Consider the following 56,572-nt stretch of genomic DNA (forward strand, 5'->3'; position numbering starts at 1 on the left):
GGCTTCAAAACAGTTCAAGCAAGCTCTGCACGCGTCCACTATTCGGTTACGAAACAACAACCTTCGCAACCCCAAAATTTCATACAGCATCACCACAACAAAATATTGTGTCACCACGCACACGCAAGTAACACACAGACCACCACCACACCCCCGAACAGCAGCAATGCGCAGGGTTGTGGCGGAGTGAAAGAGTTACGGCGGTCATAGCGTAGGGGAAACGCCCGGTCCCATCCCGAACCCGGAAGCTAAGCCCTACAGCGCCGATGGTACTGCAACCGGGAGGTTGTGGGAGAGTAGGACGCCGCCGGACACAACCACACGGAAAGGCCCCGCAGCCCCCAAACCCCTAACAGGGTTCGGAGAGGCGCGGGGCCTTTCTCATGCCCACATTCAATCCCCGGCCGGCACCCACACCGCCGGCCGACGCGAATCCTGCCTTCAATGCCGATTCTGGAGCGGGCCGCCAGAGCGGGACTATCATGGGCGCATGGACAGTCTCTTCTCACACGCTGCCGGCGACGCCGATTCGCCTGGGCCAGAAGCCCCCAGGGAAGTGGTGAGCGTCGAGCTGCAGATCCCCGGCGATGCAGCCAGCGCGGCCGAGGGCTTCTTTGACTACCTGCACCTGTGGTGGCCGGTGAACCTCTATTCGGTGTCCGGCTCGGGAGCGCAATTGTGGTGGGACCAAGCAGGGCTGTTGGAGGACACGGAGCGCGATGAGCGTGTTCAGCTCGGGGCAAGCCTCCTGTGGAGTCCGCCGCAGGGTGCTGCGGTGAAGATGGGGGTGCCCGGCGCCGAGGGTGACGAGTGGGAGGTACGGATCGAGGACCGAGGGGTCGCCGCTCACGTCACCTTCACCGCCCCTCTCCCGCGCCATCAGCCCGGTCAGGAGGCGCAGCCAGTCCCCACGGATCTGTGGGAGCAGGTGATGGGCTTTTACGCACGGTTCATGGGTGCTGGGAAGGACTAGTTTCTGGCTGTCAGCTCTTCATTTAGCAGGCACCCGGAGGCTCCCACCGATTTGGGGATTGCTTTCAGGGTGAGTATGCTGGGTGAGCACGGTTTACGGGGTGTGGCGCAGCTTGGTAGCGCGCGTCGTTCGGGACGACGAGGTCGCAGGTTCAAATCCTGTCACCCCGACCAGCACAAAAAAGTCGGAGGAGAAATCCTCCGACTTTTTCGTTTCCCGGAACTGTTTTCGCTCGCCGGGCCGGGCCCGCGTTAGACGGTCGCGAGCGTACGGTGGGAGTCGTCCAGGCGCAGACCTGAAGCGGCGTCGAACAAGTGCACGCGGGTCTGATCAGGCCGCACGTGGATGGTGTCGCCGGGCTGGATGGCGGAATGTCCGCCGGCTCGCACCACCATCTGCTTTTGCTGGCCGGCAACGGTGGCGCGGCCGTACACGTAGGCGTCCGCCCCCAGTTCCTCCACCACGTCCACCGCGACCGTGATGCCGCCCTCGGCGATCTTGAGATCTTCCGGGCGCACACCAAACGTCACGGTGGCGCCGGTCAGGGAGTCGCGTTGAGAATCGCTCACGGGCAGCAGGAACTCGCCGAACCGCACGCCAGCCTCCTCCAGCGCCACGTCCACCAGGTTCATGGCGGGGGAGCCCATAAAGCCGGCCACAAAGACGTTCTTGGGGGTGTCATACAGCGCACGTGGGGTATCTACTTGCTGCAGCTTGCCGTCTGAGAGCACGGCGACGCGGTCTCCCATGGTCATGGCCTCCACCTGGTCGTGCGTCACGTAGACGGTCGTGACGCCCAGCCGGCGGGTGAGTGAGGCGATCTGGGTGCGCGTCTGGACTCGCAGCTTGGCGTCCAAGTTGGAGAGCGGCTCATCCATGAGGAAGACCTTGGGGGAGCGAACAATGGCCCGGCCCATGGCCACCCGCTGGCGCTGGCCGCCGGAGAGCGCCTTGGGCTTGCGCTTCAGGAAGGACTCCAGGTCTAGTAGCTTGGCCGCCTCCAGGACGCGCTTTTCGCGCTCTTCCTTGGAGACCCCGGCAATCTTGAGGGCAAACCCCATATTGTCAGCCACACTCATGTGGGGGTACAGCGCATAATTCTGGAAGACCATCGCGATGTCGCAATCCTTGGGTGCCACGTCGGTGACGTCCGCGTCGCCGATCAGGATTCGACCGCCGTCGACCGGTTCTAGCCCCGCCAACATGCGCAGGGTCGTGGACTTACCGCAACCGGACGGACCTACCAGGACCAGGAACTCGCCGTCCTGAATCTCCAGCTCAAAGCCGTCCACGGAGGGGACCAAGGCCCCGGGGTACAGGCGCGTGGCGCCATCAAACGTGACAGAGGCCATGGGGCATCAACCTTCCACGGGCAGGTACGTGCCCGACGATCCGTAGTGAATGGTGTGATCAGCCTCTCACATCCACCAGGAGTTGCAGTAGCTCCGCGATGTCACCAGGCCCGTCCACGCTGAACTCCGCGGCGGTACGTCCGGTACCCACCTTGATCCCCACATCCGCGGGGGAGAGCACCTTGAAGGCGTCCTCATCCGTCACGTCGTCGCCGGCAAAAAGCACCACGGACGCGTCGGTGACCTCGCGCAGCCAATTGAGGCCCTGGCCCTTGTTCGCCTCCAGCACGGTCACCTCGATCATGCCCTTGCCCTGCGTGGCCGTGACGCCGTCCAGGCGGTCAAGGCCGGAGAAGGCGGCGCGGACCACGGCCCCCAGCTGCTCCTGAGGGGTCATACGCACGTGCAGCACCAGGCCGGCGGGCTTGCTCTCCACCCACGCGCCCTCAAACTGCTGGGCCACGGCCTCCAGCGTGGCGGCGGCCTTCTTGAGCAGCTTGCTCTGCTTGTTGCTCAGCTGTGCCTGGGATACCTCAGCCTCAAACTCGGAGGGCGCAAAGTGCTCGGCGCCGTGGCTGCCCACCAAGAGGGTGCGCGGGCCGGGGGAGGCGACGTCGCGAAGGGACTCGAGCGCGCGCCCTGAGATGAGCGCGATGTCGGTATCCGCCGCGTCGGCCAACTCCCGCAGCGCCCTGGCGGCCGCGGGGAGCGGGCGCGCCTGGCTGGGATCGTCAACAAAGGGCGAAAGCGTTCCGTCGAAGTCCAGGGCGATGAGCAGGTGGCCCGCGCGGGCCAGCCGCCCCACACGCTCTCGCAGAGCGGGGGAGAGGCCGGTCATGCCGAGGACTCCTCGGTGGTGCCGGGGGCGTTGCCCATCAGCGAGTCAAGGAACTCCCTGGACCAACGGTTTACGTCGTGAGACTCAACGGTGCGGCGCATGCTGGACATGCGGCGCTTGGCCTCCGGCGGCGCCATCTCGATTCCGGACATGATCGCGGCCTTCAACCCATCAATATCGTGCGGGCTGACGATGATCGCCTGACGCAACTGATCCGCAGCACCCGCGAACTCTGAGAGCACCAGTCTCCCGCCGCCGTCGGCCCCTCTCGCCATGACGTACTCCTTGGCCACCAGGTTCATGCCGTCCCGCAACGGGGTGACCAGCATGACGTCCGCGGCCAGGTAGAGCGCCACCATCTCCTCCACCGGGTAGGAATGGTGCAGATAGCGCACGGCGGTCGCCGCAAACGAGTCATACTCGCCGTTGATGCGGCCCACGGTGCCCTCCACCTCCTCCCGCAGCTGCTGGTAGGAGTCCACCTTCTCCCGGGAGGGGCTGGCGATCTGGATGAGGCCGGTCTGGCCCACCTGCACCACACCGTCATCTAGGAGCTCCGCGTAGGCCTTGAGGCGGTGCCGGATGCCCTTGGTGTAATCGAGGCGGTCCACGCCAAGCAGGACCGTCTCCGGGTCTCCCATCTCCACGCGGATCTGCACTGCGCGGGCCCGCACGTCAGGATCCTGCGCCAACGCGGCAATGTGCGCGGCGTCGATGGAAATGGGGTGCGTCTCCGCGCGGCTGACCCGGGAGGTGCCCGGGACCTGCACGCCGCCCTTGCGCGCGGTCACGCCAAGGAAGCGACGCACGCTCGTCAGGAAGTTGGCGGTATCAGAGGCGCGCTGGAACCCGATCAGGTCCGCACCAAGCAGGCCTTCGAGGATGCGGGCGCGCCAGGGCAGCTGCGCAAACAGCTCGGCTGGCGGGAAGGGGATGTGGTTAAAGAATCCGATGCGCAGGTCCGGGCGGGCGTCGCGCAGCATGCGGGGCACCAGCTGCAATTGGTAGTCATGCACCCACACGGTGGCGCCGTGGGCGGCGGTGGCCGCGGCGGCGCGAGCAAAGCGGGCGTTCACCTCGCGGTAGGCCACCCACCAGGTGCGGTGAAACTCCGGCGGCACAATCACGTCGTGGTACAGCGGCCACAGGGTGGCGTTGGAGAAGCCCTCGTAGTAGAGGCGCAGCTCGGAGGCGCTCAGGGGAACGGGAACCTGATGGATGCCGCCCTCGTCAAACTCGTCCAGCGGCTCATCCACGCCGCCATGCCACCCCACCCACGCGCCGCCGGAGGACTGCATGGTGGGCGCAAGCGCCGTGACCAGACCGCCGGGGGAGCGGCGCCACTGAGGGGTTCCGTCAGCCCCAGTCACCCGATCCACAGGCAAGCGGTTGGCCACCACCACAAAGTCATGTTGTCCCGGTGATGTGCTCTTCTTCGTGCCGCGCATGCGATTCCTCCCAGAGTCCGTAATTGCGAGCCTACCCAGCAACAGAGCGTCATGGCGTCATGAAGCTGTGACGAGCCTGAAAATGCCTCACAGGCCGCTCGCGTATCCTGTGACAGTTGAAGTGACAACTTCCCCCACCGTGCGTCGTTGACGTGCGAGCTAAGGATCTGGACACATGGCATCGAATAGCCCGCGGCCCAGCAAGGCCGATCGACTTGAGGCCGCGCGCGCGCAAGCGCGAGCCACCCGCGACGCCGCTGAGAAGAAGCGCCGTCAGCGCTCCCTGTGGATCAAGATCGGCGTGATTGTTGCCGCGGTCGCCGTGGTTGCCGGTGGTATCGGCATCTACGTTTCCACGCAGTTCAACCCGAACAACACCGTGGCCAAGACCGGCCCCGTGCCGGCCAACGCCAACCAGTACGGCGGCGTGGTCAACAACGGCCCCAACCAGCTCGCGGAGTCCCCCGCTGATACTCCCCAGGAGATCAACACGGACACGGTGGAGGGCGCGGTGGGCAAGCAGGGCGAGCCGACCAAGCCGCAGGGCGCCAACGACAAGGCCAACCCGGCTCAGGTCATCGTTTACGTCGATCTTCTGTGCCCCTTCTGCAAGCAGTTTGAGGACACCAACGCGGCTCTGTTGGAGACGTACGTGAAGGACAAGAAGGCAACCGTGGAGTACCGCATGGTGACCTTCCTGGATCGGGCCTCTTCCACGAACTACCCCTCACGTGGCGCCAACGCTATGGCCTGCGTCGCCAATGAGGCGCCCGCCGCGTACATGCCCTTCATGAAGTCGCTCTGGAAGGCAGTGGACGAGGGGTTGGTCAATGAGCAGTCAGCTTCGAGTGGCCTCACCAATGCCCAACTGGGCGAACGTGCCGTTGCCGCTGGCGCGCCGGACTCCGTGAAGTCCTGCATCGAGAATGGCACCTACCGCCCGTGGGTCAAGCTGACCACCGGACTGGCCCAGCAGGCCAACGTGCAGGGCACCCCGTCCGTTTTGATCAACGGCGAGACCTACACCGGTGCTGCTGATAGTGCCGAGGCGTTCAAGGCGTTCGCCGACGAGAAGATCGCCGCGGCCGCCAAGAAGTAGCAGCCAGCAATTCGTCTGAGCCGCGCCAAGCTGCGCGGAGGAGGCCGCGATTCCCGCTCCGGGAGTCGCGGCCTCTGTGTTGGCGGCGTGTGGCCGCTTGCCCCGGACCGAGTGCAGGGCCATGCCCCGGGGCTGGAGGGGCTTGGCAAGGTCTCTGGCCGGATCATGGGTCTGGCGCAGGGCGGCGAAAGTGCTCGACGGCGTTGGCTTGGGTAGGATGGTTCGGGACCGTGCGCGGTCCGCGCCTCCTTAGCTCAGTTGGCCAGAGCACCTGTCTTGTAAACAGGGGGTCACCGGTTCGAATCCGGTAGGGGGCTCCACGAAAAAACCCCGCGATATCGCGGGGTTTTTTGCTTGTGCGTTCGCAGCTTGTGCGATCGCTGAATGCGCGGGTCTCCGGCTGGCGCCGGTCGCCGCGCCGGGCCTACGCCGCCGCGGCGGTGAGGCGCCGGCGATCCTTGAACGCGGAGGCCGCGACCGCCGTCGAGCACCCAAGCACCGCGATCACAAACAGGGCGTGGAGCACGTAAACCCACCACGGCAGGGTGTCGTCCGGGTGCATGCCGAAGCAGCGCACAATCAGCTTGGGCGTGAGGAAGAGGACGGCGCCGGCAAAGCCGCACGCGGCCCAGAACACGCGCCTCCACGGCAACGTCACCAGCGTGGAGGCCTCGGCCAGCGCGAAGGCGAAGAGGGGGAACCAAACCCAGTGATGCGACCACGTCACGGGGGAAATGAGCGCGGCGCAGGCCCCGCCCAACCCCAGCTGCGAGGCGATGCTCAGCCGGGTTCGGAGGGTGCGCATCGCCACGTAGAACACGCCGACGGTGAGCACGGCAAGCACCAACCACAGCGCCTGGGGTGCGCCCACTCGCTCAAGCACACCGCGCAGTGAGAGGTTGTCGATGTACTCCAACCCGCCAACGCGGGAGGGATCCACCACCGCCTTGGTCCAGAACTCCACAGTGAGATCCGGCATCACGAGAAGGGTGGCCAGCTGGGTCGCCAGGAAGGTGCCGGCTGCCACCAGGATGGGAAGGATCCGGCCAAGGGCCAGGGGGACCAGCATGAGGGCAAGCGGCGTCAGCTTGACGCCGGCGCAGAGGCCGATGGCGACGGCGAAGGGCAACAAGGACTTAAAGCGGACTGCGGTGAGGTACGCGGCGCCCATGAGGATGATGTTGACCTGGCCCAAGAGGATGGTGTCCCGGAACGGGCCGCTGGCCACAAACACCGTGGCTGTGAGCCACAGCGGCATCCACCGTGCGGCCCGGGGAAACAGGGCGTGAGCACGCGTGGTCAGATCCCTGACCACCAGCAGGCCAATCACCAGGGACACGGCGTTGAGCAGGAGGTAGCCGACCTCAAACGGCATGAGTGCAAAGACCGAGAACAGCACCGCGGCAAAGGGCGGGTACGTGAAGGGCAGGCCCGGATCGTGGACCGGCCCCAGGATGGGTGCGTACAGCCCGGAGGGGTTGTTGAGCAGCTCCGCGCCGCCGGCCCGGTACACCTTAAAGTCCAGCCCTGGGACGCGGGCGCTCTCCAATGCGATGGCGTAGCTGGCGCAAAGTACCGCCGCCACGCCAAGGCAGATCAGGACGATGCGGATTGGTGACGGCATCCCGCTGAACGGGACGTGGGTGCGCTTCGACATGTGGTGCTTCCAGATCGCTTGGACCGGACGAGGAAACAACGTCGCAGTTCCTGCCACCATCGTCATCCGGAGACTTAGACAACAGCCTAGAGTCAACGCGTCATGCAGCACGAATCTGGGGGTCGCCGGACGCGGATCCGGCGGGCGCCGCCGGCGGCCATCCGGGTCAGGGAATATCCCGGCCCAGCCGTGCGCTGAACCTGGGGAGTTCTAGGGGCAGTGATGAGCCCCTCCGTCATTCTGAAGGGAATTTCAGTGGAGCAGCAGCGTCCGATGTCCGTGGCCATCCTGGGAGCCGGGCACGTGGGCACCGTCTTGGCCAGGCTCTCCGTCGCGGCGGGGCACGATGTTCGGTTGGCGACCACGCGTGACGCCCGCGAGCTGGCGTTGATCGCTGACTTCCTGGTCCCGGGGGTGCGCGCCACCTCCATCCGTGAGGCCACGGTGGGCGCGGATCTGGTGATCGCGGCTGTTCCGCTGCACCGCTACTCCACGCTGGATCGCGAGGCGCTCGCCGGACATGTGGTGGTGGACCTGCTCAACTACTGGCCGGGCACGGACGGAACCATCGAGGAATTCGAGGTGCCGCGGGGTTCAAGCGAGGTGATCGCCGACTTCCTGGACACGTCGGTGACCGTGAAGACCCTGAACCACATCGGCTACCACGAGATGGAGTCGGATCACCGGCCTGCGGGCTCACCTGAGCGCCGCGCCGTGGCTCTGGCCGGAGACAACCAGGACGCCAAGGCAGTGGTGGCGCGCTTCCTGGACCAGATTGGCTTTGACCCGGTGGACGCCGGCGACCTGGTTGCCGGGGCAGCCATGCAGCCGGGCACCCCCATTTTCAACGGCGGGTTCGACGCCGTGGCGTTGCGTGCCGAGTTGGCCGCCTTCGCGGCCGCGAACGCGCCGGCGCGGCAGGACGCCTGACCGGAGGGCTCCCGGGCCGGCGCCGGCTCTCCTCCTCGGAGAGGTCCTCCACACGGGACATGAGTGACCACCGGACGCCGTAGGGGTCCCTGACGGAGGCGAAGCGGTCGCCGGTGACAAAGTCTGCCAAGGGCTCACGCACTGTGGCGCCCGCGGCCACGGCCCGCTCCACGAGCGCGTCCACGTCGGCGCAGTACAACGCGAGGGAATAGCAGTCGCCGTCTCCCTCGGGAGCGGCCACCAGCCCATACGCGGGATTGATCTCGCCGATCTGCAGCACGCCCTGATCAAATCTGAGCTCGGCATGGACCATGACGCCATCAATCACCGTGGAGTTGGCAGGGATTTCCGGGCCACGCTTGGCCTCACGCCCACCGCCTATGCCGCGGCCTTCGACTGGGAACATGAGGGGAGCGGGGCCGTGCCGCGAGGCATTTAGCCGCCGCGCCGCGCTGGGCCATGTGACCCGTTTGGTCAACCTTTGGGTGGGTGTCACGGGTGCCCTGTACGGTGGTCCGGTGATCGACTTCCAGCATGTGAGCAAGGAATATCCGGACGGCACCAAGGCCGTGAATAACGTTGAGCTGCACCTGGAGAAGGGCGCCTGCACCGTCCTGGTTGGCTCCAGCGGCTGCGGCAAGACCACGCTGCTGCGCATGATCAACCGCATGGTGGACCCGACCAAGGGCCAGGTGCTGGTCAACGGCCAGGACGTGGCCACGGCGGACCCCGTCAAGCTGCGCCGCGACGTGGGCTACGTGATGCAGGGCTCTGGCCTGCTCCCGCACCGCACCGTGCTCCAGAACATCCAGACGGTCCCCCTGCTGCGCGGGGAGCCAAAGGATGAGGCGCTGCGCCGCGCCAAGCTCCAGATGAAGAACGTTGGCCTGGATGCCTCCATGGGCCATCGCTACCCGGCACAGCTCTCCGGCGGCCAGCAGCAGCGCGTCGGCGTGGCTCGCGCGCTGGCCGCAGACCCGGACATCCTGCTGATGGATGAGCCCTTTGGCGCCGTTGACCCGCTGGTCCGCGCCGAATTGCAGGCTGAGCTTGCCCGCCTGCAAGCGGAACTGAAGAAGACCATTGTTTTTGTCACCCATGACATGGACGAGGCGCTGGCGCTGGGGGATCGCATCGTGGTGCTCCGCGCCGGCGGCGAGATTGTCCAGGACGCCACCCCGGCGGAGCTGGTGGCCAACCCGGCCAACGACTTTGTGCGCACGTTCCTTGGCATGGCGGATGGCAGGCGCACCCTTGAGGTCCGCTCCACGCCGGAGGGCCAGGTCGTCACGGACCGCTTTGGCCGGCCGCTGGGCGTGGTGGGCCAGCAGGAGAAGCCCATGGAACCGGGGCTGCCCGCGTGACCTGGATCCTCAACAACCTCCCGCTGCTGTGGCAACGGCTGCTGGAGCACCTGACGCTGGCGGCGCCGGCCATTGTGCTCTCGCTCCTACTGGCCATCCCCTTGGGCTGGATTGCCTACCGCTACCGGCTCTCCCGCTGGCTCCTGGTGACGCTGACCGGCTTGCTGTACGCCATCCCGTCCCTGCCACTCTTTGTGGTGCTCCCGCTCATTCTTGGCACCGGCATTCGCGATTCCATCAACGTGGTCGCCGCGCTGACCCTGTACGGCCTGGCGCTCATGGTCCGTTCCGTCTCTGACGCGCTCGCCGCGGTCCCGGCCGTGGTGGTGGACGCCGCCCAGGCGCAAGGATTTGGTGCCTGGCGCCGCTTTTGGCAGGTGGAGTTGCCGCTCGCGATCCCCGCTCTGACCGCCGGGCTGCGCGTCGTGACCGTCTCCACCGTCTCTCTCGTGACCGTCTCCGGTGTGCTCGGCTTGCCCTCGCTCGGGCTGCTCTTCACCGACGGATTCCAGCGCGGCATCCCGGAGGAGATCCTGGCCGGCATGGTGCTCACCGTGGTGCTCGCCTTGGTCCTGGACGCTCTGGTGGCCTTGCTTGGCAGAGCGCTGACCCCCTGGCGACGGGCGGTGAAGGCATGAACTACTTCAGCGAAGCCTGGACCTGGCTCACGGATCCGCTCACCTGGACGGGCGCGGATGCCCTGGCCGCGCGCCTCACGGAGCACCTGCTCTACACGCTGCTCGTCATCGTGGTCTCCGCGCTCATCGCCATCCCACTTGGCTGGTGGGTGGGGCACACCGGTCGCGGCCGCAACGCCGTCGTGGTGCTCTCCGGCGCCGCCCGCGCCATCCCCTCGCTTGGCCTGGTCACCCTCCTGGCGCTCTGGATGGGCCTGGGGCTGCCCGCGCCCATCATCACGCTGGTGGTCCTGGCTATCCCGCCGTTGCTGGCCGGCGCGTACTCCGGCATCGACGCGGTGCCGCGTGAGGTCACGGACGCGGCCCGTGCCCAGGGCATGAGCGAGTGGCAGATCCTCATGAAGGTGGAGGTTCCGCTGAGCCTTGGCCTGCTGATGGGCGGCGTCAGGTCCGCGGCGCTGCAAGTGGTCTCCACCGTCATGCTGGCCGCGTACGTGGGGGCCGGCGGCCTTGGCCGCCCGCTCTTCCTTGGCCTGAAGACGCAGGATTACGCCATGATGCTTGGTGCCTCGATTCTCACGGTGGGCTTGGCCCTGGTGCTCGACGTCGTTCTCTCGGGTATTCAGCGCATCGTTCGCCCGCGGGGAACAGCGGCACTGTGACGGCCCCCGGCGCTAGGCTTGCGCCTAGCGCCGGGTGGAAAGCCCGACAACGACGGGGAGAGGGCCAATGCGCCGCAATCCAGATCAGACTCAGCAGCCCAGGCGCCGCCGCGCCATCGGAACCGTGGCGGCCATCGCCGCCGTGGCCGCGCTTGGCCTCAGCGCGTGTGGCTCCAGCGACCCGCTGGCCAGCAGCAGCTCCGCGGTGTCCTCCGCGCCCGCAGACACGCTGGTGGTGGGATCGCAGCAGTACTACAGCAACGCCGTGATCGCAGAGCTGTACGCCCAGAGCCTGGAGGGCTCCGGATTTAAGGTGGACCGCCAGTTCAACATTGGCCAGCGCGAGGTCTACATGGGCCAGGTCTCTGACGGGAAGATCGACGTGTTCCCCGAGTACACGGGCAACCTGTTGCAGTACCTGGACAAGAAGGCCACGGCCACGGACCCGGCAGAGGTGCTGACCGCGCTCAAGGCCGCGCTCCCCAGTGGGCTGAGCGCGCTTGAGCCGGCGGGCGCCACGGACCAGGACAGCTTCAACGTCACCGCAGAGACCGCACAGAAGCATGGGCTCAAGGAAATTGGCGATCTGTCCAAGCTTCCCCAGCCGGTCAAGATTGCCGGCAACTCCGAGCTGGCCAAGCGCCCCTACGGCCCGGACGGGCTCAAGAGCGCATACGGGGTCACTGCGGAGGTGCAGCCGGTGGAGGATGGCGGCGGCCCCCTCACCGTGAAGGCCCTGAAGGATGGCACCGTGCCGGTCTCTGACCTGTACTCCGCCGACCCGGCCATTGCCACGAACAAGTTCGTCACGCTGGCAGACCCCAAGCACCTGGTGCTGCCGCAGAACGTGGTGCCGCTGGTCTCCACCAAGGTGGATGACAAGGCCAAGGCCGCCATCGACGCGGTGAACGCCAAGCTCAGCACCGAGGAATTGGTGGAGCTGAACCGCGAGAGCTCCGTGGAAAAGAAGAACGCCACGGACGTGGCCAAGGCCTGGCTGGCGGAGCAGGGCATCGTCAAAGCCGGCTGAGCCGGAGACCCAGACGGGCGCTGAAGCCGATTTGGAACCCTAGCGTGGCTCCGATAAGATTCAGGAGTTGGCCGGGTTCGCCCGGTTTCGTGGATCTTTAGCTCAGTTGGTTAGAGCGTTCGCTTCACACGCGAGAGGTCGCTGGTTCGAATCCAGTAAGATCCACCACGCACCCTGTGCAAAGGCCCCCGATCCTCGGATCGGGGGCCTTTGACGTTTCCCGCCGGCCGTGTGGGCCGGAAACTACTTGGTGAGCAGTTCCAGCACGCGGGGCTTGACCTCGGTGCCCAGCAACTCGATGCTGCGCAGCTGGTCGGCGTGGGGCAGGGTGCCCGCGGAGTACTTCACGTCCAGCCGGGAGAGCCCCAGCCCGCCGGCCACCCGCGCCAGCTTCTCCGCGACCGTGTCTGGGGAGCCGACGGCCAGGCTGCCGTCCTCCTCCGCCGCGGCCATGAACTGGCCCTTGGTGTACGGAGGCCAGCCGCGGTCCGCACCCACCTGGTCCATGGAGCGCTGGTAGTGCGGCCACAGCGTGGTGAGCGCTTCGCGGTCCGTCTGCGCCACAAAGCCGTGCACGTGCGCACCGATGGGCTGTGCGGGCCGTCCCATCTCCTCCAGAGCGCGGCGGTAGAGCCCGGCCAGCGGCTTGAACGCCAGCGGGTCTCCGCCAATGATCGCCAGGAACAACGGCAGGCCGTGCCGCGCGGCGCGGATCACCGACTGCGGGGAGCCGCCCACGCCCACCCACGTGAACAGCCGGCCTGCGTCCTCAATCTCCGGGAAGAGGGTGGCGCCCTTCAGGGACGGGCGCAGTTTGCCCTCCCAATCCAGCGGCTGCTGCTCCAGGAGTTGAGCCAGGAGGTCAAGCTTCTCCTCAAAGAGCTCCTCGTAGTCCCGCAGGTCGTAGCCAAAGAGGGGGAAGGACTCGATGAAGGAGCCGCGCCCCGCGATGATCTCTGCCCGGCGGTTGGACAGGGCGTCAACGGTGGCAAAACGCTCATAGACCCGCACCGGATCATCTGAGCTGAGCACGGTCACGCCGGATCCGAGGCGGATGGTGGAGGTGGCCTGTGCCGCGGCGGCCAGCACCACATCCGGCGCACTGATGGCGAAGTCGGGGCGGTGATGCTCGCCAATGCCAAAGAAATCCAGCCCGGCCTCCTCCGCGGCCACGGCCTCTTTCACGACCTCCCGAATCACCTGGGCGTGAGAGGTCGGCGAGCCATCCGCCTGAACGGTGCGGTCCCCAAAGGTCTCCGCACCGATCTGCAGGGGACCTTCCAGCGAGGCCGGGGGAACGATGGAGCCGGTGGTGGTGTCCATGTGGGTGCGGGTCCTTCCGAGGACGTGACTGCGATGAGATGGCCGCGCCGAGTGGCGCGGCCTATAGGTGAGCAAACCGTCCCACACGTGGGCCCATTCCCGATAGCGAGCGGTGCGTGCCAAAGCTCTCACCGCTCGCTCAGCGATGGGCCAGGGACAGCCCCACTTGCGTGCGTACAGTTGAGTCAGAGCAAGCACCACGGCTACATCCACAGGAGGCAAAACGCGCGTGTCTTCGTCCACGAAACATCCGGGTCAAGAGCCCGCGGAGCCTCAGGGCATCCCGGAGTCCAGCGTCCCACCGCTCCCGGCGGTACCGCCCTCCGCGGCTGGGCTGCGCCGTCCCGTGGAGGACTCGCCCAGCGAGCCGACGCCGCGTGTCTCGCTACTGCGCCAGGTCACGGCCTCGCAGGTCACCGCCCCGCCCTCACCTGGACCCGCCGCACCTGGACCCGCTGCGTCGCCCGCCGCACCTGGACCCGCTGCGTCGCCCGCTGCGCCCGCTGCGTCCTCGGCTGCGCCTGCGCGGCCCAGCCAGGCGCCGTCGGGCACAGCACGCACGCCCGACGCCGCTGCGGCTGGCCGAGGTGCCTCCACGGTGAACCGGCGCAAGGGCATGCCCCTGCTGCCACGCGTTCCCTCCAAGGGGCGCCCGTCCAAGACGTCCTCCCTGCTCTCCGACGCGCCCGGCGGCGCCGCCGCCCCCGGGCTGCCCCAGCCGGCTCACTCAGGCGCGTCCCCCTACGTGGTGCACACCGAGTTGGGCACCACCGCTGTGCCGCAGCAGGCGCACCCGCAGGCGCGGACCCTGTTGCGGCGCATGATGGAGGACGCCGCGCCTCCCACCACCACCTTCAACATCGTTGACCGACTGGTCGGTTCCCCCTACGCCAACCCCACGGTGACGGAGACGGAGGCGGCTGAGGATGTGGCCCGCCCCATCCTGCTCTTCACCCTGGACCTGGCGGAGACCATGATTCGGTGGGGCGCCAGCGCTCTGGACGTGGAGACCAGCGTCATCGCCGTCACCACGTCGCTGGGGCTGCGACACGTGGACATCGACATCACCAACCAGTCGGTGCACCTGAACTGGGCCCCGCCAGAGGGGCTGCCGGCCTCGATCCTGCGCGTGGTGCGCTCCTCGTCAGACAACTTTGCCGGGCTGTCCCTGGTGCACCAGCTGGTCGGTGACATCACCGCCGGGCGCGTTGGCCTGGACTTTGCCCGTTCGCGGTTACGCTCCATTCGCCGCCGGCCCAAGCCGTACAACAAGCCCATCGTGATCGCCGCCGGGGCGCTCTTTGCCGGCCTCTTTGTGCTCGTGATTGGTGGGACGCCGCGCGGTGCGTTGGCGGCCGTGGTCTCCGGGTTGCTCGTCACGCTGGTGACGCGCCTTGGTGATCGCTGGCGCATCCCCACGTTCTTCTCCATTGCGGCGGGAACGTCCGTCGCCACGATCATCGCGCTGATCCTCTACAGCAATGACTGGCTCAAAAATCCCGAGCTGGTGGTCGCCGGCGGCATCATGCTGCTGCTGCCAAGCGGCAGGTTTGTCTCCGCGGTGCAAGACGCCATCAACGGCTTCCCCGTCACAGCGGTGGGGCGGCTGTTCTCGGCCATGATTATCTACGCCGCCATCATCGCCGGCGTGATGTTCGGTGCGGTGAGTGGCAGGTGGTTCAATCTGCCCAAGCTGGACGCCCTGCTGGCCGCGGAACCGCCCAAACCCACGCTGCTCTTGCCGGTGCTGTGCGCACTGGTCATGATCGCCGTGGCGTGCGGGTCCATCGTGCAGCAGGTGGCCCCGCGCTACCTCATCACCACCTCAAGCATTGCGGTGGTGGGCTACCTGGTGAATTACGGCGCGGTGCACTTTGCCGGCGCCGGGGAGCGACTGGCGCCCGCCGCAGCGGCCGTGGTGATGGGGCTGATGGCCCGCCTGATTGGTCTACGCATCGGGACCACGCCCCTGGTGCTAGCCGTGCCAGCCATCGTGATTCTGCTACCAGGCCTGTCCATCTTCCGCTCCATGTACGGCATGGCGCTGGAGACCTCTGACGTGACCGTCAGCATCGTGAACATGTTCACCTCCTTCACCATCATTCTTGGTGTGGCGGCGGGTGTGGCGCTCGGAGACACGCTGGCGCGGCCGTTCACGAAGGACTGGAACGCCAAGTCCCGCCGGCGGATTCGCCGGCGCTGATTCCTTGGGTTGGCCGCGCCCAGGGTGCCGGCGGCCGGTGCCGGTGTTGTGGCTCGGGGCCAAACCCCGCCACTGGTGGCCGGGCTCTCAGGAGCCCAAGCCCCAATCCACCGGCGCCACGCCGAGGTTCGCGAGCTCGCTATTGGCCCGCGAGAACGGGCGCGAGCCAAAGAACCCGCGGCGGGCAGAGAGCGGCGAGGGGTGCGCGGACTCGATCACCGGGTGCTGGCCAAGCAACGGCCGCACCGCCTGGGCGTGCTTGCCCCAGAGAATGCCCACCGGCGCGCCGGGAAGGGACCCCAGGTGGGCCACGATCGCATCCGTGAGTGGCGCCCAGCCCAGCTTGGCGTGGGAACCGGCCTCCCCGGCCGTGACGGTGAGGGTGCGGTTCAGGAGCATGACCCCTTGCTGTAGCCACGGGGAAAGGTCCCCATGCGGGGGCAGTGCCGTGCCGAGGTCCGCGGCCAGTTCCTGGCGAATGTTCTGCAGGCTCCGGGGGAGCGGGCGAACGTCCCGCTCCGTCGCGAAGCTCAGGCCGATCCCGTGGCCGGGGGTGGGATAGGGATCCTGTCCCACGATTAACACCTTGACCTGGCCCGGAGCCATGGCTAGTGCCCGCAACGTCACCGCCGGATCCGGCAGGATCCGTTCTCCGGCCGCCCCACGTTCCCGCAACCCGCCCCCCACACGCCCCAACGCGGCGTCGAGCACTATGCGTTGTTGGTCCGCCGAGCCGCAGGCAAGGGGGGGCCCCGCGCCTAGCAGCACCGAGACCCACTCCGGATGCACGCCGTTCGCGATCCACCGCTCGGCGTAGCGCCCGCGCCACTGGGGATCGCTGTGTTGCTGGTCACTGCTGGGGAAAAGGTCCGCGTGCTGCTGCATAGCCCCATGGTCCCAGCCCGCGCCGCTGGGAGGGCAACCCGGCCGGACCCGGGCGGCGGGCTTGGGCGGGAATCCCCAGGCCCAAACCGTAGGATGGCTTTGGCACTGGATGAATGGGAGGGGGCGCGGACGTGGACGAGCCCGTTGAATCCGAGGCGAAGGGCCCGCTCAAGGCGGGGCTGAGCGCCCTGGATCAGGCGATGCTGGACCTGGAAGCGCGATCCTCTCAACGCCCCGGTGCCAAACAAGAGACCATCCGGTCCACCCTGCACATGACGAGCGCGCAGTTTTATCAGCGCCTCAACGCTCTGATCGACACGGAGGCGGCACTCGCCTACGCGCCGATGCTGGTTCGGCGCTTGCGCGCCAGCCGAGAGGGGCGCCTGCGTGTGCCCGGGCGGCCCACATCCGGTTGAGAACACGAGGAAACGCCACGATGACCCAGTACCCCCGCGACGAGTTCGACGTCGTGCCGGAGAATGCTCGACGCGAAGGATCGCACCGCTCCTTTGTGCGCCTGCGTGATCCCCGCACGGGCATCTGGACCCTGATCGTGATTGGCCTCCTGGCGCTGGCGGTCGGAGCGGTCATGTTCTTTGTGGTGCACCCCAAGGTGGAGACCGTGGCCGGGGATGCCGACTCCGGCACCAGCCAGAGCGAGGACTCTGGCGACGAGGCCAAGTCCTCCGACAAGGCCGGCTCATCGGATCAAGCCAAGTCAACGGACAAGGCCAAGGACGGCGGCGAGGGCGAGGTGAAGAAGTCCGACGAGGCCTCCGCGCCGGCTTCCTCAGGTTCGAGCGAGTCCGCATCCAGCAGCCCCTCATCCTCCAGCAGCGACTCCGCCGACCTCTCCGCCACCGTGGGCGTCTACAACGGAACCGGCCGCTCCGGCCTGGCCTCCGGGAGCGCATCCACGCTGAAGAGCGCCGGCTACACCAACGTGAGCAACGCGAACTGGACCAAGCGCACCAGCGTCTCCGCCGTGTACTACAAGGACGCCGCCTCCAAGGCGACCGCAGAGGCCATCGCCAAGCGCCTCAAGATCAGCACCGTGGTGCAGACCGCCAACATCCCGTCCCCGGTTTCAGTGGTCATCGGTACCGACCGCAGCAACTAAGCCGGTTCTCCGGCCGAACGGCCGAGCCCCAGTACCCCGCTCTGCTGGCAGTGGACTTGTGCCGGCAGTGCGCCCTCAGCAAAGCGGGCCCCGCAATCTTGCACTCGGCGTGGGTGAGTGCCAACATGGTGTTAGCACTCCGGTCGTGAGACTGCCAGGCGCCCTCGGCGCATGACGGCCCGGCCGGAGACCTACGGAACCGGTGGGTGAGGGTTTGCGGATGGCGCTTCGTGGCGCTGTCAGCGGCCCGTCCGTCGCGGGCACCCTCCGGATACTCCGACCACGCTTGTCAGTTCCGGAAAGGACCAACTGGAGCCATGGCTAAGACCATTGCATTTGACGAGGAAGCCCGTCGCGGATTGGAGCGAGGACTTAACATCCTCGCCGACGCCGTGAAGGTGACCCTGGGCCCGCGAGGCCGCAACGTCGTCCTCGAAAAGAAGTGGGGCGCCCCCACGATCACCAACGATGGCGTGTCCATCGCCAAGGAGATCGACCTCGAGGATCCGTACGAGAAGATCGGCGCGGAGCTGGTGAAGGAGGTGGCCAAGAAGACCGACGACGTCGCCGGTGATGGCACCACCACCGCCACGGTTCTGGCCCAGGCCCTCGTGAAGGAAGGCCTGCGCAACGTTGCCGCCGGCGCAGATCCGCTCTCGCTCAAGCGCGGCATCGAGAAGGCCGTCGCCGCCGTGACCGAGGAGCTCCTGGCCGCGGCCAAGGAGATCGAGACCAAGGAAGAGATTGCCGCCACGGCGTCCATCTCCGCCGGTGACCCCCTGGTTGGCAGCCTCATTGCCGAGGCCCTTGACAAGGTCGGCAAGGAGGGCGTGATTACGGTTGAGGAGTCCAACACCTTTGGGTTGGACCTTGAGCTCACCGAGGGCATGCGCTTCGACAAGGGCTACATCTCCGCGTACTTCGTCTCTGACGCTGAGCGCCAGGAGACCGTGCTGGAGGATCCCTACATCCTCATCGTGAACTCCAAGATCTCCGCCGTGAAGGACCTGGTCCCGGTGCTGGAGAAGGTCATGCAGACCGGCAAGCCGCTGCTGATCATTGCCGAGGACGTGGACTCGGAGCCGCTGGCCACCCTGGTCCTGAACAAGATCCGTGGCACCTTCAAGTCCGTGGCCGTTAAGGCTCCGGGCTTCGGCGACCGCCGCAAGGCCATGCTGGCAGACATCGCGATCCTCACCGGCGGCCAGGTTGTTGCCGAAGAGGTTGGCCTCAAGCTGGAGAACGCCACGCTTGAGCTGCTGGGCCAGGCCCGCAAGGTTGTGGTGACCAAGGACGAGACCACCATCGTTGATGGTGCCGGCTCTGCCGAGGAAATCGCCGGTCGCGTGAACCAGATCCGTGCCGAGATCGAGAACACCGATTCCGACTACGACCGGGAGAAGCTGCAGGAGCGCCTGGCGAAGCTGGCTGGCGGCGTGGCCGTCATCAAGGCCGGCGCCGCTACCGAGGTGGAGCTCAAGGAGCGCAAGCACCGCATCGAGGACGCCGTGCGCAACGCCAAGGCTGCCGTGGAAGAGGGCATCGTCGCCGGCGGTGGCGTGGCCCTGATCCAGGCTGGTGCCAAGGCATTCGCCAGGCTGCAGCTAGAGGGCGACGAGGCCACCGGTGGCAACATCGTCCGCGTCGCCATCGAGGCACCGTTGAAGCAGATCGCCTTCAACGCCGGCCTCGAGCCGGGCGTTGTGGCGGACAAGGTCAAGTCCCTCCCCGCAGGGTCCGGCCTGAACGCCGCGACCGGTGTGTACGAGGACCTGCTGGCCGCCGGCGTCAACGATCCGGTGAAGGTCACGCGCTCTGCCCTGCAGAACGCCGCGTCCATCGCCGGCCTGTTCCTGACGACCGAGGCCGTTGTGGCGGACAAGCCGGAGAAGAACGCCCCGGCCGCAGGCGCCGATGAGATGGGTGGCATGGGCGGCTTCTAAGCGCCCGACGGCGTGCGGTGAGCTTCACCGCACGCCTCACCTTCCGCAGTACCCCTGCCAGGGCCCCGATGGATTCGCGTCCATCGGGGCCCTGGTTTGTGTTGGAGGGCCTTGGTTTGTGTTGGAAGGCCCTGGCCCGTGGTGGGGTGGCCCGCGTGGCCCGTGTGGCCTGCGTGGCCCGAAGTTAGGATTCCAGGCCGCGGAGCTCCCGCTCCAGATTGGCCCGAGCGGTGGCCTCCCACGCTTGATGCCCCGCTTGCGTCACGTACAGCCGCTCACCGCCCAAGAGGGAGCGCAGGACCTGGGCGCGCCCACGGGCAAAGTCAGCGTCTTCCACGTGGGCGTAGTCCCTGCGCACCTGAGCCACATAGCGATCGTAAGAGGCCTCCGGCCGGGCCAGGACCCGCAGATCCGCGTCGTTGAGCAGGGTCTGCGCCGGGTCGCCACCGGGGAGGTGCTCCACCGTCATGAGGATGGCGTCCGAGACCCTCTGCACCACTGCCGCGGAAGGTGCCCCCGCCGCACGGTCCGCGTCGGGTTCAGCCAAATCCCGACGAGCCAGCGCCGCCGACTCCTGCTCGTCCTGCCCGGCCACCCCCTGGTACACCGCGTCATGCCACCACCCGGCCAGCTGCGCCACGAGCACGGTGTCCCGCGTGGAGGCGTGTGAGGCCTGGTCCAGCTCCTGTGCCGCGAGCCAGTCAAGGGAGCGCAGGACCTCGGAGAGATGCCTGCGATCGTGATAGTGGCGGTGCGGCTCAGACCAGCGGGCCAGGAGCGGCTCTCGCACCTCGCTTCGGCCTGGCAATAGCTCGTCAAAGCGCCGGCGCAGCCACGCATCGTGGCGGTCTGGACGCTCCCGGGCTGGCACCCGCACGCCACCACGGATGAGGCGCCGCGTGAGCTCCCCAGCGGAGACCGGTTCGGCGCCGAGCGAGACGAGCCGTTCGTGCTCGCGCAGCGGAACGTCGTAGTGGTCCCGATCAAAGGCGCCGGGCGGTAGCCCGGCCTCCGTTGCGAAGGCGTGCAGCTCGTCAACGGAGCTGTCCGAGACCAGATGTGAGAAGAACGTTCCGTGGGCTGGCCACAGGGGCGGGTCAATCAGCACGCTCATGCCGGTCAGCCTAGTGGCTGAGGCGCCGAGCGTTGGCCAGTCCCGGCGGTGCAGGGGTTTGCGCCCGTGGGCGTGAACGCCGCCGGCCCCGGAAGGCCCGCCGGGGCCGGCCAGACGCTTTGCGCGGGCTCGCTACCAGCTCAGTGCTGGAACAGGGCTCGGTTGGTGCGCTCTGCCTCGTCGTATTGCGTGGAGGCCGTGGTGAGGGCGGTGCTGATCTGCGTCAGCGAGGCCTCCACCTTGCTCTGCACGGCACGCCACTGCGTCAGCAGCGACTGGAACTGCGTGCTGGCTCCGCCGCTCCATGCGCCCTGGAGCTGCAGGAGCGAGGCTTGGAGGCTATTGACCTCCGTGCGGACCTGCTCCGCCGTGCGCAGGACCTGCGCGCTCTTGGTTCGCATCTGCTGAGTGTCTGCGGTGAACTGCGTCATGGGATCCTCCTGGTTCGTGTTCCGGCGGGTTGCCGGGGCTCTCTCCAGGATCGGGGCAGGCGCCCTACTGCGGGGCGGCAGATGCCGGGACTGTGGACGACACGCCGCGTGTGCCGCACTCACGCCGGGTGTGAGGGACGGGGGCCCGCCCGTTACTCGTCGTCCGGGCTCAGACTGCGGGCGGCCCGTCCTCGGGCCGCTTGGCGTCGGCGTCCTCGCGGGCGCCATCCTTGGCAGTGCCCTCCTTAGACGCACTGTCCTTAGCGGCGCCCTCCTTGGACGCGCGCCGCGTGAAGGTATTGCGCAGCAGAGCCAGGGGGCGTGTGGAAGGCGAGGCAGCGTCGTCGGGCACGTCAGCGGCGTCCGCCGCGTCCGTATCGGGTTCTGGCTCCTGCGGCACGTAGGGGACGTGAAGCGACATGGTCGCGCCGCCACCAGGCGTATCGGTGAGCCGGATGCCGCCGTCGTGCTGCTTGGCGATGGCCGCGACAATCGCCAGCCCAAGACCCGTGCCGCCCGTCTCCCGCTGGCGCGAGGAATCGGCGCGGTAGAAGCGCTCAAAGATGCGCTGGGCATCCGCCGGCGGGATGCCGTCGCCGTGATCCACCAGGGCAATGACAGAGTCGGAACGGCCGGAGATCACGGGGCGCACACCCACCGCCACCTCAATCGGGGTGCCCTCCGGCGTGTAGCGCAGGGCATTGGTCATGAGGTTGACCACCACTTGGCGCAGCTTGGGTTCGTCTCCCACGGTGGGTGCGGACTCCGGCGGATTGCCGTCCACGCCGACCAGGCGCACCACACGATCCGGCGCGTTGACGCGCGCATCAGCGACCGCGTCATTGGCCAGGACCAGCAGATCGACGGGGGCCGGCTCCAACGGGCGCTCCTCGTCCAGGCGAGCCAGGGTCAGCAGATCCTCCACCAGCTGGGTCATGCGCTTGGCCTCTGCCTCAATGCGGCCCATGGACTGATCCAGCGGCTCACCGGCGGGGATGCCGCCGTGGCGGTACAGCTCGGAGTAGCCACGGATGGTCACCAGCGGCGTGCGCAACTCGTGGGACGCGTCCTGAATGAAGCGGCGCATCTTGGTTTCTGAGGCTGCCTTGGCGCGGAAGGCGGCCTCGATTTGGGCCAGCATCGCGTTCAGGGAGTAAGAGAGGCGCCCCACCTCCGTCTCAATGGGAAACTCCTCGATGCGCCCGGACAGATTGCCCTGCGCGATCGACGCCGCCGTGCGCTCCACGCGGCGCAGCGGGCGGAAGGACCGCGTGGTCACGGCGTAGCCAATCAGGGACATGACCATGGTCGCGAGCGTGCCCGTGAGCAGGATGGAGGCGGTGGCCCGCTCCACGTTCTCCGTGGTGTCCTGCAAGGGCCACGCCACCAACACGGACCCGGCGTCGCCGCTCGCGGGCACCACCAGCACCCGCCACCCGCGGGACCCGGGGTCGGTTCCGCGCACCGTGAAGGGGGCCCGCTTGTGTTGGCTAACCACGGCAGGGGTCACGGACCCCACCGCCGGGGTGTCCCGGGTATTGGCGTAGGCCGGCTTGGCGAAGAGCAGCTCGCCGCTGGTGTCATACAGAGAGGCGTAGAAGTCAGCGGTCCGCCCGCCGGCCGGCGCGATGGCGTCCCTGTCCTTGGCGACGGCCGTTTGCATGGCGCTGCCAAGGTCCGTGTAGGCGGCCCGCAGGTCCACGTCGATCTGCCCCACCAACGCGGCCTTCGTCGACTGCGCTGTGGCCCATGCCGTGGCCAGGATTCCGGCCATCATGAGGGCCGCCATCAACGCCACGAGCTTGGTGCGCAGCGAGATGTGGCGGAACAGTCGGGTCATGCCACCCACGTGTCAGTCAGCGCCTGTCTGCAGAGCGCAGCAGGTAGCCCACGCCGCGCTTGGTCTGGATCATGGGCTCCCAATCCTCGCGGGAGTCAATCTTGCGGCGCAGGTAAGAGATGTATGACTCCACGATGGAGGCGTCTCCATTGAAGTCGTATTCCCACACGTGATCCAGGATCTGGGCCTTGGAGAGCACACGGTTGGGGTTCATCATCAGGTAGCGCAGCAGTTTGAACTCGGTGGGGGAGAGGTCAATGACCTCGCCCGCGCGGCGCACCTCGTGTGCGTCGTCATCCAATTCAAGGTCATCCACGGCAAGCACCGCGTTGTCCTCATCCGGGTGCGTGCGGCGCAGTACGGCGCGGATGCGGGCCACCACCTCGTCCAGGCTGAACGGCTTGGTGACGTAGTCATCCCCGCCCACGGTCAGGCCGGTGACCTTGTCATCAGTGTCATCCCTGGCGGTGAGGAACACGACCGGGAAGTGACGCCCGGCGGCGCGGAGGCGGCGGGTGATGGTGAAGCCGTCCATGTCCGGGAGCATGACATCCAGGACCGCAAGGTCCGGTTCTTCACGCTCCACGGCGGCCAGGGCCTCGCGGCCATTGGCGGCGGCCGTGACGTCAAAACCTGCAAAGCGCAGGGACGTGGAGAGCAATTCGCGAATGTTGGGTTCGTCGTCCACAACGAGGAGCTTGGCCTCGGGCTGTTGAGCGTTCATGCTTTTATCCTGGGCAGTGAGTCTGGGAGTTTTCTGGACGCTTGCTGTACGACGCCGCGTGGTCGGGTGTGCGTGTGGCGTGCGTCACCAGGGTAGCGGCTCCCCATTGGCGGGGAGTTCCCCGTCAACACTGGGAAGGCGGCGCCAAGTGTGCTGTCAGGCGCCAGGCTCAGGATCGCCGGTAACGATTAGGGCGCGAGCCTCAGGCTCGGCGGGCCGCGGAATCCTCCAGGCGCCTATCCCGCACCGAGAGGAGGAGCATGGCGACGAGCCCCAGGAACGCGATGGGCAGGCCCCACAGCCCCACCGCCATCAGGGGTGGCCACACGGCCACCTGGGAAAAGTACTCCACGAGGATGGCCGCGAGGGAGACCAAGGAAAGTACTGCCGCGGCGACCGTGAGCACCAGCAGAGCGGCACGAAACGGGCGATGAGCTGAGGGCGCAAGCTGTTCTGACACCCTTTCAGTCTAGTCGGGAGGCCATGCCGTACGCTGGAACACATTCGTAGGCCCCTGAACGGGCCCTTTCATAGCCCCCTGCCCACGGCAGGCGCGGCGCGCGCGTTCTCCACGCGTAGCAAGTACAAGAGGAGTGGCCACAGTGCCAAGCGGAAAGATCAAGTGGTACGAGCCCAGCAAGGGCTTCGGTTTCATTGCAGGGGAGGACGGGGAAGAGGTGTACGTCCACGCCTCCGCGCTGCCCCAGGGCGTGGAGAGCATGCGCCCAGGCACCAAGGTGGAGTTCGGCGTGGCAGATGGCCGCCGTGGCCCCCAGGCGCTGGCCGTCACCATCCTGGAGTCCGCGCCCTCCGTGGCCCGCGCCAAGCGCCGCCCGGCGGAAGACACGGCCCAGGTGCTAGAGGACCTCATCAAGGTGCTGGAGCGCACGGCGGATGGCCTGCGCCACGGCCGCTACCCGGAGCCGGCCTCCGGCAAGCGTGTGGCCGAGGCCATGCGTCGCCTCGCCGATGAGTTGGAGGCCTGAGATGGCCCGCACCCCCAAGCTGGATACCCTGCTGGCGGAGGCCACTGCAGAGGCCCGCGAGGCGCTTGCCCCCGTGGCACCGGACGCCCACGTGGGTGGACACCTTGGCGTCAGCGCGGACGCCGAACGGCTGGTGACGCACCGCTTTGAGGCGCTGGTGCCCGGCTACCGCGGCTGGGAATGGTACGTCAGCCTGGCCCGCCCCTCCCGTGGCAAGGAGGCCACCGTCTGCGAGTCCGGCATCGTTCCGGGTCCGGACGCGCTGCTTGCCCCGCCGTGGGTTCCCTGGTCAGATCGCATGGAACCGGAGGAGCTCGCCGCAGCCAAGGCTGCCAGCGAGAGCGTGCACGGTGCCCCGCCGGAGGCAGAGTCTGCCGAGACCCCCGCGGAACCCGCGGAATCCCCGGCGTCCGCGACGCACCCAACGGAGGTCTCCGACCCGGCCGCGCCGGAAGGCGAGGACGAGCTGGAAGAGCACCACGCGGCGTCGGGCACTGGCAGTGATCGCGACGAAGACAGCGAAGACGACGACGAACCGCGCAACGTGCGCGGCCAGCGCCGTCGCCGCCGGCGCAAGCGCTGAGCCAACCGCCCGCGTTGACACATCGCTAAAACGCAGCGAGGCGCCCTCCAACAAGGAGGGCGCCTCGCTGCGTCTGGCCGGGCCTAGGCCATGGTGCCAAGCACGTAATCGATGCTCTGCGTCAGCCGCGTGACGTCCTCCGGATCGATGCTGACAAACGTGGCGATGCGCAGCTGGTTGCGGCCCAGCTTGCGGTAAGGCTCGGTATCCACGATCCCGTTGGCGCGCAGGGCCTTGGCCACCGCATCCGCATCAATGGACTCATCAAAATCGATGGTGCAGATGACCTGGCTGCGATCCTCGGCCCGCTGCACAAACGGGGTCGCCAGCGGGTGCGCCTGCGCCCACGAGTACAGGCGCGAGGAGGAATCCGCCGTGCGGGCGGTGGCCCAGTCCAACCCGCCCTGATCGTTCATCCAACGCACCTGGTCCTCCAACGTGACCAGCGTGGTCAGAGAAGGCGTGTTGTACGTCTGATTCTTGGCGGAGTTATCCACGGCCGTCTTGAGGTCAAGGAAGTCCGGGATCCACCGGCCAGAGGCGGCAACCTGCTCCACGCGCTCCAAGGCGCGCGGGGAGAACAAACCAACCCACAGGCCGCCGTCGGAGCCAAAGTTCTTCTGCGGACCGAAGTAGTACACGTCCGTCTGCGCCACGTCCACGGCCAAGCCGCCGGCACCGGAGGTGGCATCCACCAGGACCAGCGCATCCTGGTCCGCGCCGTCAACGCGGCGCACCGGGGCCATCACGCCAGTGGAGGTCTCATTGTGCGGCCAGGCGTACACGTCCACGCCCGCGGTGGCGTGCGGGGCGGGGCAGGTACCGGGATCCGAGGTGATGATCTCTGAGGCACCGAGGAACGGCGCATTGTTGGTGGCCTTGGCAAACTTTGAGCCAAACTCGCCAAACGAGAGGTGCTGGGCGCGCTCACGAACCAACCCAAAGGCGGCGGCGTCCCAGAAGGCGGTTGACCCGCCCACGCCAAGCACCACCTCGTAGCCATCCGGAGCGGAGAAGAGCTGCGAGAGCCCCTCCTGCACCTGGCGCACCAACGTCTTGACCGGCGCCTGGCGGTGGGAAGTACCAAGCAGTGTGCGGCTCGCGGCGGACACGGCGGCGGTCTGGGCGTCGCGAACCTTGGACGGTCCCGCGCCAAAACGCCCATCGAGGGGCAGCAGTTCGGAAGGAATGATCGGGTACTCGGGCACGTTGATACTCCTGTCGGTGCGCTCACTGAGCTGCGCATGGGATGGGCGTTGCCACGCCCATCGTGTCGCAACGGGTGGCCAGGCACCGCATCCGCGTAGGGAATGTGACCGATCAGGGGCCTCGGCGTGACTAAGCTGGGGAGGGCCTCGCGATCGTCAGCCGTCCCGCTTTATAAGGAGTCGCCAGCGTGTCCGATCTCATCGACACCACCGAGATGTACCTGCGCACCGTCCTCGAACTCGAGGAGGAGGGCATTGTTGCTCTGCGCGCCCGCATCGCCGAACGTCTGGGCCACTCCGGCCCGACGGTGTCGCAGACCGTGGCGCGCATGGAGCGCGACGGGCTCATGATGGTTCGTGAGGATCGCCACCTTGAACTCACCGAGCTGGGCCGCCGCCGCGCCACCGAGGTGATGCGCAAGCACCGCCTGGCGGAGCGGCTCCTGGCAGATGTGATCCGCCTGGACTGGGAGTACGTCCACGAGGAGGCCTGCCGCTGGGAGCACGTCATGAGCGAGCGCGTGGAGCGCCGCCTCTTTGAGCTGCTTGGCCGCCCCGAGGAGTCCCCGTACGGCAATCCCATCCCGGGCCTGGAGGCCTTTGGTGGGAATCCCGTGGAGTCCTTTAGTTACGGAGTGCAGAACCTGGACGCCGCGCTGGCAGAGGGGGCCGAAGGGCCGCTGACGGTGGAGCGCCTGGCAGAGACCATCCAGGTGGATCCCATCCTGCTGAGCCAGCTCAGCGAAGGTGGCATCCGACCCGGTGCCCGCATCACTGCGGAGCGCCAGGGCGAGTACGCAGTAGTGCGTGTGCAGGGTGTTGAAGGTGCGCTGGAACTGCCGACCGAGGTCAGTGCGCACCTCTTTGTTGCCCGCGCCTGAGCGCCGCTATCCCTCGTATCTTTCCGTGATCTACTGAGACCGGATTGTTATCTACGCGCGGAGAAGTTAGGCTGGTACGCGTTGGCCTTCACGTTTGCGTGATCTGACCGCCCCCTATCTTCTGTTGGAAGGACATCTCTGTGGCCGAGTCGCGCACTTCCGGACGCCGCCGTGCGAGCCTTCGCGAGCCCCTCGCCGTAGCAGCGGCACCCGCGAATGCCCGCCACTTTTCCGGACAGGGACGCCACTCTGAGCCCCTCAGCCTTGAGGAACTGAGCCGCCGCGCGGCACAGCATGCAGAGGCCCTTGCCCTCGGCTCTTCGCTGGTGGCCCAGAACGCTGACCTTGTGGCCGAGCAGGCAGCCGCCTTTGTGACCCGCCGCGAGGCGCGCGCCGCAGAGCGCCTGGCGCAGCAGGCCGCCGGTCAGCATGAGCTGGCCCCCGTGATCACCATGCCTTCGCCGGCGCCGCTGTCCGTCGCCTCCGTCCTTGAGGGCGAGGAGACCCCGGCCTTCGCGAACCGCCGCGAGGCCCGCGCCGCGCTGAACGGCCCCAGCCGCGGCCGTCGTTTCATCGCCACCCTGCCCCACCAGGCCGCCGCCGCAGCTGCGGCAACTGGCCTGGTTGCTGCGGCCATGTGGCAGCCCGCCGTGGCAGACGGTGGCCCCAAGGAGCTCAAGCCGGACCGCGCCGCCAAGACCGCAGTGACCGCCAAGGACGTCAAGGCCGCACCGGCCGAAGGCGACTCGGATCTCCAGGTCGCCAGCGTCAAGGCTGAGGCCGGTGTCGAGGACCGCCTGGTCAACTTCATGAAGGCTGTAGAGAACGACGCCGCGACGTTGGCTCCCACCGAAACCAAGGGTCTGCTGTCGCAGCCGTTGACTTCCGTGCGCATCACCTCGCCGTTTGGCGGCCGCGCCGATCCTTGGGGTGGCGGCGGTTCCGTGGGCCACATCGGCCAGGATTATGGCGTGAAGTGCGGTACTCCGGTGTACGCCGCAGCCGCCGGCACCGTGACCCAGGCGGAAGATACCCAGGGCCACTCCGGCATCCGCGTGACGATTGATCACGGCAACGGCCTGGAGACCACGTACAACCACAACTCCGGCCTGAAGGTGAAGGTGGGGGACGTGGTGAACCGCGGAGACGTCGTGTCTTTGAGCGGTACCACGGGCAACTCCACCGGGTGCCACCTGCACCTGGAAGTGGTTGTCAACAAGAAGCCAGTGGACCCAGCCTTCTGGCTGTGACCTGATATGTATCTTTCCGTGATCTGAACGTGACAATCACGGAGCGATGCGATACTGTTATCAAGTGCCCAACCCGCTCGGGTTGAGCACCCGCGATCGGTAAGCCGAGCACTGCCGCCGATCACGGTCCAAATACGATTTTCGCTGGCAGTGGCGGGGGACCCAATATCGGTTCTGGGAAACCAGGGCCTTGGGGTTAAGTATCCGATTCGCACCGGATGCCGAGAGACTCCCTCTCGAACCCGACAGCTCACCTCGTAGGCACAGGGAGAGGTACAACAACGTGACCAAGCGTCAAGACATCGCACGCCACCGCGCTGCTTCGTCCACCGGTTCGCTGGAAATTCTGTCCAAGGCCGTTGCGTCCAACGCCGGCACCATGGGCCGCCAGGCAGCAGTGATCGCCGCCGCCGGTGGTCTTGTCGTCACTCTCGGCGTCTCGGGCTCCAGCACCGCCAACCAGCCGCAGGCCGCTCCGGCCCCTGCAGACAACAACACCGCCGCACTGGACGTCCAGCGCGCCGCTTCCACCAAGGTCGTCTCGGCCAAGGTGAACGCCAAGAACTTCAAGGCCTCGCTGCCGGTCGTCAAGGTTGTTGCCGCCCCGGCTCAGGAAGAGGTCTCCTCTACTTCCGCCGGCAAGGCCACCCTGGCTGTCGACACCACTGCCGAGACCGCGCAGCAGACCGAGTCCACCACGGGCTCCACCGGCTCCACGACGGGCTCGGGCGTCACGAAGAAGAGCACCACCTCTTCCTCCAAGAAGAAGAGCAGCACCTCCACCAAGAAGGTTGCTTCCTCTGCTTCTGACGACTCCGATTCGGGCTCGGCCTCCTCGGTCTCCGGCTCCGGCCTGGCCGCCACGGCCAAGGGCTACCTCGGTTCCCCCTACGTCCTGGGTGGCAACACCCCGTCCGGTTGGGATTGCTCCGGCTTTGTGCGCTACGTGTACAAGCAGAACGGCAAGAACATCTCGGCTCGCACGGCTCGCGCCATCTGGAAGGGTGGCCAGTTCGTCAAGACCAGCAACCCCAAGCCGGGCGACATCATCATCCAGCGCGGTGGCGCACACATCGCCATCTACATGGGTGGCGGACGCTACATCGGCGCGCAGAACCCGAGCTCGGGCACCGCGTGGCGCGATCTTGGCACCACCTACGATTCCTTCAACGGGTACTACACCTGGGCTGGCTGATCGATAGCACTTTCTGAAGGGCCCGGCTTTCCTCACGGAAGGCCGGGCCCTTTGGCGTTCCCGGGGCTTGAGGTCGGGTCGCGGGGCGGCGAAGCGGGCTTATCGGCGTGGAGCGGGCTTGAAGGGTGCTTCGTGGCGAAAAGGGTGCTTGCGCCGGGCGCTGGGCGTTGGGGGAGCCGGGCGCTGGGGCGACGGCGACGGGTCGCGGGGCGTGCGGGCGTGCGGGCGTGCGGGCGTGGGGGCGACGGCGACGGCGACGGCGACGGGCCGGGGTCGGCGGGGTGGGGAAGCGGACTTATCGGCGTGGGGCGGGCTTGTGGGGTGCTTCGCGTCGATAGGGGTGCTTGGGGCGGGCGTCGTGGGGCGGGGAAGCGGGCTTATCGGCGTGGAGCGGGCTTGAAGGGTGCTTCGTGGCGATAGGGGTGCTTGCGCCGGGCGTGCTTGCGCCGGGCGTGCGGGCGACGGCGACGGGCCGGGGTCGCGGGGCGGGGAAGCGGGCTTATCGGGGTGGGGCGGGCTTGTGGGGTGCTTCGTGGCGATAGGGGTGCTTGGGCCGGGCGTCGCGGGGCGGGGAAGCGGGCTTATCGACGAGGAGCGGGCTTGTGGGGTGCTTGGCGTCGATAGGGGTGCTTGGGGCGGGTGTCGTGGGGCGGGGCGGAGAAGCGGGCTTATCGGCGTGGAGCGGGTTTGAAGGGTGCTTGGTGGCGATAGGGGTGCTTGGTGGCGATAGGGGTGCTTGCGCTGGGCGTCGGGGGAGCCGGGCGCTGGGGCGACGGCGGAGGGTCGGGCCGGGCGTGCAGGCGTGGGGGCGACGGCGACGGCGACGGCGACGGGCCGGGGTCGCGGGGCGGGAAGCGGGCTTATCGGTGTGGAGTGGGCTTGTGGGGTGCTTGGTGGCGATAGGGGTGCTTGGGCGACGGGTCGGGGTCGGGGTCGCGGGGCGGGGCGACGGGGCGGGGCGGCCGGACGGCCGTGCGCGCGTGGAAACACATAACGCGGACGGAGAGTCGGATTAACTCTCCCCAGAAACGTGGTGGCACCGTAGGCTGTTCATGGCCGGGTGGCCCGGTCGTGAGCAGAGAACCCGAGGTCGCCGTGCGCACACTCGTTCTGAATGCTGGATTTGAACCACTCGCGGTGGTGAGCGACCGCCGCGCAGTGGTGCTAGTACTGCGCTCCCGTGCCCGGGTGCTCGAGGTCGCGGAGGACCCCCTCGTGGCACCAGCCGGATCCTTCCCGCGGCCCACCGTCATCTTGCTCGATCGCTACATCCGCCCCAACCGTCGCCGGCCCGGGCCGGTGTCCCGCAGGGCCGTGCTGCGCCGAGACGCCCACCGGTGCGCGTACTGCGGGGCGGGAGCGGACACGGTGGACCACGTCCGCCCGCGCTCGCGCGGCGGCCCCTCATCCTGGACCAACCTGGTGGCCTGCTGCCGCAAGTGCAATCACGCCAAGGCAGACCGGCTCCTGGAGGACCTGGGCTGGAAACTGCGGGTGAAGCCGGGGGAGCCCGCGTGGGCGGTTCACCCAGGGCCATGGGATAGCCCAGGCCAGCTCGACGACGCGTGGTTGGCGTACCTCAGCGGCGTGGCCGCCTGAGCGCGTCGGCAAAGAGCGCCGGCGACGAGCGTTGGCGGGGCTAGAGCAGCGTCGGAAGCACGTGCTCGCGTAGCAGGGGCGCCAGATCATCGCGCAACAAAGCGTCATGTGGAACCATCCACGCACCTTCGGCGAGTTCCGCGCCGACCTGCGCCGCGCCGTCGAGCACTGGGTCCCAGACCGCAGCGAAAAGGTGCGCCGTCAGCGAGGTCTCCGGCTCGTTGGCGGCCGGTCCTTCCCAGGTTCCCAGGGACTCGAGCCGCTCCGGGCCCCAGTGCACGCCCAGCTCCTCGGACAGCTCGCGAAGGGCTGCAGCTGCGGGGTCCTCGCCCGGTTCAAGCTTGCCGCCGGGTTGCATCCAGGCGCGCGTTCCGCTCTTGCGGACGGTGTAGATGCGCCCCTGCAGATCGGTGATGCGAACGGCGGCGATGTTCAGGTGATCGGGCACCAGAACACGCTAACATCAGGGGGATAGAGAGTTCCCGGCGTGCAGACGTGCCGGGCGGTGCAGGTGACCGCGTCAGACGGATGGAAGATCCGCCGCGGAGGGGAGATCGAGTCAATGCAGCGAGGCACCAACCTTGGTCGGCTGGGGGGCTATAACCAGGCGGTTGTCCTTGAGTCCATTCGGCGTGCGCCGGAGGGAATCTCCCGAGTCGAGCTGGCGGGGTCCACTGGGCTCTCCCCTCAGACCATCTCAAACGTGGTCCGCAGGCTGCTGGATGACGGGTGGGTCCGCGAGGGTCGCACCGTCATCTCCGGGCCGGGCAAGCCGCGCACGCTGCTGGAGCTGGTCCCGGACCGTCTGGTCTCCGTGGGCATTCACCTTGACCCGTCCATGCTGACGTACGTGATCGTGGATCTGCGCGGCACCATTGTGCTGCGCCGCCGCGTGCCGCTGCCCACGGCCGGCACCCCGGAGGAGACCGTGGCCGCCATTGCGGCAGAGGTCAATGCTTTGATCGAGGAGAGCGGCTACCCCCGGGCCAACGTGGTGGGGGTTGGCGTTGCCTCCCCGGGCCCCGTTGACCTGGAGCGCGGCGCCGTCATTGCCCCGCCGCTGCTGACGGGCTGGGGTGAGGTGGAGTTGACCGCTCCGCTGCGCGAGGTGCTTGGCCTGGAGGTGGTGCTCGCCAAGGACACCGTCGCCGCCGCGACCGCAGAGGTGTGGGTGGGGCAGGGCCAGGACCTGCGCGACTTTGTTTGTGTGTACGTCGGCACTGGAATCGGTGCCGGCTTGGTGGTGGACTCTCAGGTCCTCTCCGGGCAAACGGGCAACGCGGGCGAGTTTGGCCACCTGATTACCGGAGTGCAGCAGCCCGTTGACTGCACGGTGTGTGGGCGCAACGATTGCCTCGCGATCAACCTGAACTTTGACACCGTGATCCGCCTGGGCCGCGAGGCCGGCATTGAGTCGGCTGAGCTGGACAGCGCGCAGGCGGGCGATCACATTCGCGCGGCCGCCGCGGTGATTGACGCGGCAGATCGCGGAGTGGACGGCGCACGTGAGATTGGGCTGCAGCTGGCCGAGCAGGTGGCGCGGGCCGTGGGCCACATTTGTTCGCTGATGGACGTGGACCAGGCCGTGATCTGTGGACCGCTCTGGGAGCAGCTGCGCGGTTACGTCACGGACGAGGTCACGACGCAGATCAACGAGTCCTTCCACGGCACGTTGGAGCGCCCCGTGACGGTGCTCAGCTCGACGCTGGGCGGCTGGATCAGCGCCATTGGCGGGGCCTGCGTGGTGCTGGATGATTTGCTGGCGCCCAAGACCAGCGGGTTGTTGCTGCGCTAGGCCGCCGGCCCTTCCGGGTCAACGCGAGCGAGTTTGCGCATTCCCTTGACAAAGGGGTCAAACTCGACTGATATATATTTCGGTGGGAGTGCGGTGTCGCGTCTGTCACCGGTACCGCACCAGACTCAACTCCTGTGCGACCGGTCGGCGATGTGACGCGGATACCGGGGGGACACGCCACCGGGGGCCGCCGGTCGGGCAAGGAATGATCCTTGCGCGACCGGCGGTTTTTCTTTGCTCGCGCCTCACGGTGAAGAGCGCCTGCGCCTGCGCCTGCCCTTAGGCGCGAGGCCCGGTGGGCGCGGCCACGAGACCTGCGGCCGCGAGGAGCCTGCCCGACGACGTTCGGCCGGGTACACGACGGGCCCCGCACCGAGGTGCGGGGCCCGTTTGTTTGGGTGCCCCTGACCGGAATTGAACCGATGACCTGCCCTTTAGGAGAGGGCCGCTCTATCCAACTGAGCTACAGGGGCGTGGCGGCCCGGCGCTGCCGGACGACCGTGACCATCTTAGCGGGCACCCGGCTCCTGCAAAGTCGGATCATTCCAGCGGCGGCGGAACTCGCGCACAAAGGAGGAGACCAGGCAGTAGATGACCAGCAGGATGCACAGCGCCAAGAGGATGCCAGAGGCGGTGGTGAGGGCAGAGGCCAAGCCGGCCAAAGCGTCGTCGGGCGCTCCGAGCAGCTGATCCACCACAATATTGTGCGTGATCGCGACCAGCGCGAACACGATGGGGAGGGCAAAGAGGGCCTTGCGCCACGCGGTCTTGGGCCCGTGCAGGCCAATGCTCAGCGAGGTGGCGAGGGCGACGACGATCGCGAAGATGGTGCCGGCGGTCTTGTGTACCCAGGAGAGCTGGCCGCGGGCGGCGGAATCCATGGCCTGGCGCAGTGAGTCAACGTCCGCGGCGGAATAGCCAGCCCAGCGATGATCCAGCATGGTCTGGCCCACCAGATCACGCATCTGGGACATGGAGGAGAGGTGGTAGTACCAGCCCATGAACAGCGCCGTGACAATCACCACGATCAGGATCACGTTGGGGCTGCCGCCGTTCTCCTCCGCGACCGGCGCCTGCGCCGCACCGGACGACTTGGCTGGCTGGGGAGCCGGACGCCGCTGCGGGCTCTGCTGGCGCGGGACGGGGGAACCCGCCTTGTTGCGGGATCGTTTGGAGGACATGTCTTCCATTATCGGTGATGCCGAGCGTGCTGACGACGAGGGCGACGGCGACCACCACAACGACGACGACGCTGGGCAGGGTGTCAGGGTGGGCACCTAGACTGAAGGAGCCATGACTGCCCTCTTTGCTGATGCCCCAGACCCGCGCCCCGCGCCGACGCCCCAGTCCCTTGTTGCCGGGCTGAATCCGCACCAGCGGGAGGCGGTGGAGCACCAGGGCGGGCCGCTGCTGATCGTGGCGGGAGCCGGTTCCGGCAAGACCCGCGTGCTGACGCACCGCATCGCCTACCAACTCGCCACGGGCCGTGCCCGTCCGGGTGAGATCCTGGCCATCACCTTCACCAACAAGGCCGCCGCTGAGATGCGGGAGCGCCTCGAGGGGCTCATCGGGGACGTGGCGCGGCGCATGTGGGTCTCCACCTTCCACTCCTCAGCCGTGCGCATTCTGCGCCGCGAGGCCAGCGCCGTTGGCATCAAGAGCAACTTCTCCATCTACGACTCGGCAGACTCGCTGCGCCTGGTCACGCTCGTGGCCAAGGGGCTGGAGCTTGACCCCAAGCGCTTTGCGCCCAAGGCGCTGCTGAACAAGATCTCCGCGCTCAAGAACGAGCTCATTGATGCCGAGGACTTCGCCTCCACGGCCTCCTCGCAGGACCCCTTTGAGCGTGCCGTCGCCGAGGTGTATTCCGGCTACTCGCAGCGCCTGCGCCAGGCCAACGCCATGGACTTTGACGACCTCATTGCCCAGGTGGTCTACCTTTTCCGTGCCTTCCCGGCCGTGGCGGATGACTACCGCCGCCGCTTCCGCCACGTGCTGGTGGATGAGTACCAGGACACCAACCACGCCCAGTACGCGCTGGTGCGTGAGCTCACGGGCCCGGAGGGGCACACGCCTCCGGGGGAGCTCACCGTGGTGGGAGACTCCGACCAGTCCATCTACGCCTTCCGCGGCGCGGACATCCGCAACATCGTGGAGTTTGAGAAGGACTACCCGAACGCGGACACCATCAAATTGGAGCAGAACTATCGCTCCACGCAGACCATCCTCTCTGCCGCCAACGCGGTGATCTCCAACAACACCAATCGCCCCGTCAAGCGCCTGTGGACCGCCGAGGGGGACGGCGAGCAGATTGTGGGCTACGTCGGGGAATCGGAGCAGGACGAGGCGCGCTGGATTGCCGACGAGATCCTGCGGTTGGAGGACGAGGAGGGCCTGCGTCCCGGGGACGTGGCCATCTTCTACCGCACCAACGCTCAATCACGCTCCCTGGAGGAGCAGCTGATGCGCGTGGACCTGCGCTACAAGGTGGTGGGTGGCACCCGCTTCTACGACCGCAAGGAAATCAAGGACGCGGTGGCGTACCTGCGCGTGCTGGTGAACCCGGATGATGACATCTCCGTGCGCCGCATCCTGAACGAGCCCAAGCGAGGGATCGGGGATCGCGCGGAGGGTGCGGTCGCCGCCCTGGCCGCGCGCGAGCGCATCACCTTCATGGAGGCGCTGCGCGCGGCGGACACCGCCCCGGGCATCGCCACCCGCTCGCTGAACCAGGTCAACGGCTTTGTGAAGCTCATTGACGACCTGGCGACCGTCGCAGAGGGCTCCGGCGCGGTGGCCGCGCTGGAGGCCGTGCTGGAGCAGACGGGCTACTTGGAGACCCTGCGCCTCTCCTCAGATCCGCAGGACGAATCCCGCGTGGAGAACCTGGCGGAGTTGGTCGCGGTGGTCAGGAACTTCGAGAAGGAGCACCCCGATGAGGGGCTCTCCGCCTTCCTGGAGCAGGTCTCCCTCGTGGCGGACGCGGACCAGATCCCGGCCACCCCGGATGACCAAGAGGGGGCGGACATGGCCGCGCGGGAGGGGCAGGTCACGCTCATGACCCTGCACACCGCCAAGGGCCTGGAGTTCCCCGTGGTGTTCCTCACTGGCATGGAGCACGGCATCTTCCCGCACCAGCGCTCCATGACGGATCCGTCCGAGCTCGCGGAGGAGCGCCGCCTGGCCTACGTGGGCCTCACCAGGGCCCGCCAACGCCTCTACCTCTCCCGCGCCGAGTACCGCTCCCTGTGGGGCCAGTCCCAGTACAACCCGGCCAGCCAATTCCTAGAGGAGATCCCGGTGGACCTGGTGCGCTGGGAACGCGAGGGAAGCGTGCGCACCCCCGTGGGCTTCCAGGGCCAAGGCAGCGGCGGCTGGGCCAATTCACGCTACGACCGCGGCTCCAGCTGGGGCGCGGGCGGCAGCTCCTGGGCGGTGCCCGGCGGCGGATCAGCCTCGCGGCGCACCGGGGATCCCGAGCCGCATTCCCTGGTCACCTCGCCCTCGCAGCGCGCCTCCACGCGAGCAGCCAAGGGCTCCGCACCGCAGGGAGACGGCGAGATTCTGGTGCTGGCACCGGGGGACAAGGTGATCCACACGACCTTCGGCGAGGGCAACGTGCTCAGCACCGAGGGCTCCGGACCCAAGACTGTCGCCAAGGTCGCTTTCGCGACGGTGGGGGAGAAGCGGCTGTTGCTGCGTTACGCGCCGCTCTCCAAGGCGTAGGTGACGCCTGTCACGCCCAACTTCTCTACGCGGCGTCGAACTGTGATCGCGGCGCATCAAGCGCTACGCTGAAAGACGGCGCCCAGTGCGCTGCGGGACCTTTACGGTCTCGCGCCGCCCCTCCCGCCCGGTCAACTGCCCGGGCGGTGGACGGTGCATCCATGACTTCTTCAGGAAGAGGACACAACCGTGGACCTGTATGAGTACCAGGCGCGCGACATGTTCGAGAAGCACGGTGTGCCCGTGCTTGCCGGCATCGTGGCTACGACCCCGGACGAGGCCCAGGCGGCCGCAGAAAAGATTGGCGGCGTTGTTGTCGTCAAGGCCCAGGTCAAGGTCGGCGGCCGCGGCAAGGCCGGTGGCGTGAAGGTCGCAAAGACCCCCGCAGAGGCCCGCGAATACGCAGAGGCCATCCTGGGCATGGACATCAAGGGCCACACGGTCAAGAAGGTCATGATCGCCCAGGGTGCAGACATCGCCGAGGAGTTCTACTTCTCCGTGCTGCTGGACCGCGCCAACCGCAACTACCTGGCCATGTGCTCGGTGGAGGGTGGCATGGAGATCGAGGTCCTCGCCGTTGAGCGCCCCGAGGCCCTGGCCCGCGTGGCCGTGGACCCCACCGTCGGCATCGACCAGGCAAAGGCCGACGAGATCGTCGCCGCCGCGAACTTCCCGGCCGAGAAGGCCCCGAAGATCGCCGCCGTGATCCTCAAGCTCTGGGACGTCTTCAAGAACGAGGGCGCAACCCTCGTTGAGGTCAACCCGCTGGTCGCCACCGGCGCCGGCGACATCGTTGCCCTGGACGGCAAGGTCTCCCTGGATGACAACGACTCCGAGGTGCGCCACCCCGAGCACGAAGAGCTCGTGGACCAGGACACCGAGGACCCGCTGGAGGCCAAGGCCAAGGCTGCAGGCCTGAACTACGTCAAGCTGGATGGCCAGGTCGGCATCATCGGCAACGGCGCTGGTCTGGTCATGTCCACCCTGGACGTGGTGGCCTACGCCGGCGAGAACCATGGCAACGTGAAGCCCGCCAACTTCCTGGACATCGGCGGTGGCGCCTCCGCAGAGGTCATGGCCAACGGCCTGGACGTCATCCTCAACGATGAGCAGGTCAAGTCCGTGTTCGTCAACGTCTTTGGCGGCATCACCGCCTGTGACGCCGTCGCCACCGGCATCGTGAAGGCCCTGGAGATCCTGGGCGATAAGGCCTCCAAGCCCATCGTCGTGCGTCTTGACGGCAACAACGTCGAAGAGGGTCGCCAGATCCTCGCCGACGCCAACCACCCGCTGGTGACCATGTCGCTGACCATGGACGAGGGCGCCGACAAGGCCGCCGAGCTCGCCAACGCCTGAAGGGACTGAAGGAACAAACTATGTCGATCTTCATCAACAAGGACTCCAAGGTCATCGTTCAGGGCATCACCGGCTCTGAGGGCGCCAAGCACACCCAGCGCATGCTGGCCGCTGGCACCAACATCGTGGGCGGCGTGAACGCTCGCAAGGCTGGCCAGGTCGTGTCCCACGAGGGCAAGGACATCAAGGTCTTCGGCACCGTCAAGGAAGCCATGGCAGAGACCGGAGCGGACGTGTCCATCGCGTTTGTGCCCCCGGCCTTCACCAAGGACGCAGCCATCGAGGCCATCGAGGCCGAGATTGGCCTCCTGGTCGTCATCACCGAGGGCGTGCCGGTGCAGGACTCCGCCGAGTTCTACAACCTCTCCCTGAAGAACGTGGGCGCAGACGGCAAGCCGAAGACCCGCATCATCGGCCCCAACTGCCCCGGCATCATCACCCCGGGCGAGTCCCTGGTGGGCATCACGCCCGCCAACATTACCGGCAAGGGTGGCGTGGGCCTGGTCTCCAAGTCCGGCACCCTGACCTACCAGATGATGTACGAGCTGCGTGACCTGGGCTTCTCCAGCGCCATCGGCATCGGCGGAGACCCGGTCATCGGCACCACGCACATCGACGCGCTGGAGGCCTTCGAGAACGACCCGGAGACCAAGGCCATCGTCATGATTGGTGAGATCGGTGGCGACGCAGAGGAGCGCGCCGCGGCCTACATCAAGGAGCACGTCACCAAGCCGGTCGTCGGCTACGTGGCTGGCTTCACCGCCCCGGAGGGCAAGACCATGGGCCACGCCGGCGCCATCGTCTCCGGCTCCTCGGGCACCGCGCAGGCCAAGAAGGAGGCCCTCGAGGCCGCCGGAGTCAAGGTCGGCAAGACGCCTTCCGAGACCGCTCGCCTGCTGCGCGAGATCTACCCCGCCTGATCCCCTGATCACGCACTGACAGCTCGCAGTCACACAGCAGGGCCCCGGTTCAGAGATGAACCGGGGCCCTGCTTTTTTGTGCCCGACGGCGTGTTGCCGGGTGTGCGCTGCGGTGCGGACCGCTGCAGGCCGCTCCGAGGGGCCGCGCCGTGTGGGACGCCCTCGCGGCGTCCCACAGCAAGCCGGAGCTACTCCGCGAGCAGGTCCCGGATGTCGTCCGCGGTGAGGGCGGAGCCAAAGCCGTCGCCGCCGTCCATGACGGAGGAGATCAGCGCGCGCTTGGCATCCTGCAGAGCCACGACCTTCTCCTCGATGGTCCCCTCGGAAACCAGCCGGTACACCATGACGTTGCGGGTCTGACCGATGCGGTGGGCACGGTCAACCGCCTGAGCCTCCGCGGCGGGATTCCACCACGGATCCAACAGGAAGCAGTAATCCGCCTCGGTGAGGTTCAGGCCAAAACCGCCTGCCTTCAAGGAGATGAGGAAGACCGGAGCATCGCCGTCCTTGAACTCGTTGATGGCATCCTCGCGGCGCCGCGTGGAGCCGTCCAGGTAGGCGTACTTGATGCCGGAGGCGTCCAGGCGCTCCGCGGCCTTGCGCAGGAAGGAGGTGAACTGCGAGAACACCAGGGCGCGGTGGCCCTCTGGTAGCAGCGCCTCCAGGTGCTCCTGCAGCACGTCCAACTTGGCGGAACCCACCTTCAGGTACTCGTCATCCACCAGAGCGGCATCCAGCGCCAGCAGACGCAGGATGGTGAGCGACTGGAAGATGGTGAAGCGGTTGCGGTCCATGTCATCCACCAGGCGCAGCACCTTCTGGCGCTCATGCTGCAGGTGCGTGTCATAGATCTTGCGGTGCTTCTCGCTGAGCTCCACCTTGAGCACCTGCTCCTGCTTGCGGGGCAGGTCCGTGACCACGGCGTCCTTGGTGCGGCGCAGCATGAACGGGCGCACCCGCTTGCGCAGGCGCGGCAACTGATCCGTGGCCTCCCCGCGCTCAATGGGCCGGGAGAACTGCTCCGCGAACTTGGTGGAGGACGGGAACAGTCCGGGGGAGGTAATGGCCAGCAGCGACCACAGCTCCATCAGGTTGTTCTCCATGGGGGTACCGGTGATGGCCAGCTTCACCCGGGCGCGCAGATCGCGGGCCGTGTGGTGGGCCTTGGTGGCCTTGTTCTTCACGAACTGAGCCTCATCCAGCAACAGCGTGGCCCAATCCACCTCCTGATACGCGTCCGCGTCCAGGCGGAAGAGCGTGTAAGAGGTCACCAGGATGTCCACACCGGCCAGCGTGGAGGAGAGCGACTGCTTGGACTTGGCCTGCGTGTCACGCACTGCCACGGCCTTCAGGTGCGGGGCAAAGCGCTTGATCTCCGCGAGCCAGTTGGGCACCACGGAGGTGGGAGCCACTACCAGCACGGGGCCGGGACCGCCGGCGGCCACCGGCAGGCCGGCGCGCTCCGGGGTACGCCAGGCGCGCTTCATGTAGCTGAGCAGGCCAATCATCTGCAGAGTCTTACCCAGACCCATGTCATCGGCGAGGATGCCGCCAAGGCCCTGACCCCACAGCGACGCAAGCCACTGGAAGCCCTCGGTCTGGTACGGACGCAGGGTGGCGTTGATGTCATCCGGCAGGTCAACCCGCTCGCCCTGACCCAGCTTGGCCAGCCCGGAGATGGCTGCATGCCAGGAATCCGGGCCCTCCACGGTGGTGGCCAGCGCCTCGAACTCCTCCCACAAGGAGACCTGGTACCGCGTCAGGCGCAGCGGGTCCTTCTTGTTATCGGTGAGCTGGCTGGCCTCAGAGACCAGCGCGCGCAGCTTCTCAAAGAGCGGCTGTTCCAGCGACACATACGTCTTGTCGCTCATGAGTAGGCGCGTCTGGCCAAGGGACAGGGCCCGCAGGATGTCCGCGTACGGGATCTGCCGCCCGCCGACCGTGATGATCAGCCCCAAATCAAACCAGTCGTGCTTCTCAGACTCCACGGTGGTGACCGTGAGTTCCGGGGACTCGGTCAGCTCGCGATAGAGCGGACGGGTGCCCTGAATGTCCAGCTTGACGTTCTTGAGCGCCTCCAACTTGGGCAAGGTGCGGCGCACAAAGTCCACGGTGTCCAAGCCCTGCAGCACCCGCGGGGTGAGCTCGCGACCTGCCAGCGCGGCGGACTCTGAAAGCACCTGCAGCACGGCATTCTGCACAGTCTCCTCTGCGGCGCGGTCACGCGAATCCGGATCCACCCCGCCCGGCCCGTAGTCCACGTCAAAGTCCAAGCCGACCGTGTCCTCCGGGCGGAACTGCACCGTGATCTTGAGCGACGGCGGCGCGATGCGCGGCAGCTCCACGGAGCCGTCCGGGCTGTTCAGGCGCACGCGGCGCCCCAGGCGGGCGTACACGCCAGAGAAGAAGTCCTTGACCTCGTCTGCGGGGATGTCAGCGGTGGACGGACGCACCACCATGTGGCGCGTGGCATCGTCAATCCGCTCATCTGACGGCGCCATTTCCAGCGTCTCGCCGTCGGTGCCCAGGGCGTACGCCCCGTGCCTGCCCACGGTGCCGGCCGGAACGTCGTCTGCCAACACGACCCGCCGCCCACCGATACGCAGCGTCGGTTCCAGGCACAAACCGCCGTCGGGCGTCTTGGAGAAGTCCATCTTGACGGAGGAGCTCTCCAGCAACTCCACGGACTCCACCATGCCGGTGCCGATCAGCTCGATGCCAAGGTCAGCGGCCTCGTGCAAAAGCGGCCACACCAGCGAGGAGGAAAAGTCATCCAGCAGCAGCCAGTCGTTGTCCTCGCCAAAGTACAGCTCGCCGTTGGCGCGGTAGAGCGGCACAAACTGGCAGAACCAGCGGTGCTGCTCCGGGTCAAGTGCCAACCCGTAGGTCTTGAAACTGATGGTGTTCCAGCGCAGATTGCCGCGCACCCAGCGGTCCTGGCTGTTGAGCACCATAGGGCGCACGGCCAGCTGCCAGCGCCCACGGATGCCCTTGATGTGGGTGGGAGCCTGGCCCGGCGCGTAGGCGCGCCGAGCGGCGTCGCGCGTGTCCTGCAGCTCGAACTGCAACGCCATGGGCTGGTACTCGGGGTCCGTCTCGGTGCCGCGAGGCGGGCGCCCGGCCTCCAGGATGCGATCAAGCGAGGAACGCCACGCAGTGTCCTTGGGAGGGGTGTTAGCGGCCGTCGCGGCCGCCTGATCCTTGGCCTGGCGGTGGCGCGTGTTGGAGCCGATCAGCAGCGCCGCACAGTGGCGGCAGTCGCCGTCCGGATCCGTGGCACAACTGGTATCGGTGACCACCCAGGCCTCTTTCACGTGGGCCAAAGCGACGGTCGCGGAATGCTCCACACCGTCGTCATCTGCCACGCGGCCGGAGAGTTGGCCGGTGGCCACATCCCAGTCCAGGTCTGTGAGGCGGTCAGAGTCCACCAGGGACTTGCCGCGAGTGAAGGACGCGCCGCCCACCTGTCGGAGGACTTCGCGTGCGTCGATCATGGGGAAAACGGAAGAAGGCATCAGCGGAATTTTCTCACTCATCACCCCCAGCGCGAAATCAGGAGGACTAAGGAGGGGGCCTTAGGGTGGTGTGCATGATCACACGGCTGGGGCGCAGCGCCCCTCGCATCCTTGATGTGGACCGGATTGAGGACTTTGAGCGCCGCGCCGCCGGGGCCAAAGCCATGCGCGGCTGGCACCTCTACGGCCTGGATTTATCTGGGCAGGAGGCCACGCTGGCGCGGCTTGATCCCGCCGGGGCCGTGCTGGTGGATTGCCTCCTGAGCGCCGCCGCTGCCGCGGACTTACGCGCGCGTGGCGCGTATGTGGTGCACGACGGCGTGGGGTCCGCTCCCGTCCTCGCGGACCGTTCGCGCCTCTACACGCCGCAGGAACTCTACGCAGGGCTGGGGGAGGGCCCCTATGAGGACGTGCCGGACGCGCGCATCTACGCGTGGGCGCGCCAACACCTGGGCGTCTCCGGAGAGGCGGTCACGGACGTGGAGTTGTCCCAGGACGCAGCGCGGCTGGCGGCCCTGCACGACCACGCGATTGCGACGGCCCTGCACGCGGCCGTGTCCTCCGGCCCCTTGGCGCACTTCCCCCTGGTGGGTGTGATGGGCGGACACGGTTCCCAGCGCGGCAGCGCCGGATATGTTGAGGCCGCACACTTGGGGGCGGCCCTGGTGCGCTCCGGCGCTCGCGTGGCCACGGGCGGCGGCCCGGGAGCCATGGAGGCGGCCAACCTGGGCGGGTACTTGGCTGGGGTGCCGGGCATGGATGAGGCCCAGATGAACGCGGAGATAGCGCAGCTGGCCGCGGTGCCGGGACCGGTGCCGGACCCGGGTGCGTGGGCGCGTGGCGCCTTTGAGGTGCTGGCGCGCCACCCCGGCGGCGCCGAGGGGCTGGGCATCCCCACCTGGTTCTATGGCCACGAGCCGCCCAACGTCTTTGCCACTCACCTCGCCAAGTACTTCTCCAACGCCCAGCGCGAATCCGTGCTGCTGGTCGTGACTGGTGGCGGCACCGTGGTGATGCCCGGGGCAGCGGGAACCGTGCAGGAAATTTTCCAGGAGGCCTGCGAGGGCTACTACGGCGCACCGGAAAAGGTGGCGCCGATGGTGCTCTGGGGCACCGAATACTGGACCAAGAAGCTACCCGCCTGGCCGCTGCTCCTGGCCCTATCCAAGGGCAGCCCCCTGGAGGGGAAGGTGCACCTCGTGGACTCCGTCCCGCAGGCGCTGGCCGCCCTGGGTCTCACCGACCCCCAGGGGGTGAACGCGTGAGCAGCACCCTGGTGGTGGTGACCCAGTCCGCGGCCAGCCCCGAACGGCTCTTTGACGTGTCGCTGTCTATCGATGAGCACCTGGGGTCCATGGCGGGCTCCGGGGAGCGAGCCGTGGCCGGGGTGACCAGCGGGCTGATTGGTCTGGGCGAGACCGTGACGTGGCGCGCCAGGCACTTCGGGGTGTGGTTCACCATGACCTCGCGCATCGAGGAACTGGAGCGGCCCCGCGCGTTCGTGGATCAGCAGCTGAGGGGCCCCTTTAAGCTCTTCCGTCACGAACACCTCTTTGAGCCACTCGGCACCGGGACGCTCATGACGGACACCATCACGCTGGCCTCCCCCGTGGGAGGGGCGCTCGCCGAGCGGCTCTTCCTGGTGCCGTACCTGCGCAGACTGATCCTGCAGCGCAACCGGCACCTGCTCGCATCCCTGGAGTAAACGCCGTCGGGCAGGGCAGGGCAGGGCAGGGCAGGGCAGGGCAGGGCGTGGCAGGGCAACCTGGCTGGGGCGGCCGCCGCAACGCACAAGGCAGCGGTCAGCGCGCCCAAGGCGCGCCGGCCGCTGCCCGGTACGGCTACGCAACTACGCTGCGGAAACCCCGAAGATCAAGCCGAGCAGGTAGGTCACGGCGGCGGCGCCCAAGCCGATGCCGAGCTGGCGCAGGCCCCTCTTCAGGGGAGACGCGCCGGAGAGTAGGCCCACGATGCTGCCGGTGAACAGCAGCGCCGCGCCGACCAGCACAGCCGCCCAGATGATGGCGGTGAGGCCGGTCAGCCCCAGGATGTAGGGAATGATCGCGACGACGGCGCCCGCAGAGAAGCACAGGAACGAGGAGAACGCGGCGCCCAAGGCGGAACCGATCGTGTCCGGCTCCTCGCTCTCCTCCAGCGTGTCGCCCTCCTTGAGACCGGGCGGCAGGGAGGTGGACGGATCGCAGTCACAAGACAGGCTGCCCAGGCGCTCGGCCGCGCGATGCTCGGCCGCCTCCTCGCTCATGCCCCGCGCCAAGTAAACGTACTTGAGCTCGTTTTCGCTCAGATTCAGATCAGGAGCGGCGCGCAGGGTGGCGTGCGTGGGCTGGGACGCCTGCACCAGTTCGCGCTGGGACCGCACGGAGACAAACTCTCCCGCACCCATGGACAGTGCGCCCGCGAGCAGGCCGGCAATGCCGGAAAAGAGGACAAAAGAGCTCGAGACGCCGGTCGCGCCGATGCCAAGCACCAGAGCCAGGTTGGAGACCAGGCCGTCGTTGGCACCAAAGACGGCGGCACGGAAGTTGCCTGCCAGGCGCAAGCGTCCCTCCGTCGCGAGCCCGCGCATCACCTCCTCATGCACCGCCTCATCCGCGGCCATGGAACGCAGCGCGTCCGAGTCCTTGGCGTACGGCGAATTGCCCTCCGCACGCTGGGCCAACGCCAGGATGAAAACGGAGCCAAAGCGCTGGGCAAGGAAGCGCAGCAGCACGCGTTGGGCGGACGGGCGCGAGGGCGTGGCGTACTGGCCAAGCTGCCCGCGCCAGTGCTCGGCATGGCGGGCCTCCGCGGCGGCGATGCCACGCAGCACGCGGGCCTCCTCCGGGCTCTTGCTGCGCTCGGCGAGCGCCTCATAGATGGCGCCCTCAGCCTCCTCATCTGCGAGGTAGTGCCGCCAGCGCTTGATATCTCTGGGGCTAGCCGGGCCTCTGCGGGGTACGACGTCCTTGCGGGGTGCCGCTTCACTTGGTGAGGCTGGGGTCCGGGCCGGTAGGTGATCCGCCACGGTTACTCCTGACGATTGGGGCCGGCCCTAGGCGCGGCGCTCATCAGCGGCGGGAATGCCCGCCGTCCCTTGATCTTAGAAAAATCCCCGGCGGGGTGCGGCGCGGATTCTTCGCCTGGATTAACCCGGGCTTGCAGCCCAGGCTTTCCTGCCCGACGCCGCGTGGTCAGCTCACATGCACCCAGGGTCGCCTGGTCAGGTCCGGTTCCGCCTCACGCAGCACCTCGCGGGTCACCGGAGCAATTTCTCCCTGGCCCAGGAACACAAAGCGGACAAAGTTGGTGACGGGGGAGCCCTCCGTCCAGCGGAAGTACACGTGACTCATCACGCCGCCCTGGTCACGGATGGCTAGGAGGACGGCTGCGATGGCGGAGGGGACCGAGCTGGCGGAGACCTCCAGGATGCCAAAGCCGTGGCGCTGCGCGGCGGTGACAAGCAGGTCGCCGGTGAACTCCGAGGCGTCGCGCACATTGACCTCCAGGAAGAGCGGAGTGCAGCCGCCGGGGAAGGAATTGGATTCCAAGGCGTGGGCCAGCTTGTGCTTGTAGCGGGCGGCGGTCATGCGGACCGGCTCGTGCGCCACCAGGCGCAGTTGCTTGTCCCTCCCGGCGCTGGCCCGGATCATGGCCATGGCCTCATCTGAGAGGGTGACGGAGGTGGCGCGCACCTCCGTTGAGCGCTTGAAACGGGAGGCAAAGGAGACGGCGATGATGCACAGAATGAACACCCCGCCCACCTTGAGCCCGTCAGGACGCTCGATGCAGTTGGTGATCAGCGTGTAGACGAACACGAGCGTGATGACGCCAAAGCCGATCGCGGAGCGCCGGTGCCCCGTGCGGTGTTGTTGCAGCGTCACGGCGAGCGCGGCGGAGGTGATGAGGACCAGCACGCCCGTGGCGTACGCGCCGCCCTGGGCCGTGACGTCCGCCTCGAAGATCACGGTGATGATGGCGGCGATCACGCCGAGGAAGAGGACAAGCGGCTTGGTGGCCGCGGCCCATTGCGGGGCCATGCCGTAGCGGGGCAGGTACCGGGGAATCAGGTTGAGCATGCCCGCCAGCGCGGAGGCGCCAGCGAACCAGAGCACCAGGATGGTCGCGAGGTCATAGACCGTGCCGAACCCCTCTCCCAGCAGCTCATGCGCCACGTATGCCAGCGCGCGGCCGTTGGCCTTGCCACCCTCCTCAAACTCCGCCGCCGGGATCAGCACGGTTGTGGCGAGGGAGGAGGTGAGCAGGAAGGTGCTCATGATGATGGCGGCGGTGGTGAGCAGCTTGCGGGCGCCCACGATGCGGCCGATGGGGTTGGCCTTGGTGTCCTGCGGGCCGGACTTGATCTGCGGCATCACGGCCACGCCGGTCTCAAAGCCTGAGAGCCCAAGGGCCAGCTTGGGGAAGACCACCAGGGCGATGATGAGGATGGAGAGCGGGTCAGGGTGGGCGGTGGTGAGGGCGGTCCACCAGTTATCCACCAGGTGCAGATTGGCGCCGATGTGACTCAGGGCCACCACGATCACCACGGCGTTCAAGGCCAGGAAGACGGCGACCAGGACCACGGCCAGGTTGATGACCTCGTCAAAACCGGCCAAGAACAGAAGCACTAGGCCAAGGATCAGCACCAGCGTGATGGCCACGCGGTGCTCGTCAAAGACGTCCGGAACCAGCGGGTTCTCCACGATGTGCGCCGTGGCATCCGCGGTGGACAGGGTGGTGGTGATCATGAAGTCCGTGGCCGCGAAGCCCAGCAGCACCAGCACCAGCAGCTTGCCCCACCAACGGGGCAGCAGCTTCTCCAGCATGGCAATGGAGCCCATGCCGTTGGGTGAGGCCTTGGCGACCTTGCGGTACACGGGCAGCGCACCGAAGACCGTAATGAGGATCAAGACCACGGTCGCGAGCGGGGCCACGGCGCCGGCGGCCAGCGCGGCGATGGCCGGCTGGTAGCCCAGCGTGGAGAAGTAATCCAGGCCGGAAAGGCACATGACTTGCCACCACGGCTTGCCCTTGCCGTGGGATTCTTCTGCCTGCTGCGCAGGGGGAGGTGCGTACGTCACGCCGCGACACTACGCGCCTTCGCGGCCCGCAACGCCAAGAAGGCGTGAGGATCCTGTGAGGATCTGCCCCAAGCTGTGTGGTTCCCGTCACCGGAGGGCGGCGGAGGCGGGCGGGGCGGTACACAACAGGCTCGACGCCGCTGCGGTTCAGTACGGGAGCGGGCGCCGGTACCCGGCGGCGTCGCGCCGATCAACGATGCCCTTCAGCACCGCGCGCGCGGGGGCCGGATCAGCGCCAGGCGCCGCGGCCACATAACAGGGACGAAAGACGGGCCGCTGCCCCTGGCTGGTGGTGGGTGGCCCTGCGGTGGTGGGCTGCCCGACGGTGGCGGCCCGCTCAGAGGAATAGGAGCGCGCGTCGTAGCTGCCCCCGGACGCAGTGACGATCAGCGCCGCGGCAGCCACGTCCCACGGCTTCACATCCACGCCGAGCACCACATCATCCCGCCCGGCGGCGATTCCGGCCAGAGAGAGGGAGGCACAGACGGGCCTGCGCACCGTGGCATAGGAGGTGATCAGTGTGCCCAAGTCCTCCATCACCACCGGCCCCTCCGCGCGCACCGCCTCGCCGCCGGGGTAATCGGTCGCCAGGGCGCAGGCGCTCGCCGCACCCCGCCCAGAGGGGGAGAGGCGCGTGGAACCCAACCACGCGGCGTCGGGCACAGCACTGAAAATCTCACCCGTGGCCGGGGCGTGCACCACGGCCGCTACCGGCTCGCCATCGACGCACGCCGCGAGAGAGATGGCGAAGAGCGGGTGGCCGTGGGCAAAGTTGCTGGTGCCGTCGATGGGGTCAATCACCCAGGTGATGTCCCCGGTGCCGCGGCGGCCGTGCTCCTCTCCCAGGTAGGCGGCGCGCGGCCCGTGGGCCTGGAGGAACGCGATCAGTTCCTCCTCCACGCGCCCATCCACGGCCGTCACCAGGTCGTGGCGGGAGCTCTTGGTGGCGCTGGTGACGCCGGTCAGGAAGGCCTCGCGGACGGTGGGGGCCACCGCGGCGGCGGCGCTGAGCGCAAGGTCAAGCAGGGATTCAGGGGTGGGCGTTGGCACCCACCCAGGCTAGGCCCTGCCCGGATTGCGGGTGTGGTTCGGGGCGCGCGCGCCGAGGATTCATGCAAAACTGGGGAGCGTGTCCGTTCCTTACCGCGCCGCACCTCTGAGCGGCCTTGCCCTAGCCCTTGAGGACCGTTGGCACCAATGGCGCCTGGTTCAAGCGGAGCGGCGGGGCTGGACCCCGACCGTGCTGCCCTACCGGGGTTACGGGCTCTCTGGCCCGGACGGCTGGGTGCGCATCATTGCGCGCACCGTCATGACCAAGCCCGGCGCCTTTGTGGGCGGGCGCCACCTGCCCGCAGTGGTGGAGGACGGCGTGCGCGGCTGGCGCAACTTCATCTCTCCCACCATCCTTGGTGGCCAGGTCACCGTGCGCATCGCCGGGGCCGAATACGAGGTCCAGGCGGATCGCGGCGGCGTCGTTGACGCGCGCATCGCGGTGAACCTGCCCGTGGGCTGGCACTCCGTCAGCCTGAGCATGGGCGGCGGCGACACCGCCAACGCCGCCGTGTTTGTGGTGGACCCGGCAGAGGACTTTGGGCTCATCTCAGATGTGGATGACACCGTGGTGGTGACCGCGCTGCCGCGGCCCATGCTCGCGGCGTGGAACTCGTTTGTGCTGGATGAGCACGCGCGCAACCCCACCCCCGGCATGGCCGTGCTCCTGGACCGCATCACGCGCCAGCACCCGGCCTCGCCCACCCTGTACCTCTCCACAGGCGCATGGAACGTGAACCAGGCGCTGAGCCGCTTCCTGGCGCGGAACATGTACCCGGACGGCGCGCTGCTGCTGACCGACTGGGGGCCAACCGAGGGCCGGCTCTTCCGCTCCGGCACCCAGCACAAGGTGGATCAGCTGCGCCGGCTTGCCCAGGAATTTCCGCACGTGAAGTGGCTGCTGATTGGCGACGACGGCCAGCATGACCCGGAGATCTACGCCGAGTTTGCCCGCCGCTACCCCAACAATGTGCGCGCCATCGTGATTCGCCAGCTCACGCCGAGCCAGGCCGTGCTGGCTGGTGGTCGCAGTGCGGGCATCATGAACTCCACCCCTGGCATCCCCTGGGTGTACGCGGCAGATGGCGGCCGGATCGCCACGCGCCTGGAGTCCCTTGGTCTGCTGGAGGCGGCGCCGCAGCTGGATGCGGACGATAAGGAACTGCACCCGTGAGCAGGGTGGAGGTACAGATTCCCCTGCGCTGGGCGGATATGGACGCCTACGGTCACGTCAACAACGTGAACCAGGTTCGCCTCATGGAGGAGGCCCGCGTGGCCGCCTTTGGCGTGCCAGGCGGCACCGGTTCCCCCGTGGCCCAGGCCGGCAAGGTGGACCTCTTTGAGAACGTGGGAGATCACGTGCTGATCCTGGTGGTGGATCACGCGATTAGCTACGTACAACAGCTGCCCTACCGCGACGTTCCCGTGCGCATCCACGTGTGGATGGACAAGATCAAGGGGGCGTCTTTCCGCGTGAACTACGAATTTTTTGACGGGCACGACGGCGCGCTGACGACCCGTGCCAGCACCACCCTGGCGCTTTTTGACGAGACAACAAACCGGTTGGTGCGCCTCCCAGAGCAACACCGGGCGGCGTTTGCCGCCTACACCGACGAAACGGAGTAGAACCATGAAGCCAGAAGGTCGCAAGGACGCCAGTCGCTCGGAGAAGCGCAAGTCCCGCCCGCAGCACGTGGCGCAGGTCCTCTCCACCCGGCGCATCAGCGATCATCTGGTCTCGCTCACCCTGGGCGGGCCCGGCCTGGCGGCCTTTGAGGCCAAGGACGCCACCGATCAGTACATCAAGCTGCTCTTTGCCGACCCTGCCCTCGGCCTGACCCCGCCCTATGACCTGGATGCCATCCGCGAGCAGCACGGGCCGGGCGGAGTGCCGGTGCGGCGGACGTACACGGTGCGTTCGGTGCGAGCCGGGGCCGACGCCGCCGGCATCGAGATTGACGTGGAGTTTGTGACGCACGGCGACGAGGGGCTGGCAGGCCCGTGGGCCGCCGCCGCCCAGCCCGGCGACGTGATCGCGTTCTCTGGCCCCGGAGGCAATTTTGCCCCGACTCCCGGCTCCTGGCAGTTGCTGCTCGGGGACGAATCCGCGCTGCCGGCCATCGCCTGCGCCCTGGAGGCCATGGGTCCGCAGGAGCGCGGGGTGGTGCTGTTGGACGTTGAGGGTCCGGGGGATGAGCTGGAACTTTCCGCCCCAGCCGGCGTCAGCGTGAGGTGGCTGCATCGCGGTGCCGCGTGGACGCCGTCGAGCACTCAACTGGACGCGGCCGTCAGGGCCGTGCAGATCCCGGAGGGTGAGCCGGTGCAGGTGTTTGCCCATGGCGAGCGCGAGACCATGAAGGCGCTGCGCAAGCACCTCGTGGAGGAGCGCGGCCTTGATCGCCGCCAGCTCTCCCTGTCCGCGTACTGGGCCTATGGCCGCGCTGAGGATGCCTTCCAGGCGGAGAAGCGCACGCCGATTGGAAAGATCTTTCCAGAGGACGCCTGAGCTCGCCACCCTCGCGTGTGACGTACGCCTCAGCGCGCGGTAGGCTGGCCCGGCACCCTGGCGACACCCCACCAAAGGAACTCTGTGACCGCTCAGCCTCTGCCCTTTGGGGCCCGCCACAGCTTTCTGCGCGCGGTGCCGGCGCTAGCCCTCCTTGGCCTCGTTGCCGCCGCGCTCGGCCTGGTGTCCCTCTCCGGACCCGGCCCCGAACTCGTCACCCACGCCTGGGCCTCACTAGCGCTCGCCGCGGGCCTGCTCACGGGGATCGGCAGCGCGCTGGAGCGCCGCGAATCCGTCCAGTTCCGGCTGGCCGTCATCACCCTGATCAGCGTCCTGTGCGGCGCCGCAACGATGGGGATGAGCTACGTCAGCTAAACAGCCCCGCCTCGACCCCGAGGCAGAGCGCGTCGGGGCAGCCTACGGGGTCTCGGCGCAGGCCTACGCCCGCGCGCTCCCCGACCTTGGATTCGAAGCCCCAGCGGACGTGGCGTGGTTGCGTCGCTTTGTCGAGTGCGTCGTTGACGCGGGTGACGGGGACCTTCCGGTGCTCGACGCCGGCTGCGGGACCGGGCGCCTCTTCTCACCTTTGCGCGCGTGGGGCCTGCACGGCGTCCACGGAATCGACGCGAGCGAGGGCATGCTCGCGGTGTCTCGGCGCCTGCACCCGGGAGTCCGCGTGCGGCAGGCGTCCCTTGACCGGGTGCCGGAACCGGACGCCTCACAGGCCGGCATCCTGTCCTGGTACTCCATCATTCACACGCCCACCGAACTGCTTGGCCCGGTGGCGGCGGAGTTCGCCCGGCTCCTGCGACCCGGCGGGCTGGCCCTCGTGGCATTCCACAGCGGCGGCGAGCCGCGGCCGTCCCGCTTCCTGGACGGCGCCGGAGGCAACGTGGAGTTGCACCCCCATCCGGTGCCAGCCGTAGCATCCGCTCTCGTTGAAGCGGGCCTGGAACTGGTGGCGTCCGGCCTGCGACCACCCCGCGCGGATGAGCGCGACGCCCAAGCGTTTGTGCTGGCACGCATGCTGGACCGCCAGCCTGCGGCCGCCTGAGCACCAAGGGGCGAAAAGCGGCGCGTCGCTGTGCCAGGCTGAGGCGTATGAGTTCACTCCCTGAGCACTACCGCCTCAGCCCCACTCCTCCCAGCGCGCAGCGCTACCGCGAACTGCGCCAGCTGTGCGGCCTCAGCGCCATCACCCAGGCTCAGGCCGAACGCGGCATTCAAGGCAGCTGGGCGTGGCTCACGGTGCTCTCGCCCACTGGCCAGGTGGTGGGGATGGGCCGTGTGGTGGGAGATGGCGGGTGGTACTTCTTGATCTCGGACATGGCCACGCTCCCGGAACATCAGGGCCTGGGGATTGGCCGGGCAGTGCTCACCTCACTGCTTGGCCGCATCCGCGCGGAGGCCGAGCCGGGCGCCTACGTCACCCTGACCGCGGACCCTCCGGGGCGGCGCTTGTATGAGTCCATGGGATTTGCCGACGTCGCGCCCGCCCATACCGGCATGGCGATGAAGCTCTGAGGCCCTCGATGAAACAGGAATCGACGCCGCGGGGTTCGGCGCCGCAGGAAGCGGCGCCGCAGAGCTCGGCGCCGCAGAGCTCGGCGCCGCAGGAAGCGGCGTCCGGGTGGGTGATCCAGGGCGCGCAGGTGGCCGGCATCGCGGACTTCTACGCTGAGCTCAACCGGCTCCTGATGCAGGACGAAGACTGGGAAGTGGGTCCCAGCCTGGATGCGCTCAACGACCTGCTCTACGGGGGCATCGGTGCGCTCGTGAATGTGGAGCGCCCACGCTTTGTTTGGCGGGACCACGCCGCTTCGCGAGCGGCGCTGGGGGTTCCTGCGACCGAGGAATGGCTCCTGTCCAAGCTGACGAGCCCGGCCGGATTTGATCAGCAGGGGATCCGCGTCCAGCTGGCGGCGCTGCGGGCGGGGGAGGGCCCCAGCTACTTTGACCTGATCCTTGAGGTGTTTGCGGAGCATCCCGAGGTGGAGTTGGTCCTGGAGTAGCTCGCGCGGCTTCCGCGTGTGGGTTTGCGGCTCGGGATCGTGGTTTGCGGCGCCCAGGTGGGCCGCAAAGGTCGATGGGGAGCCGCAAACCTTGGACCGGGCGCCCAGGTGGGCCGCAAAGGTCGATGGGGAGCCGCAAACCTTGGGCCGGGCGCCGGCGTGGGGCGTGGGGTTGGTTGCGTGGGGCGAGCCGGGGGCTGGGCGGGAGGTGTGCGGCTTCCGCGTGTGGGTTTGCGGCTCGGGATCGTGGTTTGCGGCGCCCAGGTGGGCCGCAAAGGTCGATGGGGAGCCGCACACCTTGAGGCGGCACGGACTCCTGGACCTCGCCCCGCCCCGACCCGGACCCCCGCTTAGGCGGCCCGCGCAGGTCGCAACGGGCCCACGCGCAGGCGCCCACCGACGTCCAGCACTTCCACCGCCGTGCCGTACACCTGACTCAGCACCGCCGCATCGCACACCTGGGCCACCGGACCAGCGGCACGCACGCGCCCGTTCTCTAGCAACACCAGACGATCTGCGTAGGAAGCGGCAGCGTCCAGATCATGTAGCACCACCCCCACCGCCGCCCCGCGGGAGGCCAGCTCGCGCATGAGCACCAACGTGGACTCGGCGTGGGCCACGTCCATGGCGGAGGTGGGCTCATCTAGCAGGATCACCGACCCCTGCGCCACCGGGGTGGCCTGGGCGATGACCCTGGCCAGCGCGGCGCGTTGGCGCTCGCCGCCAGAAAGGGTGGTGATGTCGCGGTCCGCGAGCTCCGTGAGCCCGGTGAGTTCAAGGGCATGGGCCACCGCGGTGGCGTCATCGGCGAAGCCCCTCCAGGCGCGGGTCCGCCCGGCGAAGCCCCTCCCGGCGCGGGCCTGACGCCACGGCGTGCGGCCCATTTCCACGACCTCCTCCACCGTGAACGCGAAGGCCACGCCGGAGTCCTGCGGCATCACTGCCCGACGCCGCGCGGCCTCCGCCGTGGGCACCTTGTGGGACTCGCGCGAGCCCAACATGACGCGGCCGGCGCGGGGTTTGAGCTGCCCGGCGGCCACCGCAAGGAGCGTGGATTTGCCCGCGCCGTTGGGGCCAATTACGGCGGTGACTTGGCCGGCGTTGAGGCGCAAACCCACGCCGCTGAGCAGGTCGCGCCCGTCAATGCTGACGGTGATGTGGCTCAGATCAAGGGAAGAGCTCATGCCGCGCCTCCCGGACGCTTGAGGGTGCGCCGCAGCAGCACCAGGAAGAGGGGGCCGCCCACCAGCGCGGTGAAGATGCCCACCGGCAAGTCGGCGAAGGGAATCACGGTGCGCGCGCCGATGTCTGCCAGGCCAAGCAGCACCGCGCCGCCCAGCGCGGAGAGCGGTACAAGGTAGCGGTGGGACGGGCCCACGATGAGCCGCAGCGTGTGCGGCACAATCAGGCCAACAAAGGAGATGACGCCGGCGAAGGCGACGGCAACCCCGGTGAGCACACACACCAGCAGGATCGCCAGGATCCGCAGCCGCTCCACGTTGATGCCAGAGGCCGCGGCGGAGCGATCCCCCAAAGCCAGCACATCCAGCCGCCCGCGCACCCCCAAACAGGCGATGAACCCGAGCACAAAGACCAGCCCGGTCAGCCCCACGTGATCCCAGGTCGCGTTGGACAGGGTGCCCATCTGCCAGAAGATGATCTGCTCACGCGAGGACGTGTCTCCCAGAAAGACCAGGAAACTTGTCGCCGCGCCCGCCACGGCATTGATGGCGATGCCGGTGAGTACCAGCGTCAGCACCACGGCGCGTCCTCCGGATCGCGAGAGCGCCCAGACCACGGCGGTGACAACTAGCGCTCCGGCGAAGGCTCCGGCGGGGAGCGTCCATGGCGCGGCGGCGGAGAAGCCGAAAACGATGGCGACGCAGGCGCCCACAGAGGCCCCGGAACTCACGCCGATGATGCTTGGCTCCGCCAGCGGATTGGCGAAGAGCCCCTGCATCACGGTGCCAGCCACGGCCAGGCACGCCCCCACAAGCAGGGCCAGGAGCGTGCGCGGGAAGCGGATGGTCCACAGGGTGGCGTCCACGCGGTCATTGAGCGGATCGGCGCCGCCGAACAGCACACGGCCGATCGACTCAATGACCTGCTGCGGGGTCGTGCTGAATTGGCCAAGCGAGGCGGAGATGAGCACCACCGCACCGAGCGTCACCACCAGCACGACGGCGGCCGCCCACGCGCGCGCGGCACGGCGGTTTTTGCGCGGGGAGCCGCCGGGACGCTTGCCCGGCTCGCCCTGCTGAGCCGCGGCGTCGGGCGCTGAAGCCGAGCGCGCGGCGTCGGGCAGATCCGTGCCGTGCTGCTGCGCCGCCGGGGCACTCATTACTTGCCCTCGGTGTAGATCGCCGTGGCGAGCGAGACCAGATTGGCGGGCGTGCGCGGTCCGTAGGAGAGCAGCTGGCCGTCCGCGGCGGTGATGATGCGCTGGTTGGCGCCGGCGGTGGTGGCCGCCATGCCCTGACGCTTGATCAGTCCCTCCACGCCGCCGGTGGATTCCACGCCGTCCTTCATGGCAAGCACCACCTGCGGGTCAAGGCTCACGAGGGCCTCAGCGTTGGCGGGTTTGAGCTGCGTGATGCCGTTCTTGGCTGCGGCGTCCTCCAGCCCCAGTGCGGTGACGATGTCTCCCGCGCCGTAGTCCTTGCCCAGGATGAAGAAGACGCCCGCCGTGCCGCGCACGTACAGCACCAGGCCACGCGGCGCCACGGGGGTGTTGGCTTTGAGCTGGCTCACGGTGGCCTTGGCTGCCTCCAGCTCCCGCTCGGTGCGATCCGCTAGTTCCTGTGCGGCTTGGGGCAGGCCGAGGGCGTCGCCTACCTCGTCGATCGCGTCGTCGATGGTGTCCAGGGAGGGGGTGGACTCAAAGCGCACCACGGTCACGCCGGCTGATTCAAGCTGGCGGTACTTGTCCTCGCTGCCGATGGTGGTGTTGGTCAGAATGAGCGAGGGGCGCAGGTTCAGCACTGCCTCGGTGTTGAGGTCGTGGCCGTCCTGTGTCACGACCGGCAGGTCCTTGAGCGCGGCCTGCGTGTCCGAGTTGGAGCGGCCCACCAGGCTCTTTTGCAATCCCAAGCCGATCACCGTGTCGGTGAGGGTGCCGTACAGGTCAAGGGCAAGGAGGCGATCCGTCTTGGCCACGGTGATCTTTTTGCCCGTGGAATCAGTCACGGTGGCGGGCAGCTTGGGCCGGGGGTTCTTCACTGCGGCGGTGACGTCCGGGACCGTCTGCGCCAGGGCCGGACCCTTGAGCGCCAGGGCGTCCTTGCCTGTCACGGTTGGCGCGGAGGAGCCGCCCGCCGCGTTGTCACCCGAGCCGCTGG

52 protein-coding genes, 4 tRNA genes, 1 rRNA gene, 1 pseudogene and 1 riboswitch (1 of these 59 cut by a window edge) are annotated in these 56,572 nt (G+C 67.8%); of the genes and pseudogenes, 34 read left to right on the forward strand and 24 right to left on the reverse strand.

Annotation, left to right across the window (positions count from 1 at the left end; all coding sequences use genetic code 11):
- The first annotated feature begins 196 nt into the window (after positions 1–196).
- The 3 genes from rrf to DWQ67_RS12730 all read left to right on the forward strand — a co-directional run bounded on the left by rrf (position 197) and on the right by DWQ67_RS12730 (position 1,146).
- Positions 197–313: ribosomal RNA gene (rrf, locus tag DWQ67_RS12720) — 5S ribosomal RNA — on the forward strand.
- A 177-nt stretch (positions 314–490) separates the two neighbouring features.
- Entirely contained in the window at positions 491–973 is a 483-nt protein-coding gene (locus DWQ67_RS12725) for a hypothetical protein (protein WP_147433700.1), read from the forward strand.
- A gap of 96 nt (positions 974–1,069) precedes the next feature.
- Positions 1,070–1,146, forward strand: a tRNA-Pro gene (locus DWQ67_RS12730).
- A 78-nt stretch (positions 1,147–1,224) separates the two neighbouring features.
- Here DWQ67_RS12730 and DWQ67_RS12735 read toward each other — a convergent pair.
- From DWQ67_RS12735 to DWQ67_RS12745, 3 genes are read right to left on the reverse strand one after another with little or no spacing between them, the layout of a single operon-like run.
- Positions 1,225–2,325: an ABC transporter ATP-binding protein gene (locus DWQ67_RS12735; RefSeq protein WP_121485994.1), complete on the reverse strand. Its 1,101-nt coding sequence runs from the start codon at positions 2,323–2,325 to the stop codon at positions 1,225–1,227.
- Between the two features lie 58 nt (positions 2,326–2,383).
- The gene (gene otsB / locus DWQ67_RS12740) at positions 2,384–3,163 is read right to left on the reverse strand and encodes a trehalose-phosphatase (protein ID WP_121485995.1); all 780 of its coding nucleotides are present in this window, start codon (positions 3,161–3,163) and stop codon (positions 2,384–2,386) included.
- Entirely contained in the window at positions 3,160–4,611 is a 1,452-nt protein-coding gene (locus DWQ67_RS12745) for an alpha,alpha-trehalose-phosphate synthase (UDP-forming) (RefSeq protein WP_121485996.1), read from the reverse strand. Before DWQ67_RS12745 ends, otsB begins: the two co-directional genes overlap by 4 nt.
- A 175-nt stretch (positions 4,612–4,786) precedes the next feature.
- Here DWQ67_RS12745 and DWQ67_RS12750 point away from each other — a divergent pair, with 175 nt between their 5' ends.
- Complete coding sequence (locus tag DWQ67_RS12750) at positions 4,787–5,710, forward strand: DsbA family protein (RefSeq protein ID WP_121485997.1); 924 nt, start codon at positions 4,787–4,789, stop codon at positions 5,708–5,710.
- Positions 5,711–5,953: 243 nt separating this feature from the next.
- Positions 5,954–6,030, forward strand: a tRNA-Thr gene (locus DWQ67_RS12755).
- Positions 6,031–6,134: 104 nt separating this feature from the next.
- Here DWQ67_RS12755 and DWQ67_RS12760 read toward each other — a convergent pair.
- On the reverse strand, positions 6,135–7,367 hold the full coding sequence (locus DWQ67_RS12760) for a glycosyltransferase 87 family protein (protein ID WP_158595453.1): 1,233 nt from the start codon (positions 7,365–7,367) through the stop codon (positions 6,135–6,137).
- Positions 7,368–7,589: 222 nt separating this feature from the next.
- Between DWQ67_RS12760 and DWQ67_RS12765 the strand changes: the two genes are divergently transcribed.
- Positions 7,590–8,297, forward strand: a complete 708-nt coding sequence (locus DWQ67_RS12765; protein WP_121485999.1) for an NADPH-dependent F420 reductase — start codon at positions 7,590–7,592, stop codon at positions 8,295–8,297.
- On the opposite strand, the pseudogene DWQ67_RS14160 reads toward DWQ67_RS12765, so the two are convergent.
- A pseudogene (locus tag DWQ67_RS14160) lies at positions 8,212–8,628 on the reverse strand (VOC family protein); the annotation flags it as partial. The gene DWQ67_RS12765 and the pseudogene DWQ67_RS14160 overlap by 86 nt on opposite strands.
- A gap of 187 nt (positions 8,629–8,815) precedes the next feature.
- Between DWQ67_RS14160 and DWQ67_RS12775 the strand changes: the two are divergent.
- The 5 genes from DWQ67_RS12775 (at position 8,816) to DWQ67_RS12795 (ending at position 12,159) form a co-directional block, all read left to right on the forward strand.
- On the forward strand, positions 8,816–9,661 hold the full coding sequence (locus DWQ67_RS12775; protein ID WP_121486078.1) for an ABC transporter ATP-binding protein: 846 nt from the start codon (positions 8,816–8,818) through the stop codon (positions 9,659–9,661).
- Complete coding sequence (locus DWQ67_RS12780; RefSeq protein ID WP_121486000.1) at positions 9,658–10,299, forward strand: ABC transporter permease; 642 nt, start codon at positions 9,658–9,660, stop codon at positions 10,297–10,299. The genes DWQ67_RS12775 and DWQ67_RS12780 overlap by 4 nt, the downstream gene beginning before the upstream one ends.
- Positions 10,296–10,961, forward strand: coding sequence for an ABC transporter permease (locus DWQ67_RS12785; RefSeq protein ID WP_121486001.1), 666 nt, complete (start codon positions 10,296–10,298; stop codon positions 10,959–10,961). The genes DWQ67_RS12780 and DWQ67_RS12785 overlap by 4 nt, the downstream gene beginning before the upstream one ends.
- 67 nt (positions 10,962–11,028) lie before the next feature.
- Positions 11,029–11,991: an ABC transporter substrate-binding protein gene (locus DWQ67_RS12790; protein ID WP_121486002.1), complete on the forward strand. Its 963-nt coding sequence runs from the start codon at positions 11,029–11,031 to the stop codon at positions 11,989–11,991.
- A gap of 91 nt (positions 11,992–12,082) precedes the next feature.
- Positions 12,083–12,159 (forward strand) — tRNA-Val (locus DWQ67_RS12795).
- A gap of 75 nt (positions 12,160–12,234) precedes the next feature.
- On the opposite strand, the gene DWQ67_RS12800 is transcribed toward DWQ67_RS12795, so the two are convergent.
- Both DWQ67_RS12800 and DWQ67_RS13810 read right to left on the reverse strand, forming a co-directional pair.
- Positions 12,235–13,314, reverse strand: coding sequence for an Atu2307/SP_0267 family LLM class monooxygenase (locus DWQ67_RS12800; RefSeq protein WP_199712723.1), 1,080 nt, complete (start codon positions 13,312–13,314; stop codon positions 12,235–12,237).
- A gap of 273 nt (positions 13,315–13,587) precedes the next feature.
- Positions 13,588–13,875: a hypothetical protein gene (locus DWQ67_RS13810; RefSeq protein WP_158595454.1), complete on the reverse strand. Its 288-nt coding sequence runs from the start codon at positions 13,873–13,875 to the stop codon at positions 13,588–13,590.
- A gap of 37 nt (positions 13,876–13,912) precedes the next feature.
- On the opposite strand from DWQ67_RS13810, the gene DWQ67_RS12810 reads away from it, so the two are divergent.
- Positions 13,913–15,517: a threonine/serine exporter family protein gene (locus DWQ67_RS12810; protein WP_158595455.1), complete on the forward strand. Its 1,605-nt coding sequence runs from the start codon at positions 13,913–13,915 to the stop codon at positions 15,515–15,517.
- An 87-nt stretch (positions 15,518–15,604) separates the two neighbouring features.
- Here DWQ67_RS12810 and DWQ67_RS12815 read toward each other — a convergent pair whose 3' ends face one another.
- Positions 15,605–16,402, reverse strand: a complete 798-nt coding sequence (locus DWQ67_RS12815) for a uracil-DNA glycosylase (RefSeq protein WP_121486005.1) — start codon at positions 16,400–16,402, stop codon at positions 15,605–15,607.
- Positions 16,403–16,533: 131 nt separating this feature from the next.
- Here DWQ67_RS12815 and DWQ67_RS12820 point away from each other — a divergent pair, with 131 nt between their 5' ends.
- The 3 genes from DWQ67_RS12820 (at position 16,534) to groL (ending at position 19,465) form a co-directional block, all read left to right on the forward strand.
- Positions 16,534–16,818: a DUF3263 domain-containing protein gene (locus tag DWQ67_RS12820; protein ID WP_233556094.1), complete on the forward strand. Its 285-nt coding sequence runs from the start codon at positions 16,534–16,536 to the stop codon at positions 16,816–16,818.
- Between the two features lie 20 nt (positions 16,819–16,838).
- Complete coding sequence (locus DWQ67_RS12825) at positions 16,839–17,522, forward strand: LytR C-terminal domain-containing protein (protein ID WP_121486007.1); 684 nt, start codon at positions 16,839–16,841, stop codon at positions 17,520–17,522.
- A gap of 317 nt (positions 17,523–17,839) precedes the next feature.
- The gene (gene groL / locus DWQ67_RS12830; RefSeq protein ID WP_121486008.1) at positions 17,840–19,465 is read left to right on the forward strand and encodes a chaperonin GroEL; all 1,626 of its coding nucleotides are present in this window, start codon (positions 17,840–17,842) and stop codon (positions 19,463–19,465) included.
- A 184-nt stretch (positions 19,466–19,649) separates the two neighbouring features.
- On the opposite strand, the gene DWQ67_RS12835 is transcribed toward groL, so the two are convergent.
- The 5 genes from DWQ67_RS12835 to DWQ67_RS12855 form a co-directional block, all read right to left on the reverse strand.
- Positions 19,650–20,579, reverse strand: coding sequence for a DUF4031 domain-containing protein (locus DWQ67_RS12835; RefSeq protein ID WP_121486009.1), 930 nt, complete (start codon positions 20,577–20,579; stop codon positions 19,650–19,652).
- Positions 20,580–20,719: 140 nt separating this feature from the next.
- Positions 20,720–21,010, reverse strand: coding sequence for a WXG100 family type VII secretion target (locus DWQ67_RS12840; protein WP_121486010.1), 291 nt, complete (start codon positions 21,008–21,010; stop codon positions 20,720–20,722).
- Between the two features lie 169 nt (positions 21,011–21,179).
- Positions 21,180–22,850, reverse strand: coding sequence for a sensor histidine kinase (locus tag DWQ67_RS12845; RefSeq protein WP_121486080.1), 1,671 nt, complete (start codon positions 22,848–22,850; stop codon positions 21,180–21,182).
- A 16-nt stretch (positions 22,851–22,866) separates the two neighbouring features.
- On the reverse strand, positions 22,867–23,574 hold the full coding sequence (locus DWQ67_RS12850) for a response regulator transcription factor (RefSeq protein ID WP_121486011.1): 708 nt from the start codon (positions 23,572–23,574) through the stop codon (positions 22,867–22,869).
- 202 nt (positions 23,575–23,776) lie between these two features.
- On the reverse strand, positions 23,777–24,034 hold the full coding sequence (locus tag DWQ67_RS12855) for a hypothetical protein (RefSeq protein WP_121486012.1): 258 nt from the start codon (positions 24,032–24,034) through the stop codon (positions 23,777–23,779).
- A 142-nt stretch (positions 24,035–24,176) separates the two neighbouring features.
- Between DWQ67_RS12855 and DWQ67_RS12860 the strand changes: the two genes are divergently transcribed.
- Complete coding sequence (locus DWQ67_RS12860; RefSeq protein ID WP_121486013.1) at positions 24,177–24,560, forward strand: cold shock domain-containing protein; 384 nt, start codon at positions 24,177–24,179, stop codon at positions 24,558–24,560.
- A 1-nt stretch (position 24,561) separates the two neighbouring features.
- Complete coding sequence (locus DWQ67_RS12865) at positions 24,562–25,143, forward strand: DUF3027 domain-containing protein (protein ID WP_158595456.1); 582 nt, start codon at positions 24,562–24,564, stop codon at positions 25,141–25,143.
- An 83-nt stretch (positions 25,144–25,226) separates the two neighbouring features.
- Here the strand turns inward: DWQ67_RS12865 and serC are convergent, their stop codons facing one another.
- A complete protein-coding gene (gene serC, locus DWQ67_RS12870; RefSeq protein ID WP_407645825.1) occupies positions 25,227–26,357 on the reverse strand; it encodes a phosphoserine transaminase in 1,131 nt (376 codons plus the stop codon).
- A gap of 182 nt (positions 26,358–26,539) precedes the next feature.
- Between serC and DWQ67_RS12875 the strand changes: the two genes are divergently transcribed.
- The 4 genes from DWQ67_RS12875 (at position 26,540) to DWQ67_RS12890 (ending at position 31,276) form a co-directional block, all read left to right on the forward strand.
- Positions 26,540–27,232 carry a metal-dependent transcriptional regulator gene (locus DWQ67_RS12875; RefSeq protein WP_121486015.1) on the forward strand — a complete coding sequence of 231 codons (693 nt, stop codon included), beginning with the start codon at positions 26,540–26,542 and terminating at the stop codon, positions 27,230–27,232.
- A gap of 140 nt (positions 27,233–27,372) precedes the next feature.
- Positions 27,373–28,482, forward strand: coding sequence for a M23 family metallopeptidase (locus DWQ67_RS12880; RefSeq protein WP_233556095.1), 1,110 nt, complete (start codon positions 27,373–27,375; stop codon positions 28,480–28,482).
- 116 nt (positions 28,483–28,598) lie between these two features.
- A riboswitch (cyclic di-AMP (ydaO/yuaA leader) is annotated at positions 28,599–28,760 on the forward strand.
- 5 nt (positions 28,761–28,765) lie between these two features.
- Positions 28,766–29,677: a C40 family peptidase gene (locus DWQ67_RS12885; protein ID WP_121486016.1), complete on the forward strand. Its 912-nt coding sequence runs from the start codon at positions 28,766–28,768 to the stop codon at positions 29,675–29,677.
- Between the two features lie 1,095 nt (positions 29,678–30,772).
- Positions 30,773–31,276: an HNH endonuclease gene (locus DWQ67_RS12890; protein WP_121486017.1), complete on the forward strand. Its 504-nt coding sequence runs from the start codon at positions 30,773–30,775 to the stop codon at positions 31,274–31,276.
- A gap of 40 nt (positions 31,277–31,316) precedes the next feature.
- Here DWQ67_RS12890 and DWQ67_RS12895 read toward each other — a convergent pair whose 3' ends face one another.
- On the reverse strand, positions 31,317–31,724 hold the full coding sequence (locus tag DWQ67_RS12895; protein ID WP_121486018.1) for an NUDIX hydrolase: 408 nt from the start codon (positions 31,722–31,724) through the stop codon (positions 31,317–31,319).
- 63 nt (positions 31,725–31,787) lie between these two features.
- On the opposite strand from DWQ67_RS12895, the gene DWQ67_RS12900 reads away from it, so the two are divergent.
- Complete coding sequence (locus tag DWQ67_RS12900) at positions 31,788–33,071, forward strand: ROK family transcriptional regulator (protein ID WP_233556096.1); 1,284 nt, start codon at positions 31,788–31,790, stop codon at positions 33,069–33,071.
- Positions 33,072–33,470: 399 nt separating this feature from the next.
- On the opposite strand, the gene DWQ67_RS12905 is transcribed toward DWQ67_RS12900, so the two are convergent.
- Positions 33,471–33,544 (reverse strand) — tRNA-Arg (locus DWQ67_RS12905).
- 36 nt (positions 33,545–33,580) lie between these two features.
- Positions 33,581–34,252, reverse strand: a complete 672-nt coding sequence (locus DWQ67_RS12910; RefSeq protein ID WP_121486019.1) for a hypothetical protein — start codon at positions 34,250–34,252, stop codon at positions 33,581–33,583.
- Positions 34,253–34,364: 112 nt separating this feature from the next.
- On the opposite strand from DWQ67_RS12910, the gene pcrA reads away from it, so the two are divergent.
- From pcrA to sucD, 3 genes are all read left to right on the forward strand, one after another.
- Positions 34,365–36,797, forward strand: coding sequence for a DNA helicase PcrA (pcrA, locus tag DWQ67_RS12915; RefSeq protein WP_121486020.1), 2,433 nt, complete (start codon positions 34,365–34,367; stop codon positions 36,795–36,797).
- Positions 36,798–36,986: 189 nt separating this feature from the next.
- On the forward strand, positions 36,987–38,153 hold the full coding sequence (sucC, locus tag DWQ67_RS12920; RefSeq protein ID WP_121486021.1) for an ADP-forming succinate--CoA ligase subunit beta: 1,167 nt from the start codon (positions 36,987–36,989) through the stop codon (positions 38,151–38,153).
- Positions 38,154–38,173: 20 nt separating this feature from the next.
- Complete coding sequence (gene sucD, locus DWQ67_RS12925) at positions 38,174–39,073, forward strand: succinate--CoA ligase subunit alpha (protein WP_121486022.1); 900 nt, start codon at positions 38,174–38,176, stop codon at positions 39,071–39,073.
- 188 nt (positions 39,074–39,261) lie between these two features.
- On the opposite strand, the gene DWQ67_RS12930 is transcribed toward sucD, so the two are convergent.
- Positions 39,262–42,588 (reverse strand): DEAD/DEAH box helicase, encoded by a 3,327-nt coding sequence (locus DWQ67_RS12930; protein WP_147433701.1) that lies wholly within the window; start codon positions 42,586–42,588, stop codon positions 39,262–39,264.
- 74 nt (positions 42,589–42,662) lie between these two features.
- On the opposite strand from DWQ67_RS12930, the gene DWQ67_RS12935 reads away from it, so the two are divergent.
- Together DWQ67_RS12935 and DWQ67_RS12940 are read left to right on the forward strand one after the other, a co-directional pair.
- Positions 42,663–43,853, forward strand: coding sequence for an LOG family protein (locus DWQ67_RS12935; protein ID WP_121486024.1), 1,191 nt, complete (start codon positions 42,663–42,665; stop codon positions 43,851–43,853).
- Positions 43,850–44,293, forward strand: coding sequence for an SRPBCC family protein (locus DWQ67_RS12940; protein ID WP_121486025.1), 444 nt, complete (start codon positions 43,850–43,852; stop codon positions 44,291–44,293). Before DWQ67_RS12935 ends, DWQ67_RS12940 begins: the two co-directional genes overlap by 4 nt.
- Before the next feature lie 144 nt (positions 44,294–44,437).
- Here the strand turns inward: DWQ67_RS12940 and DWQ67_RS12945 are convergent, their stop codons facing one another.
- From DWQ67_RS12945 to DWQ67_RS12955, 3 genes are all read right to left on the reverse strand, one after another.
- Positions 44,438–45,613, reverse strand: a complete 1,176-nt coding sequence (locus DWQ67_RS12945; RefSeq protein WP_121486026.1) for a VIT1/CCC1 transporter family protein — start codon at positions 45,611–45,613, stop codon at positions 44,438–44,440.
- Positions 45,614–45,779: 166 nt separating this feature from the next.
- Positions 45,780–47,594, reverse strand: a complete 1,815-nt coding sequence (locus DWQ67_RS12950) for an APC family permease (protein WP_121486027.1) — start codon at positions 47,592–47,594, stop codon at positions 45,780–45,782.
- A gap of 219 nt (positions 47,595–47,813) precedes the next feature.
- Positions 47,814–48,716, reverse strand: a complete 903-nt coding sequence (locus tag DWQ67_RS12955) for an inositol monophosphatase family protein (protein ID WP_121486028.1) — start codon at positions 48,714–48,716, stop codon at positions 47,814–47,816.
- 79 nt (positions 48,717–48,795) lie between these two features.
- Between DWQ67_RS12955 and DWQ67_RS12960 the strand changes: the two genes are divergently transcribed.
- The 7 genes from DWQ67_RS12960 to DWQ67_RS12990 all read left to right on the forward strand — a co-directional run bounded on the left by DWQ67_RS12960 (position 48,796) and on the right by DWQ67_RS12990 (position 53,234).
- Entirely contained in the window at positions 48,796–49,890 is a 1,095-nt protein-coding gene (locus tag DWQ67_RS12960; RefSeq protein ID WP_121486029.1) for an App1 family protein, read from the forward strand.
- Entirely contained in the window at positions 49,887–50,342 is a 456-nt protein-coding gene (locus tag DWQ67_RS12965; RefSeq protein WP_233556097.1) for an acyl-CoA thioesterase, read from the forward strand. Before DWQ67_RS12960 ends, DWQ67_RS12965 begins: the two co-directional genes overlap by 4 nt.
- A gap of 4 nt (positions 50,343–50,346) precedes the next feature.
- On the forward strand, positions 50,347–51,222 hold the full coding sequence (locus DWQ67_RS12970) for a siderophore-interacting protein (RefSeq protein ID WP_121486030.1): 876 nt from the start codon (positions 50,347–50,349) through the stop codon (positions 51,220–51,222).
- Between the two features lie 84 nt (positions 51,223–51,306).
- Entirely contained in the window at positions 51,307–51,597 is a 291-nt protein-coding gene (locus tag DWQ67_RS12975; protein WP_121486031.1) for a hypothetical protein, read from the forward strand.
- Between the two features lie 109 nt (positions 51,598–51,706).
- Positions 51,707–52,276, forward strand: coding sequence for a class I SAM-dependent methyltransferase (locus DWQ67_RS12980; RefSeq protein ID WP_121486032.1), 570 nt, complete (start codon positions 51,707–51,709; stop codon positions 52,274–52,276).
- 47 nt (positions 52,277–52,323) lie between these two features.
- The gene (locus DWQ67_RS12985; protein ID WP_121486033.1) at positions 52,324–52,746 is read left to right on the forward strand and encodes a GNAT family N-acetyltransferase; all 423 of its coding nucleotides are present in this window, start codon (positions 52,324–52,326) and stop codon (positions 52,744–52,746) included.
- Between the two features lie 8 nt (positions 52,747–52,754).
- Entirely contained in the window at positions 52,755–53,234 is a 480-nt protein-coding gene (locus DWQ67_RS12990; RefSeq protein WP_233556098.1) for a ribonuclease inhibitor, read from the forward strand.
- A 350-nt stretch (positions 53,235–53,584) separates the two neighbouring features.
- Here the strand turns inward: DWQ67_RS12990 and DWQ67_RS12995 are convergent, their stop codons facing one another.
- The 3 genes in view from DWQ67_RS12995 to DWQ67_RS13005 are tightly spaced (each overlapping or abutting the next) and all read right to left on the reverse strand, a layout consistent with a single transcriptional unit that may run on beyond the window.
- Positions 53,585–54,418, reverse strand: a complete 834-nt coding sequence (locus DWQ67_RS12995; protein WP_121486034.1) for a heme ABC transporter ATP-binding protein — start codon at positions 54,416–54,418, stop codon at positions 53,585–53,587.
- Entirely contained in the window at positions 54,415–55,575 is a 1,161-nt protein-coding gene (locus DWQ67_RS13000; RefSeq protein WP_121486035.1) for a FecCD family ABC transporter permease, read from the reverse strand. The genes DWQ67_RS12995 and DWQ67_RS13000 overlap by 4 nt, the downstream gene beginning before the upstream one ends.
- Positions 55,575–56,572: the 3' portion of a heme/hemin ABC transporter substrate-binding protein gene (locus tag DWQ67_RS13005; RefSeq protein WP_158595457.1), read on the reverse strand. It continues 154 nt past the right edge of the window; the window shows 998 of its 1,152 coding nt (coding positions 155–1,152); the start codon falls outside the window, past its right edge; its stop codon occupies positions 55,575–55,577. The genes DWQ67_RS13000 and DWQ67_RS13005 overlap by 1 nt, the downstream gene beginning before the upstream one ends.

Origin of the sequence: Galactobacter caseinivorans (assembly GCF_003640665.1) — a bacterium.
GTDB lineage: Bacteria > Actinomycetota > Actinomycetes > Actinomycetales > Micrococcaceae > Galactobacter > Galactobacter caseinivorans.

Coding starts and splice junctions, on each gene's coding strand:
- DWQ67_RS12725 (WP_147433700.1), top strand. CDS start 491: ATGGACAGTCTCTTCTCACACGCTGCCGGCGACGCCGATTCGCCTGGG.
- DWQ67_RS12735 (WP_121485994.1), bottom strand. CDS start 2,325: ATGGCCTCTGTCACGTTTGATGGCGCCACGCGCCTGTACCCCGGGGCC.
- otsB (WP_121485995.1), bottom strand. CDS start 3,163: ATGACCGGCCTCTCCCCCGCTCTGCGAGAGCGTGTGGGGCGGCTGGCC.
- DWQ67_RS12745 (WP_121485996.1), bottom strand. CDS start 4,611: ATGCGCGGCACGAAGAAGAGCACATCACCGGGACAACATGACTTTGTG.
- DWQ67_RS12750 (WP_121485997.1), top strand. CDS start 4,787: ATGGCATCGAATAGCCCGCGGCCCAGCAAGGCCGATCGACTTGAGGCC.
- DWQ67_RS12760 (WP_158595453.1), bottom strand. CDS start 7,367: ATGTCGAAGCGCACCCACGTCCCGTTCAGCGGGATGCCGTCACCAATC.
- DWQ67_RS12765 (WP_121485999.1), top strand. CDS start 7,590: ATGAGCCCCTCCGTCATTCTGAAGGGAATTTCAGTGGAGCAGCAGCGT.
- DWQ67_RS12785 (WP_121486001.1), top strand. CDS start 10,296: ATGAACTACTTCAGCGAAGCCTGGACCTGGCTCACGGATCCGCTCACC.
- DWQ67_RS12790 (WP_121486002.1), top strand. CDS start 11,029: ATGCGCCGCAATCCAGATCAGACTCAGCAGCCCAGGCGCCGCCGCGCC.
- DWQ67_RS12800 (WP_199712723.1), bottom strand. CDS start 13,314: ATGGACACCACCACCGGCTCCATCGTTCCCCCGGCCTCGCTGGAAGGT.
- DWQ67_RS12815 (WP_121486005.1), bottom strand. CDS start 16,402: ATGCAGCAGCACGCGGACCTTTTCCCCAGCAGTGACCAGCAACACAGC.
- DWQ67_RS12825 (WP_121486007.1), top strand. CDS start 16,839: ATGACCCAGTACCCCCGCGACGAGTTCGACGTCGTGCCGGAGAATGCT.
- groL (WP_121486008.1), top strand. CDS start 17,840: ATGGCTAAGACCATTGCATTTGACGAGGAAGCCCGTCGCGGATTGGAG.
- DWQ67_RS12835 (WP_121486009.1), bottom strand. CDS start 20,579: ATGAGCGTGCTGATTGACCCGCCCCTGTGGCCAGCCCACGGAACGTTC.
- DWQ67_RS12840 (WP_121486010.1), bottom strand. CDS start 21,010: ATGACGCAGTTCACCGCAGACACTCAGCAGATGCGAACCAAGAGCGCG.
- DWQ67_RS12845 (WP_121486080.1), bottom strand. CDS start 22,850: ATGACCCGACTGTTCCGCCACATCTCGCTGCGCACCAAGCTCGTGGCG.
- DWQ67_RS12850 (WP_121486011.1), bottom strand. CDS start 23,574: ATGAACGCTCAACAGCCCGAGGCCAAGCTCCTCGTTGTGGACGACGAA.
- DWQ67_RS12865 (WP_158595456.1), top strand. CDS start 24,562: ATGGCCCGCACCCCCAAGCTGGATACCCTGCTGGCGGAGGCCACTGCA.
- DWQ67_RS12910 (WP_121486019.1), bottom strand. CDS start 34,252: ATGTCCTCCAAACGATCCCGCAACAAGGCGGGTTCCCCCGTCCCGCGC.
- pcrA (WP_121486020.1), top strand. CDS start 34,365: ATGACTGCCCTCTTTGCTGATGCCCCAGACCCGCGCCCCGCGCCGACG.
- sucD (WP_121486022.1), top strand. CDS start 38,174: ATGTCGATCTTCATCAACAAGGACTCCAAGGTCATCGTTCAGGGCATC.
- DWQ67_RS12930 (WP_147433701.1), bottom strand. CDS start 42,588: ATGCCTTCTTCCGTTTTCCCCATGATCGACGCACGCGAAGTCCTCCGA.
- DWQ67_RS12935 (WP_121486024.1), top strand. CDS start 42,663: ATGATCACACGGCTGGGGCGCAGCGCCCCTCGCATCCTTGATGTGGAC.
- DWQ67_RS12950 (WP_121486027.1), bottom strand. CDS start 47,594: ATGTGCCTTTCCGGCCTGGATTACTTCTCCACGCTGGGCTACCAGCCG.
- DWQ67_RS12970 (WP_121486030.1), top strand. CDS start 50,347: ATGAAGCCAGAAGGTCGCAAGGACGCCAGTCGCTCGGAGAAGCGCAAG.
- DWQ67_RS12985 (WP_121486033.1), top strand. CDS start 52,324: ATGAGTTCACTCCCTGAGCACTACCGCCTCAGCCCCACTCCTCCCAGC.
- DWQ67_RS12990 (WP_233556098.1), top strand. CDS start 52,755: ATGAAACAGGAATCGACGCCGCGGGGTTCGGCGCCGCAGGAAGCGGCG.
- DWQ67_RS12995 (WP_121486034.1), bottom strand. CDS start 54,418: ATGAGCTCTTCCCTTGATCTGAGCCACATCACCGTCAGCATTGACGGG.
- DWQ67_RS13000 (WP_121486035.1), bottom strand. CDS start 55,575: ATGAGTGCCCCGGCGGCGCAGCAGCACGGCACGGATCTGCCCGACGCC.